The organism is Clostridium fermenticellae (genome assembly GCF_003600355.1).
Lineage (GTDB): Bacteria > Bacillota > Clostridia > Clostridiales > Clostridiaceae > Clostridium_AV > Clostridium_AV fermenticellae.
On the sequence record NZ_CP032416.1, the window covers coordinates 1 to 57,671 of the forward strand.

A 57,671-nucleotide genomic window follows, 5' to 3' on the forward strand; every position below is an offset into this window, starting at 1 on the left:
ATGGATGCCCATTTAAAAGAAATATGGGAAAAAACTTTAAATATAATAAAAGGAGAATTAACTGAAGTAAGTTTTAATACATGGATTAAAAGTATAACTCCTATATCGATCGATAAGGATACTTTAAAATTAGGTGTCCCAAATGATTTTACACGTGGAATATTAAATACTAGATATAAAGATTTAATATCAAATTCTTTAAAATTAATAACTTCAAATAAATATGCAATAGATTTTTTTATATTATCTGAAGAAGAAGTATCAAATAATTCAAAAAAAGTCATGGGAAAAAATCCCGCGAATATTTCTATAAATGAACAAATGTCAACAATGTTAAATCCTAAATATACTTTTGACTCATTCGTAATAGGGAATAGTAATAGATTCGCTCATGCGGCATCCCTAGCTGTTGCAGAAGCACCAGCTAAAGCATATAATCCACTCTTTATATATGGGGGTGTTGGATTAGGTAAGACTCACTTAATGCATGCAATAGGCCATTACATATTACAAAACAATTCCAAATGCAAAGTTATGTATGTTTCATCAGAAAAATTTACTAATGAACTTATAAATTCTATAAAAGACGATAAGAATGTTGAATTTAGAAATAGATATAGGAATATAGATGTACTTCTTATAGATGATATTCAGTTTATAGCAGGAAAAGAACGAACTCAAGAAGAATTCTTTCATACATTTAATGCTTTATATGAAGCAAATAAACAAATAATTTTATCAAGCGATAGGCCGCCAAAAGAAATACCTACTCTTGAAGACAGATTAAGATCTCGTTTTGAATGGGGACTTATAGCTGATATACAAGCTCCAGATTTTGAAACAAGAATGGCAATACTTAAGAAAAAAGCAGATGTAGAAAACTTAAATATACCAAATGAGGTTATGGTATATATAGCTACAAAAATCAAATCAAATATTAGAGAACTTGAAGGTGCTTTAATTAGAATTGTTGCATTTTCTTCTTTAACCAATAACGAAATAAGTATTGAACTAGCTGCAGAAGCACTTAAAGATATAATATCAAGTAAACAATCTAAATTAGTTACAATAGAACTAATTCAAGATGTTGTTTCAAATTATTTTAATTTGAAAGTAGAAGATCTTAAATCATCAAGAAGAACTAGAAGTATAGCTTTCCCAAGACAAATAGCTATGTATTTATCACGAAAGTTAACCGATATGTCACTTCCTAAAATAGGAGAGGAATTTGGTGGAAGAGATCATACTACAGTAATACACGCTTATGATAAAATATCTCAGAACTTAAAAACTGATGAAAGCTTGCAGAATGCAGTAAATGATTTAACTAAGAGAATAAATCAAAAATAACTATCAACATATGTTTATAATTATAAAGATTTATTCTGTTGATAAAAAACCAATAGTTAAACGTATGTAAATTATGTGGATAAAGTTTAATACTTATATTTTACTTATCCACAATTATTTTTTTCTTGTTTTTTAGTATTCTCAATAGATTGAAGAGTTATTAACATAATCACAGCCCCTATTACTATTACTACTAATATAATTATATTATCTTATCTATAAATAACAAAAGGGAAACTGTGAATAAGGAGGAATAAATAATGAAATTTGTATGTAATAGAAGTACACTTCAAAATGGAATTTCAGTAGTTCAAAAATCAATTACCGGAAAATCTTCATTACCCATTTTAAATGGTATATTAATAACAGCTGCAGAAAATGAATTAACTTTAGTAGGATCAGATATCGACTTAAGTATTGAGACAAAAGTTAATGCAGAAGTATATGAGGAAGGAAGTATTGTACTTGATTCAAAAATATTTGGAGAAATAATAAGAAAACTGCCCAATGACAATATACATATAAATACAATAAATAGTAATTCAGTAGAAATATTATGCCAAAAATCAAGATTCACCTTAATATACATGGATCCTTTAGATTTTCCACCATTACCTAATATTAATGAAAATGATATGTTTTCTATACCACAGAAAATACTTAAAAATATGATAAAAAGTACGATTTTTGCAGTTGCTGTAGATGAGACTAGACCAATTTTAACAGGTGTTTTGTTCGAAATAAAAAATAAAAAATTGAATTTAGTAGCATTAGATGGATACAGATTAGCTTTAAAATCAGAAAATCTTGATACAGATAATACTATAAGTGCAGTAATACCTGGAAAAACATTAAATGAAGTTTCTAAAATATTAGAAGAAAAGGATAATGTAAAAATTACATTTACTCCTAATCATATATTATTTAATATAAACAAGACAAAAATAATATCTAGAATTTTAGAGGGAGAATTTATTAAATATAATTCTATAATACCTAATGAATTTAATTTAAAAGTTACTGCTAAAAGAATAGAACTATTAAATTCTATAGAAAGAGCTTCACTAATGGCACAGGCTGAAAACACTAATTTGATAAAATTAAATATAGAAGACGAAAACATGATAATAACATCTAATTCTCAATTGGGAATGGTCAGAGAAGAAACCAGCATAATTTTGCAAGGTGAATCACTTGAAATTGCATTTAATTCAAAATACTTAATAGATGTATTAAAAACAATGGAGGAAGACGAAATTGTTATGGATTTTTCAAGCAGCATAAGCCCTTGTATTATAAGAAATAAGGAAATAGATAATTGTATATATCTTGTTTTACCAGTAAGGTTATCTAAAAAATAATTTTAATTAGGAGATAAATTAAATGAATGAGATTAAAATAAATACCGACTTCATAAAGTTAGACTCTTTCTTAAAGTGGTGTGGTGCAGTGAGCGCAGGATCAGATGCTAAAATTTATATATTATCTGGAAATGTTAGAGTAAATGAAGAGGTTGAAACTAGAAGAGGTAGAAAATTATTTAAAGGTGATGTAATTACTTTTGATAGTAATGAATATAAAATTGTTTAATCAATAGATAATTGTACAATAGTTGCTTTATGGTATAATTATAAATAGGTGTTTTTGATGTATATTAAAAATTTACAATTTATTGATTTTAGAAATTACAAAAAGGTTAATATTGAATTAAATAAAAATACAAATATTTTTATAGGAGATAATGCTCAAGGCAAAACAAATATTTTAGAAGGTATATATTATTGCAGCATAGGTAAATCTCAAAGAACTAGTAGGGATAAAGAACTTATAAATTGGAATGGAAAAGAAGCTTATCTTAATTTATATGTGGTCAAAGATAGATTAAATAAAAAAATAGAAATAAAAATATTTAAAGATGGGAAAAAAGGTATAAATATAAATTCTATTAAAGTGAATAAAATGTCAGAACTTATGGGCGTTCTTAATGTTGTTATGTTTTCTCCAGATGACCTAAAAATTGTAAAAGAGTCACCAAGTTATAGAAGAAAATTTTTAGATATAGAACTGTGTAAATTAAGCAAAAGATATTATTTTAATCTTCAGCAGTATAATAAAGTTTTAGCTCAAAGAAATATTATTTTAAAGGATTCAAGTGAAAATAAACTTAAAATAATTGATATATATGATGAACAATTATCAAAATATGGTTCAGAAATAATTAGTTTAAGAAATAAATATGTTAAGAAACTTGAAAATAAGGGTAAAATAATACATAGAGATATAACTTCAGGAAAAGAAAAATTAGAATTATTTTATATAACTGATGTGAGTATTACGGATAACTTAAAAGAAAATATGTTAAAAAGATTAAAGGAAAATAGATCAAAGGATTTTCAAAGAAAGATAACCTCAATTGGTCCTCATAAAGATGATTTTGAAGTTAAAATTAATGGTATGAACGTGAGAAATTATGGCTCTCAAGGTCAGCAGAGAACGTCAGTTTTAACAATTAAATTTGCATCATTTGAAATAATTAAAGATTTAATGGGAGAATACCCGGTACTTTTATTAGATGATGTTCTATCTGAATTAGATGCTAGTAGACAAAAGTATATATTAAATTCGATAAATGGTATACAAACTTTTATAACATGTACTGGTATTGGAGATATAAAGAAATACTTAAAGGATCAGTCTGAGCTTTTTGTTGTACAGAAAGGTAGAATACAAAAAGTTTAAAATTTGAAAGGAGATTTTTTATGTTTTTACATTTAGGTGAGAATGTAGTTGTACCTGTAAAAGATATAATTGGTATTTTTAATATGGAGACTTCAATGTATAGTTCAGATACCACTCAGTTTTTGAGAATGGCTGAAGAAGACGATTTTATTGAGAGAATAACAAAAGATAAACCTAAATCTTTTATCATAGCTGAAGTTGATAAGAAAAGTAAAATTTATTTATCACCAATTTCTTCATCCACATTAGCTAAAAGATCAGAAACTTTGTATTATGAACCTTAAAGGAGGAAGAGTATGTTAGAACAGAAAAAACAGGTATATGATGAAAGTCAAATTCAAGTTTTAGAAGGCTTGGAAGCTGTAAGAAGACGACCGGGTATGTACATAGGAAGTACAAGTCAAAGAGGACTTCATCATTTAGTTTATGAAATAATTGATAATAGTATAGATGAAGCTTTAGCTGGATTTTGTAAAAATATAGAAGTCTATATACATCATGATAATTCAATAACTGTAGTGGATGATGGAAGAGGAATGCCAGTAGGAATGCATCCTAAAATGAAGAAACCTACTGTAGAAGTAATTATGACTATACTTCATGCAGGTGGTAAATTTGGTGGTGGCGGATATAAAGTTTCTGGCGGACTGCACGGAGTTGGTGCTTCTGTTGTAAATGCACTTTCAGAAGTTTGTGAAGTTGAAGTTAAAAGAGATGGACATATATGGAAACAAGTTTATGAAAGAGGAAAAGCAATAACAGGATTAGATATAATTGGTGATAGTGATGATCATGGTACTAAAATTTATTTTAAACCTGATACTGAAATATTTGATGTTATAGAATTTGATTATGATACTTTAGCTAAAAGAATAAGAGAATTAGCATTTTTAAATAAAGGCATAAAAATACTTTTAAGTGATGAAAGAAATGATAAAAAAGAGGTTTTTTATTATGAAGGCGGAATAAAGTCATTTATTCAATATTTAAATAGGAATAAACAGGTAATTCATAAGGATCCCATATATGTTGAGGGACTTAAAAATGATTGTTCTGTTGAAATAGCATTTCAATATAATGATAGTTATACAGAAAATATATTTGCCTTTGCAAATAATATAGATACGGTAGAGGGTGGAACACACTTAGCTGGATTTAAATCAGCATTAACAAGAGTATTTAATGATTATGCTAAGAAATTTGGAATATTAAAGGAAAGTGATAAAAATCTTGCGGGGGATGACATAAGAGAGGGTCTTACAGCAGTTATATCAGTTAAGCTTATAGATCCACAGTTCGAAGGCCAGACAAAGACGAAATTGGGTAATAGCGAAGTTCGTGGTATAGTTGATAATATATTAGGAGAAAAAGTTAGCTCCTTTCTAGAGGAGAATCCACAAATTGCTAAAGCAATTTTAGATAAATCGTTATTAGCTTCTCATGCCAGAGAAGCTGCAAGACGTGCGAGAGAACTTACAAGGAGAAAATCTGTATTAGAGAATACATCTCTTCCAGGAAAACTTGCAGATTGCTCATCTAAAGATCCATCTGAGTGCGAAATTTATTTGGTTGAGGGTGATTCTGCAGGTGGATCCGCAAAACAGGGAAGGAATAGAAATTTTCAAGCTATACTTCCTCTACGTGGTAAAATTATGAATGTGGAAAAACAGAGAATAGATAAAATACTTGGATATGAAGAAATAAGATCGATGATAACGGCATTTGGTGCTGGTATAGGAAAAGATTTTGATATACAAAAAATAAGATATGATAAAATAATAATGATGACAGATGCTGATGTAGATGGAGCTCATATAAGGACTTTGCTTCTCACATTTTTCTTTAGGTATATGAAAGAATTAGTTGAACAAGGCCATGTATATATTGCACAGCCTCCACTTTATAAGGTTACTAAAAATAAGAAGGATGTATATGCTTATTCTGATAACGAATTAGATGTGGTGCTTAAAGAATTTGGTGGAAAAGATTCGAATACTACAATCCAAAGATATAAGGGACTTGGGGAGATGGATGCTATACAGCTATGGGATACTACTATGGATCCTGAAAAAAGAACTCTTCTTAAAGTAAATGTTGAAGATGCTATGGCTGCTGATGAAATTTTCACTATACTTATGGGTGATAAAGTTGAACCTCGTAGAGAATTTATCCAACAAAATGCTAAAAATGTTGTAAACTTAGATATATAAAGAGGTGGAATAGATGTTTGATGAAGGAAAAGTTTTACCAGTAGACATTAGTAGTGAAATGAAAAAATGTTATATAGATTATGCTATGAGTGTTATAGTTGGTCGTGCGCTTCCTGATGTAAGAGATGGATTAAAACCAGTTCATAGAAGAATCTTATATTCTATGCATGAACTTGGTATTACACCTGATAAGGGATATAGAAAATGTGCTAGAATTGTCGGCGATGTTCTAGGTAAATATCATCCACATGGAGACTCATCTGTCTATGATGCTCTTGTTAGATTAGCTCAGGATTTTTCTATAAGATATACATTGGTAGATGGTCATGGAAACTTTGGTTCAGTAGATGGTGATAGTGCAGCTGCAATGAGGTATACTGAAGCAAAATTGAGTAAAATTTCTATGCAGATGTTAAGGGATATAAATAAAAATACTGTTGATTTTATGCCTAACTTTGATGGTGAAGAACAAGAACCTACAGTATTACCTTCTAGATTTCCTAATTTACTTGTGAATGGTTCTGCAGGTATTGCAGTTGGTATGGCCACTAATATACCTCCACATAATTTAAGTGAAGTAATAAATGGAATAGTAATGATTATAGATAATCCGGATGTCACGATTGATGAACTTATGACTCAAATAAAAGGGCCTGATTTTCCTACAGCTGGTGTAATTATAGGTGTTTCTGGAATAAGAGCAGCTTATAATACAGGCAGAGGAAAAATAATTGTTAGAGCTAAAACTGATATAGAAGAGGAAAAAGGAAGAAATAAAATAATAATAAGTGAACTTCCATATCAAGTAAATAAGGCAAAGTTAATAGAAAACATAGCTGGTTTGGTTAAAGATAAAAAAATACAGGGAATCTCTGATATCAGAGATGAGAGTGATAGAGAAGGTATGAGAGTTGTAATAGAACTCAAAAGGGACATAAATGCAAATATAGTTCTAAATCAGCTTTACAAACATACTAAACTTCAAGATACATTTGGCGTAATAATGCTGGCTTTGGTTAATAATGAAACTAAGGTCTTAAATCTAAAAGAAATATTAGTACATTATTTGAATTTTCAAAAAGAGATCATAAGAAGAAGGACTAAGTTTGATCTCGACAAAGCTTTGGCTCGTGCACATATTTTAGAAGGATTGAAAATAGCTTTAGACAATATAGACGAAGTAATAAAATTGATTAGAGGTTCTAAGAATGGTCAGGAGGCTAAGAATAGTCTCATAAATAGATTTGAACTTTCTGAGAAGCAGACTCAAGCCATTTTGGATATGAGACTTCAAAGACTTACTGGATTAGAAAGAGAAAAGATAGAACAAGAGTATAATGAGCTTGAAAAGAATATATCATATTTTAAAGATATATTGGAAAGAGAAGAGTTAGTATTAAATATAATAAAAGATGAATTAATAGAGATAAAGAATAAGTATGGAGATGAGAGAAGAACTAAGATAGAACAAAGTTCTGATGAAATAAATATTGAAGATTTAATACATGAGGAAGATGTAGTAATAACTCTTACTCATGGTGGATATATAAAGAGAATATTAGCTGATACTTATTCATCCCAAAAAAGAGGCGGAAAGGGAATACAGGCTATGACTACAAAGGAAGATGATTTTGTAGAACATATATTTATAACCTCCACTCATAATAATATACTATTTTTTACTAATAAAGGAAGAGTATATAAATTAAAAGCATATGAAATTCCAGAAGCTGGACGGACGGCTAAAGGTACAAATTTAATTAATTTGATACCAATAGGTGCTAGTGAAAAGATTCAGGCAGTTATAACATTCAAAGAGTTTGATGAAAAAAATTACTTTATAATGGGTACTAAAAATGGTTTAATTAAAAAGACCCAAATAAGTAAGTATTCATCTATAAGAAAAAATGGATTGAATGCTATAACATTAAGAGATGGTGATGAACTTATAGGAGTAAGAATGACAACAGGAGAAAGTGAAGTATTAGTATTTACTAGAAATGGCTATGCTATAAGGTTTAATGAAAAAGATGTCAGACCTATGGGTAGAATTGCAACTGGCGTTAAAGCTATAACTTTAAGAAATAATGATATAGCAGTTGCTATGGAAATTGCAGATAAAAATGGAGATATATTAGTAGTAAGTGAAAATGGATTTGGGAAAAGAACATCAACAGACGAATATACTCCTCATAAAAGAGGAGGAAAAGGTATGATAACATATAAAGTAAGTGAGAAAACAGGTCATATAGTTGGCGCTAGAGTTGTTAGAGACGAAGATGAAATAATGCTTATAAATAGTAGTAATGTGGCTATAAGAATAAATGCTGCTGATATTTCAATTACTAGTAGAAATGCGATGGGTGTTACTCTAATGAAGACAGAAGAGAGTCAGAAGGTAGTTGCTATGGCCAAAATAAACAATGAAGATGATAAAATTGAGAGTAAGTAATTAGCATTATAGTATTTAGCCGGCTTATATTTAATTTATAAGCTGGCTTTAATTTTATAAATAAACTTGACCTAGTGTATCAATTCATAAAAAATAAAGAAATTTGTAGAAATATGAAGTATAAGGTATATAAATTATTGTAATTGTATATTTAAATATCATATTTTATAATTTGTCTGATATAATAACATATGTCGCTTGAGGGAACTCAAGTTACGGTCAGGAAAAGTTTTCAGAGGAATTTTTAATTATATATAATGGAAATTGAAATAATTAAAAGTCTTAAAAAAAGTTCTTGACAGTTTAGAGAGTACATGGTAAGATGTATAAGTCGCTTGGATGAAGCGGCGATGAACCTTGAAAATCAAACAGAGAAGAGTAAAAATAAACCAGCAATTCTTTTGAAAGCTGTTTTAACAGCTTGAAAGTAAAGTAAATGAGCTTAAGTTGAACTCAAAACTCTGAATAAGAGTTTTATATAAGAAATTAAATTGAGAGTTTGATCCTGGCTCAGGACGAACGCTGGCGGCGTGCTTAACACATGCAAGTCGAGCGAGAGAAATCCCTTCGGGGATGGATCTAGCGGCGGACGGGTGAGTAACACGTGGGCAACCTGCCTCAAAGAGGGGGATAGCCTCCCGAAAGGGAGATTAATACCGCATAATGTTGTTTTACTGCATAGTAAAGCAACCAAAGGAGTAATCCACTTTGAGATGGGCCCGCGTCGCATTAGTTAGTTGGTGGGGTAACGGCTCACCAAGGCGACGATGCGTAGCCGACCTGAGAGGGTGATCGGCCACATTGGAACTGAGAGACGGTCCAGACTCCTACGGGAGGCAGCAGTGGGGAATATTGCACAATGGGCGGAAGCCTGATGCAGCAACGCCGCGTGGGTGATGAAGGTTTTCGGATTGTAAAGCCCTGTCTTTTGGGACGATAATGACGGTACCAGAGGAGGAAGCCACGGCTAACTACGTGCCAGCAGCCGCGGTAATACGTAGGTGGCGAGCGTTGTCCGGATTTACTGGGCGTAAAGGGTGCGTAGGCGGATATTTAAGTGGGATGTGAAAACCCCGGGCTTAACCCGGGGACTGCATTTCAAACTGGATATCTGGAGTGCAGGAGAGGAAAGCGGAATTCCTAGTGTAGCGGTGAAATGCGTAGAGATTAGGAAGAACACCAGTGGCGAAGGCGGCTTTCTGGACTGTAACTGACGCTGAGGCACGAAAGCGTGGGTAGCAAACAGGATTAGATACCCTGGTAGTCCACGCCGTAAACGATGAGTACTAGGTGTAGGAGGTATCGACCCCTTCTGTGCCGCAGTAAACGCAATAAGTACTCCGCCTGGGAAGTACGATCGCAAGATTAAAACTCAAAGGAATTGACGGGGGCCCGCACAAGCAGCGGAGCATGTGGTTTAATTCGAAGCAACGCGAAGAACCTTACCTAGACTTGACATCCCCTGAATTACCTGTAATTAGGGAAGCCCTCCGGGGCAGGGAGACAGGTGGTGCATGGTTGTCGTCAGCTCGTGTCGTGAGATGTTAGGTTAAGTCCTGCAACGAGCGCAACCCCTATCATTAGTTGCTACCATTAAGTTGAGCACTCTAGTGAGACTGCCCGGGTCAACCGGGAGGAAGGTGGGGATGACGTCAAATCATCATGCCCCTTATGTCTAGGGCTACACACGTGCTACAATGGTGAATACAGAGAGATGCAAACCCGCAAGGGTGAGCCAAACTTTAAAATTCACCTCAGTTCGGATTGCAGGCTGAAACCCGCCTGCATGAAGCTGGAGTTGCTAGTAATCGCGAATCAGAATGTCGCGGTGAATGCGTTCCCGGGCCTTGTACACACCGCCCGTCACACCATGAGAGTTGGCAACACCCGAAGTCCGTGGGGTAACCGTAAGGAACCAGCGGCCGAAGGTGGGGTTAATAATTGGGGTGAAGTCGTAACAAGGTAGCCGTAGGAGAACCTGCGGCTGGATCACCTCCTTTCTAAGGAGTCGTAAGATAGGTAACTCTATCTTAAAAACCGGTTTATACTTACTCTGTTTGATTTTGAGGGGTTAAAAACCCGAACGGTTTTTAACGGGTAATTTAGCTAAATGTAGTTTGGCGTTAAAATTACACCGGGCCGCAGGCTTAAATCTATAAGGTTTTTAACAGATAGCAGATGTTATCTGTCATCATTCTCATATTGTTCTTTGAAAACTGCACAGAGAAGAAAGTTAAAGTAAAGTTATTACTTTGTAAAATTGATTAAAGATTCTTAATTATTTGATATATATTAACATATATTATTATTAATTAACCGGTAAAAATTGATAGAAACGGGTAGCTTGAGGAAAATGTCGGGCGAAGGGTAGAGCTTACTTATGTAAGTGAGTATCCGGGCGAAACATTTGACAGAAAGATACGGAGTTTATAGCAATTTTTACTTAAAAGGTCAAGCTACAAAGGGCGCATGGTGAATGCCATGGCACCAGGAGTCGAAGAAGGACGCGATAAGCTGCGATAAGCTCCGGGTAGGCGCAAATAGCCTGTGATCCGTAGATTTCCGAATGGGGCAACCCACATGACTAACGTCATGTACTGTAAACTGAATTCATAGGTTTATAGAGACACACCCGGGGAACTGAAACATCTAAGTACCCGGAGGAAGAGAAAGAAATATCGATTTCTTTAGTAGCGGCGAGCGAAAGAGAATGAGCCCAAACCAGGAACTTGTTCCTGGGGTTGCGGGTAGATCACAATTACTTTTATTCTTTAATTGAAGAGAGCTGGAAGGCTCCGCCACAGAAGGTAAAAGCCCTGTAAGTAAAAAAGAATTTTAGTTAGATCTATTCCAGAGTACCACGAGACACGTGAAACCTTGTGGGAAGCTGGGAGGACCACCTCCCAAGGCTAAATACTACCTGGTGACCGATAGTGAAGCAGTACCGTGAGGGAAAGGTGAAAAGAACCCCGGAAGGGGAGTGAAATAGAACCTGAAACCGTGTGTCCACAACCGGTCGAAGCACATTTAAGTGCGACGACGTGCTTTTTGTAGAACGAGCCAGCGAGTTACGGTATGTAGCAAGGTTAAGTACTTATGGTACGGAGCCGGAGGGAAACCGAGTCTGAATAGGGCGACCAGTTGCATGCTGTAGACCCGAAACCGGGTGACCTATCCATGGACAGGATGAAGCGGAAGTAAAATTCCGTGGAGGTCCGAACCGCGTTGGTGTTGAAAAACCATGGGATGAGCTGTGGATAGCGGAGAAATTCCAATCGAACCCGGAGATAGCTGGTTCTCCTCGAAATAGCTTTAGGGCTAGCGTCGGGACTGAGTAATGGAGGTAGAGCACTGAATAGGCTAGGGGCTTTAAAAAGTTACTGAACCTTATCAAACTCCGAATGCCATTTACTTGTATCCCGGCAGTCAGACTGCGAATGATAAGATCCGTGGTCAAAAGGGAAACAGCCCAGATCATCAGCTAAGGTCCCAAAGTGTAAGTTAAGTGGTAAAGGATGTGGGATTTCTAAGACAACTAGGATGTTGGCTTAGAAGCAGCCACTCATTTAAAGAGTGCGTAATAGCTCACTAGTCGAGAGATCCTGCGCCGAAAATGTCCGGGGCTAAAACTTACCACCGAAGCTATGGACTCGTAAGAGTGGTAGAGGAGCTTCCTGTATGGATTGAAGCCGTACCGTAAGGAGCGGTGGACCGTACAGGAGTGAGTATGCTGGCATAAGTAGCGAGAAATAAGTGAGAATCTTATTGGTCGAAAACCTGAGGTTTCCTGGGGAAGGCTCGTCCTCCCAGGGTTAGTCGGGACCTAAGCCGAGGCCGAAAGGCGTAGGTGATGGACAATTGGTTGATATTCCAATACCGCCAGTTTGCGTTTGACAGATGGGATGACGCAGGAGGATAGGATGTGCACACTATTGGATGTGTGTCTAAGCACTCAGACGTGCCCGGAAGGTAAATCCACCGGGATTAGTTAAGGTGTTACAGGGATCTCTTTTTAAGAGAGAAGTATCCGGTTCCACGCTGCCAAGAAAAGTCTCTATGGAGTAAACCGGTGCCCGTACCGCAAACCGACACAGGTAGGTGAGGAGAAAATCCTAAGACCATCGGAAGAATTGCTGTTAAGGAACTAGGCAAATTGACCCCGTAACTTAGGGATAAGGGGTGCCATCTTTATTGATGGCCGCAGAGAATAGGCTCAAGCAACTGTTTAGCAAAAACACAGGTCTCTGCTAAAGCGTAAGCTGATGTATAGGGGCTGACGCCTGCCCGGTGCTGGAAGGTTAAGGGGAATACTAAGCCGTATGGCGAAGGTATGAACTTAAGCCCCAGTAAACGGCGGCCGTAACTATAACGGTCCTAAGGTAGCGAAATTCCTTGTCGGGTAAGTTCCGACCCGCACGAATGGCGTAATGATTTGAGCACTGTCTCAACAGCAAATCCGGCGAAATTGTAGTGCAAGTGAAGATGCTTGCTACCCGCAGTTGGACGGAAAGACCCCGTAGAGCTTTACTGCAGCTTAACATTGAGTTTCGGTATTGTCTGTACAGGATAGGTGGGAGACTTAGATACCCGGGCGTCAGCCCTGGTGGAGTCACCCTTGGGATACCACCCTGACAGTACTGGAATTCTAACCGGAGGCCATTTATCTGGTCACGGGACATTGTTAGGCGGGCAGTTTGACTGGGGCGGTCGCCTCCTAAAATGTAACGGAGGCGCCCAAAGGTTCCCTCAGAACGGTTAGAAATCGTTCGCAGAGTGCAAAGGCAGAAGGGAGCCTGACTGCGACACATACAGGTGGAGCAGGGACGAAAGTCGGGCTTAGTGATCCGGTGGTACCTCGTGGGAGGGCCATCGCTCAACGGATAAAAGCTACCTCGGGGATAACAGGCTGATCTCCCCCAAGAGTCCACATCGACGGGGAGGTTTGGCACCTCGATGTCGGCTCGTCGCATCCTGGGGCTGAAGTAGGTCCCAAGGGTTGGGCCGTTCGCCCATTAAAGCGGCACGCGAGCTGGGTTCAGAACGTCGTGAGACAGTTCGGTCCCTATCCGCTGCGGGCGCAGGAAATTTGAGAGGAGCTGTCCTTAGTACGAGAGGACCGGGATGGACTGACCTCTGGTGTACCAGTTGTTCCGCCAGGAGCACGGCTGGGTAGCTATGTCGGGACGGGATAAACGCTGAAAGCATCTAAGCGTGAAGCCCACCTCAAGATTAGATTTCCCATAGCGTAAGCTAGTAAGACCCCTTGAAGAACACAAGGTTGATAGGTCAGAGGTGTAAGCATAGCGATATGTTCAGCTGACTGATACTAATAGGTCGAGGGCTTGACCAGTTACTTTTCTTAATCAATTTCTTCTATCTTTACTGTGCAGTTTTGAGAGAACAATCTCAATTAGCCGGGGTTTATTTATAAACCTCCGCAATCAGCAATCTGGTGGTTATTACATAAAGGTAACACTCCTTCCCATACCGAACAGGTAGGTTAAGCTTTATTGTGCCGATGGTACTTCAGGGGCAGCCCTGCGGGAGAGTAGGTCATCGCCAGGTAAATCATACTATATTTGGATCTTTAGCTCAGTTGGTTAGAGCAACCGGCTCATAACCGGTAGGTCCGGGGTTCGAGTCCCTGAAGGTCCACCATGTATGGGGGTATAGCTCAGTTGGGAGAGCATCTGCCTTGCACGCAGAGGGTCAAGAGTTCGAGTCTCTTTATCTCCACCATAAAAAGTATCTGTGAAATAGTTTCACGGATACTTTTTTATTTTACAATTTTACCATATTGCATTAAAATGTATATATACATATAATAGAGGTTTTAATATGAATTTTTATAGGATAAAACAGTTTTATTGGGCAATAAATTCAACTTTGACTCCAAGTAGTATACATTTTGTGGAAAGTAATTTAAATTTAAATGAGCTTAAATTATTTAATAAATTATCTATAAGTGAAAAGCAGCATTGCATTAATGTTGCTTATGATGTTATAGGTGAATGTAAATTAAAAAATTTAAAACCAGATTTACTAATAAAGGCTGCATTATTACATGATATAGGTAAAATATATAAGAAGCTAAATATAATTGATAAATCTTTTATGGTTATTGCAGATAATTTATCAAACGGATATTTTAAAAAATTTTCTAATATAGAAAAAATTAATGTGTATTATAATCATGGTAAGATCGGAAGAGATATTCTTAAAAGATATAATGAAGAAGAGAGATTATTATATTTAGTTGAAAATCATAGTAATTTTAGTATAGATGATGATATAGAATTATATATATTAAGAAAATGTGATAGCAGAAATTAATATGTATGGAGGTTTTTATGAATTCAGTTCAAAGAAGAAAATATATAGAAGAATTGTTAAATAAAAGTGATGAACCACAAAAGGGTCATGTAATAGCCGAAAAATTAGGTGTTACAAGGCAAATAATAGTTAAGGATATAGCCATACTAAGGGCGGAAGGAAAAAAGGTTATTGCTACTCCAGATGGATATATAATTCCAAGACAAGATAATAATTTAGTAAGAAAGGTTATAGCTGTTTCTCATAAACCAGCTGATATAGAAGATGAGCTAGAAACTATTATAAAATATGGTGGTATCGTTGAAGATGTAATTGTAGAACATAAGATATATGGAGAAATAAAAGCTATGCTTATGCTTAAGAATTTTTATGATATTGAGAATTTTATGATTAATGTGAATAAATACAATTCAGAACCACTTCTGATACTTACTGGTGGGTTGCATTTACATACAATTTCTGCTGAGAATCATGGTATAATTAAGAATATATTGAAAGAATTAAAAATAAAGAATTATTTAGTTTCAGATTAATATGAGTTCTTTATTTTAAAATAAGAGAGGTGATATCATGAAATTTAATAAGAGACTGGTAATAGGAAGTGTAGTTCTTTTATTTTTAGTATTTTTATTGTTTATAAATAGAATTTCAGGTTTTGTAATAAATATAGAATGGTATAAAAAACTTGGATATTTATCTGTGTATTTTACTAAAATGATAGCAGTAATAAAGCTCATGATTCCTATATTTATTGTAGCATTTGTAGCTATATGGATATATTATAAAAGTCTTAATATGAGTATTATGAAATATAGAAAAGTGTTTGAAGTAAAAACTAAAAGAGAAACTGTACGAAAAAGAATATTTTTTATATTTGATTTTTTGGTTTCATTCATTATGGCCTATATTTTTTCTATTACTTATTGGTATAGAATACTTCAATTTACACATGCGGTTAAATTTGATATCTCAGATCCTATATTTCATATAAATGTATCTTTTTATGTGTTTAAATTGCCGCTTTTACAATCATTATTCGGTGGTTTTGTAAGTTTATTAGTAGTATTAGTACTTATAACACTTTTTGTTTACTTTACTTTAGTTCTAACTGATAAGGTAAAATACTCAAAAGGTTTTAAAATAAACCCAATTAACATAAATTCATTACATAGCGGGATAACTAAGTTTGCAGGCAAACAACTAGCTATAATAGCATCACTTTTGATGCTATGCGTATCAGTAGGATATATATTTAAATGTTTAAATCTTGTATACAGTACAAGAGGTGTTGCATTTGGTGCAAGTTATACAGATATACATGTTAGCTTACCGTTTTTTATAGTTATATCTGTAACTTCCATTATTTCATCTGGAGTGATATTTTGGAGTATAACTAAATCGAAAGTTAAACCTATTTTTGTATCCATTATAGCAATAATTGGATTAATCTTATTGGAAAATATAACTTCTCTAGGCGTTCAAAACTTTATAGTAAAATCAAATCAAAAAACTTTGGAACAGCCTTATATAAAATATGATATAGATTATACTAGAAAAGCATTTAATATTAATAAAACGGAAGTCCATCCTTTTGAAGTTAAGGATAATTTAACTTTAAAAGATATAGAAAGTAATAAGGATACAATAAATAATATTAGGATAAATTCAGTTAATCAAGCATTGGAGTTTTATAATCAGGTTCAGATTATAAGATATTATTATGAATTCAATGATGTGGATGTAGATAGATATAATATTGATGGAAAATTTAATCAAGTATTTATAGCTGCCAGAGAGATAGATACTCAATCTGTAGATCCTAATACTTGGCAGAATAAACATCTTATATACACACATGGCTATGGAATCGTTATGAATAAAGTTAATTCTGTAACTTCTGAAGGTCAGCCTGATTTTGTTATAAAAGATATTCCATCACAAAATAGTACAGATATAAAATTAAAGAATCCTAGAATTTATTTTGGGGAAAAAACTAATGATTATGCAATAGTTGATACCAATATGAATGAATTTGATTATCCGCAAGGTGGAAATAATCAAATGAATAAATATGATGGAACAGCAGGAATAAAAATGAGTTTTATAAATAAATTATTATTTGCAATTAATCAAAAGGATATAAACTTTATTTTATCTAGGGATATAAATAGTAATAGTAAAATATTAATAAATAGGAATATAGTTGATAGGGCTAAAAAAATTGCACCATTTTTAAAATATGATTCTAATCCTTATATAGTGATAAACAATGGAAAGCTTTGTTGGATATTGGATGCATACACTACATCAAATGTATATCCTTTTTCGCAACCTCAAGATGGTGTGAATTATATAAGAAATTCTGTAAAAGTTGTAATTGATGCAGAAAATGGAGATACGAATTTTTATATTGTTGATAAGAATGATCCTATAATAAATAGTTATTCAAAGATTTTTCCTGGATTATTTAAAGATACATCAGGCTTATCGAATGATATAAAGCAGCATTTTAAATATCCACAGGATATGTTTGATATCCAATGTTCTGTGTATGGAAAATACCATATGACAGATCCAGGAGTATTTTATAATGGTGAAGATTTATGGCAAGTTTCTAAAAATCAGAAACAAGTTGGAGGTGAAAAAAATACAGCTGAATCCCCTTATGTTGTAATGAAATTACCTGGCCAAAAATCTGAGGAAATGATCTTACTACAGTATTTTAATATGAGAAATAAAGATAATATGGTTGCTTTATTTGGGGCTAAAATGGATAAGGGAAATTATGGTAAATTAGTTGTATATAAATTTCCACCTCAAAAAACAATATATAGTCCATATTTATTTAAACAAAATCTAAATCAAGATACTACAATATCTCAACAATTATCCTTATGGAATAAAAATGGATCTCAAGTTCAATTTGGTGATACTATAATAGTACCTATAAATGATTCTCTTTTATATGTTGAACCAATGTATCTAAGAGCTAATGGCAAAAATAGTATTCCAGAGGTTAAAAGGGTTATAGTATCATATGGTAATAAGATTGTTCTTGCTGAAAATATAGATAGTGCACTTAAGCAGTTATTTAACTATAGTACAGATACTGATGATCAAAATGATACTGATAATAATCAAGCTACGGGAAATTTAGATTCTAATAAACAACAGTATATTAAGCAAGCTCAAGATTTATATAATAAGGCTGTTGATGCACAGAAAAATGGTGATTGGGCTAAATATGGAGAATATATAAAAAGTTTAGGTCAAATAATAGAATTTTTGAATAAATAATATTTTAATAAAAAAACACTTAATATTTTATAAGTTAGGTGTTTTTTATTTATATTTACATATATATTTAGTAAAAAGATATTTTTATTTTTAAAATATAATTTTTGAAATTAAATTCATTTAATGTTATTAAATTAAATTATAAGAAAAATTTATATAAAAAATTATAAATTTTAATGTGATTAGAAGGATTTATAAAAAACATGTCGAATGTATGATTTATAGATTAGTGAGGTATAATATGGAGAGTATATATAATAAATTATTTATTAAAAATAAGTGTAAAAAGTTATTATGTATTGAAACTAAAAAATTTAATACTAGAAAATATATACCTAAAATTATTAGAAATTCTATACTTAAAAATCTTTTGGATAATAAGAAAGTGGTTATATTTACAGATAGTATATTACATAGAAAAATTTTAGATATATATATTAATAAAAAAAATACTTTTTTAACCAGATGTTTTGAAAATAAAAACTTGAATATAGAGTATTATGATGTTGTTGATTTTACTGTTAATCCAATACAATTTTTACATATGTTAAATATGATTGCAAAAACAAAGGAAGAACTTTGTGTGATCTGGGATTTTAAAAGTATATCTAAAAGATTTAGTAAATTGAGTGAAATTAAAAAATGTATCGAGGATATATTTTCATATTCAAATAAAAATGTATGTAATATCATTTATATATATAATATCGTATATAATTTCAAAGATATTAGAAAGTTTTTAAATAATTTTGACGATGTAGTTATTGAATATATGAAGTCACAGATCTTATGTTCCTGTAATGATAATATTGATAGCACTGTAACCTTATTAAAATACGGTGAAGAATTGTCATGCCGCGATAATGCTATTTTTTCATTTAATAATATGTTTGATAAAATACCTAAAGGTATAAAAATGGACAAATTCACATGCTTTATAGTAAATGAATTAGTAAATATATGTGATGTTGATTTTTGTATAATTCATACTTTAAATGATAATGGAAACGATATATTTAAACTGGATAATTTTACAGGAATAATTAATGAATATAAAATTTATTTAACTGAAAGTATAGAAAGAACAGATTTTAAAGATTATTTGTTAATGAACAATGATAGCTGTATTGACAAATCTTTGAAAGGATGTTTAGAGAAAATAGGAGTACAATCTTGTGCAGCAATTCATGTGAAATATTTTGATACAATAGATGGAATAATATATGTCGGAAGATATCATAATTATATATCAGAATTTGATTTTAGATATATAAAAGATATATGTAAAGCTTCATTTTGCATAATTCAATACAAATATATGAATTTTAATTTAAAAAGTAGACTCATGGAAAATGAAAGGCTAAAGCTTATGGGTGAAATCGGATTGGGAGTGGCACATGATATAAACAATATTTTAACTCCTATAATTGGTTGTACTCAGCTTTTAAAGGATAAGATAGATGATAAAAATTTATTAAAACAGTTAAAGATAATAGAAATTTGTGCTTATGACGGCATGAATATAACTAATAAAGTCAAGAAAATTGCGAAACAATATAATAAAAGTAAATCGGAAATATTTAGTATAGATGATTTAATTTTAGATGCAGTTGAACTTACTAAAAGTAAATGGCTTATGGAAAGTGCAGCGAATGGAATAAAGATAGTTGTAGTTACAAAACTTAATTCTAAAGCTAAGATTAAGGGAAATGCAACTGAAATAAGAGAAGTTTTTATAAATATTATAAGAAATTGTGTTGACGCAATGCCATATGGAGGAACTATAAATATAATTAGTAAATGTATTAAGGAAAAAGTTAGATTATATGTAAAAGATGATGGTATAGGGATGAGTAAAAGTGAGATGGAAAAGATATTTGAACCATTTTTCACTACTAAAGGTAATAAGGGATCAGGATTAGGTCTTAGTGTATCAAATGATATAATAAAGGAACATAATGGAATGATTCGTGTATTTAGCAAAAAAAATATTGGAACCATGTTTGAGATAGAATTACCTATATCAAAGGAAGTTATTAAACATGATGACAACCTTTATGATAAAAGAATAAGTTTTAATGGTAATATTTTAATAATAGATGATAGACAAGAAATAAGAAATGTCATATCAAATATGTTAAAGTCAATGATATCTGATTGTAAAGTTAAGAATTGCGGATGTGAAAATATAGAACAGGAAATAGCAAGGAGAAGGTATGATGTCGTTATATGTGATTTTTCGATGCCGTCCATAAATGGATTGCAGGTTGCTAATATGGTAAAGAAAATGTATGATGATAGTTATTTTTGTCTTATGACCGGATGGGTTGGTGAATTTAGTAAAGAAAAACTTAATAAGGTAGATTTTATATTAAATAAGCCAATAAATAAAAGTGATATAGTTAAATTATTTATGGATTATAAAGAATTCAGATAATATTATTTAAAAATGCAGGTTTAAAGTATGATGATTTTGTAAATAATACCAATAAGAATTTTATTGGAGGATTTTGATTTGAAATGAAAAAAATCTTTATTTACGTATTTATACTTACATGCATTTTTATTTTTTGTCCTTCATCTAATTCAAATTTTAATAGTGATAATCATGTTAGTGGAAAAGATAGAATTGGTTATAATAATAGTATTATGAAAATGTCTTACTATATTAGATATGATAATACCGAAGTATATGACAAAAGTATTAGTAAGCATACAGTTCTTTGTACTTTAAATAAAAATGAAGAAGTTATAGGATATTATAAGAAAAACGAATATGTATATTGCAAAGATAATAAATATGGAAAGTTTGGATGGATAAAAGAAAAAGATTTAAAGGATGTAATATATAAAGATACTAAATATGTATTGGATATTGATTTAAATACATCAGATATAAATATTATAAAGAATAGAAATATAGTAAAAACTATTCCTTATTTTTTAAATGATGACCAGTATGATGAAATTCCATCAGGTGTATTTTACATAAATGGAAAAGGAAGTTATAATTATGAAGGCAGTAGAAGATATTATGTTAAATTCTTTTCAAATTATCTAATACACTCTATACCTCTAGATGAAAAAGGTAATATAATAGAATGTAGGGGAAATAGGTTTGGATTTAATATAGCTTATGATAGTATAAGAGTTTCAATTCAGGATTCGGATTGGTTATTTAAATTTATTTCAGATGGTTCTGCTGTCATTATACATTATTAATTCTCTATTTGAGTTTTTAATAAGGAAGGTTTGTTTATATGGATTATGATGTACTTATATTAGGTGGAGGGATAATTGGATGTGCTGCTGCATATGAACTTTCAAAGTATAGCTTAAATATAGCTCTTATAGAAAGAGACTATGATATAGCAGATGATGTTGCGCTTTTTAATTCGACTATAGTATATGATGGATTGGAGTGCAATGATAGCTTAATGTCAAAATTAGAAATTATGGGTAACTCACTTATAAGAGATATGGCTCAAAAATTCAATGTTAAATTAAAAGAATATAACTCTATGATTATTGCAGAAGATGAAAATTGCCAAAATAAACTTATTGAAATATATAATGAAAAAAAAGATATAATAGATAATATATACTTGTTAGACGGTAATGATGCTTTGAAAATTGAACATGCTTTAAGTAATAAGGTAAAGAAAGTATTATACTCTAAGAATACTTTAATAATAGAACCTTATGATTTGGCCTTAGCTTATGGAGAGATAGCATTTGATAATGGAGTTAATTTTAAACTTGAAGAAGAGGTCTTAGATATACAAAGGATGTCTAAAGGATTTAGAGTTATTACTAATAAAAATAAATTTACATGTAATATGGTTTTAAATACGACTCCAGGCAAAAATTATAGTATAGGAAAATCAGATAGGTTAAATAAGAATAGAGAAAATCAAAAATATTTTCTTTTAAATAATAAGGTCAAGAAAAAATTTGATTCTATAATTACTTTTATAAAAGAGGATGGCGAACAAATATGTATGTCACCTACAATTGAAGGAAATTCTGCAGTTTATATAAAATCAGCTTTTGATATAAGTTACGAAGATGCTTTTAATGAAATTATTAAATTTAATAACTTAGTAAAAGAAGAAAATATAAGTCAATTTTATGAGATCCCATTTTATAATGATACTTTGATTATAGATGATAGTTTTATGGAAAGTGGATATATAAGTGTGAACGGTAAAAGTTATGCTCAAGTTACAATTACACCTGCTATAGCTAAAATCGTATGTGAAACTATAGTTAATAATTTGAATTGTGTGTTAAAGAAAGACTTTATAGATAAGAGAAGGGAATTTTATAAATTTAGAGATTTATGCAATAATGACAGAAAAAAAATTATAAAATTAAATAAGAGTTATGGTAAAATGGTATGCTATTGCAATAAAATAACTGAGGGTGAAATAATAGATGCGATAAGGAGACCTTTGGGTGCACGAACGCTAGAGGGAGTTAGAAGAAGAACTGGCATAACTTTTGGCGATTGTATGGGTGCTAGATGTTTAAATAAAGTAATTAAAATTTTAGCTAGAGAAATGAATAAAGATATGACAGATATTGTTAGAGAGTCTGGGGATTCAAAACTTATATTGGGTAGAATAAAGGAATTTAATGATATGTGATTTAATGGGGGAATTAAATTGATACGACAATGTATTTGTCCTAAGTGCAGTAAAAAATGTATACTAGATATAGATAAATATAATAATGAGATAGAAGTTAATGGAAACTTATGTAATCAGGGTATAAAGTATGCTAATATGGAGATAAATAATAATAAAGCCATATTAACTACACTTGTAAGAATAAAGGGAGCTAAATGTAATGTTATACCTGTAAGAAGCAATAAACCAATTGATAAATCTATATGGATAGAATGTTCAAAGGCATTAAGTAGATTGCATGTTGGTGCGCCTATAAAATGTGGTGATATAGTATGCACAAATATATTAAATACAGGGATTGATATAATATCTACTAAAACTGTTGCAAAATTTATTTTGTAGTTTTTACAATAATTGATTACAGAAAGTGATTGTATAATTGTTGACATAAATAATTAAAATATATATAATTAAGTAAAAACGAAAATTAAACCTAGGATAAGGCTAGTAATGATATTGAAGTTTAAGAGAGTCAGTGTAATTTTTGGTGTGAGCTGATACGGATATGTTGTGAATCCACCTTTGAGGGACTGCTATAAACAGTACGGCAATACCGTTATAAATTTAAGAGAATCAAGATATTTTTATTGATTAATTAGGGTGGCAACGCGGAGTCTTTCGTCCCTTTATTGGGGATGAAGGGCTCTTTTTATATTAAATGAAAATACATATGTTTAAGGAGGAGTTAAAGTGTTAGATTTAAAAAGAATTAGAAATAATCCTGAAGAGGTAAAAAAACAATTGCAAAATAGAGGAGAGGAATTTGATCCTAAATCTATAGATGAAGTTTTATCATTAGATGAGGATAGAAGAAAAATTTTAGTTGAAGTTGAAACTTTGAAAAATAAAAGAAATCAGGATTCTAGTTTGATACCAAAATTAAAAAAAGAAGGAAAGAATACAGATGAGATGCTAGTTGAAATGAAAAAGCTTTCTGATACTATAAAAGGATATGATACTAAGCTTTCAGACATAAATAAGAAGATAGAATATATAATGCTCAGACTTCCTAATATACCAAATCCAGCAGTTCCAGCAGGTGAATCAGATGCTGATAATGTTGAAATAAGAAGATGGGGAGAACCAACTAAATTTGGTTTTGAAATAAAACCGCATTGGGATTTAGGAACTGATTTAAATATACTTGATTTTGAAAGAGCAGGTAAAGTTGCTGGATCAAGATTTACATTTTATAGAGGATTAGGAGCAAAACTTGAAAGAGCCGTTATAAGTTTTTATTTGGATTTACATACAGAAAAACATGGTTATGAAGAATTGTTTCCACCATATATGGTAAATAGGACCAGTATGACTGGAACAGGTCAACTTCCAAAGTTTGAAGAGGATGCATTTAACATCTCAAATAATGACTTCTTTTTAATACCTACAGCAGAAGTACCTGTAACTAATTTTTATAGAGATGAAGTATTAGATGGAAGCAAATTACCAATAAAGCATGTTGCTTACAGTGCATGTTTTAGATCAGAAGCGGGTTCAGCTGGTAGAGATACAAGAGGTCTTGTAAGACAACATCAATTTAATAAAGTTGAGATGGTCAAGTTTACTAGACAGGAACAATCTTATGATGAGCTCGAAAAATTGACTCATGATGCAGAGGAAGCGTTACAAATTTTAGGATTGCCTTATAGAGTAGTTAGAATATGTAGAGGAGACTTAGGATTTACAGCGGCCCTTAAGTATGATATAGAGGTATGGATGCCAAGTTATAATAGATATGTGGAAATATCAAGTTGTAGTAATTTTGAGGATTTTCAGGCTAGACGTGCTAACATAAAATACAAAGATAATCCAAAAGACAAACCAAAATATGTTCATACTTTAAATGGTTCTGGTTTAGCAGTAGGAAGAACAGTAGCAGCACTGCTTGAAAATTACCAACAAGAAGATGGAACTGTAGTTATTCCCGAAGCTTTAAGGAATTACATGGGTGGAAAGTCTGTGATAAAGTAAAAATCTGATAAAGTAAAAGCCTGATAAAGTGAAAAAAATTGTTGACATGTGTCTTTAATATGTTATAATAATACATGTCAGCAAACGTGGAAAGATGGTCGAGTTGGTTTAAGGCACCGGTCTTGAAAACCGGCGTGCGGGTAACCGCACCAAGGGTTCGAATCCCTTTCTTTCCGCCATATATATTTAAGTAGGACATGGAGAAATACTCAAGTGGCTGAAGAGGCGCCCCTGCTAAGGGCGTAGGTCGGGTGACCGGCGCGAGGGTTCAAATCCCTCTTTCTCCGCCATAAAAAGCATCCGTTTGATGGATGCTTTTTTATTGTAACTTTATCTTGAAAATTTATAGAGAACAGTGTTTTTGAACTAAATCACTGTTCTCATATTATTTAATTAGTTAGATAAATAGTATTTAAATTTTAGAAACGAGAGCGTATTCTATTATGCATTGAATTAGTCATCGGAAATTCTCTAAATTGATGTCTAAAATCAGAGTTTGCATTTGAATTTAAATCTGAATTTGGATCAATACTTGTTGTTGTAAATGATTCACCATCTGATCCAATCTCAGAAGGATAAATTAATATATTTCCATTGGATACTAATGCTATAAGTTCAACAGTATTAGTAGATGAATTTAATAAATTACCATTAACTGTAGTTCCCTGGTATTTAACAGTACCCATATTTGCTAAAGGAAGCAGCTTACTGTATCCATTTGAAGGATCTTCGCTTATCCATTCTGCAGATTTTCCTATTTCATTCTCATATGAAGAATTAAGTGTTGTGTTTATTGTTTTAGTTTGGGCAGTGCCATTAGGATAAGTAGCAGTGAATGTCAAAGTCCATTCAGAGTTTGAATTCGATGATTTATATATTTTAGCACTAATGGTTGATCCAATAGGGACACTCATTATATTCTGAGAGGCATCAGGTAGCTTTTCCCAAAATACTTCAACTGTAGTTTGTCCATCTTTGATTTCTTCCATAGTTCCCATTTGTAAAAGGTCAGAGGAAGAAACTCCACCTAAGCCAATCCATTGAGCGGCTACTGCATAGTTATTATTAGATGAAACATTAGGAATAGTCCAATTTCCTGAAATACTGGTATAGATTGCATTAGAAGTTGGTTTACTTATATAGCCAGACCAGTTTGATGAAGTTTGAGTATTAGACGGAAGACTAAAAGAATTTTTTATATTTCCTGTTTTATTATTTCTTTGTGAAATATCTAGTTGTCCCTTATGAGAAAATTTAGAAAAAACATATTGATTGTTGTTAACATTTTTTTGAAATAAATTTGTATGAGTAATAAATAATGATCCTGATATGAATAAAAATGAAAGTACTATCATAGAGAATTTCCCAAATATATTTTTCATTAATCATCTTTCCCTTCAATTAGATATATTTATAATTAATAACTATTTTATAATATTTATATGATGATTTTGTGGTAATTTTAAAGCAAATTTGTGGCAATTTATTATTCTACGTAAAAAAATCGTATTACATTTTGTAATACGATTTTCATTTGGTGCATCAGAGAGGATTCGAACCCCCGGCACGCTGGTTCGTAGCCAACTGCTCTATCCAACTGAGCTACTGATGCAAATCAACAGTAATATGATAGCACAATGTTATTGAAAAATCAAATTACAAATTATCTATTTTGCTGCCTATGTGTTCTCCCATTTTGACTTTACTTTCATATCCACTTTTAGAGTTTTCAATTATATCTTTATCAATATATATTGTATTTCTTTTAAAAAATAGAATTGTGGTAGAACCACCAAATTTGAAGTAACCTTTTTCCTGCCCCTTTTTTATAAGTTTGCCCGGTGTATATGTCTGGATTATTGATCCGACACAGGTAGCACCTACTTCAACACAAATTATATCATTAAAATTTTCAGAATGAAATAAAGTCCATTCACGTTTATTTTTGCAAAATAGTTCTGGAATATTTTTTAGAGCTATTGGATTTACCGAGTAATAGTCACCATTTATCCTTTGTGTCTTATTGCACACACCATTATCTATAAAGTGAAATCTATGATAATCTGTAGGACATAATCTCAATATCAAACAGGTTCCATTTGAAAAATTTGAAGCTATGTTGTTATCATCTATAAGATCACGCAACTTGTATGTAAATCCCTTTATTTGAATTATTTTATCCATATCTATGTCTTGATAAACTGTTAACCTACCATCTCCTGGAGATATTAATACATTATTATTCATATCTATCGGTCTTGAATTTGAACGTAATTTTCGCGTAAAGAAATCATTAAATGAGGTAAAATCTTTAACTGATTTTATGCTTTCCTTCATATCTATGTTAAACTTTTTAGTAAATTTATTTATATTATGTTTACTTAGAGCGCTGTTGCAATAATACCCATATAATTTTGAGAATAACTTCTTTTTTACGAAGAGTTCTAAAAAATTCATTCCTATAGGTGAAGAATAAACCCAATTTAAATATTTATCTCCTGCTACATTTTCTATTTCATATTTTTTTGTTTTTCTGTTATAATAAGTTATCATATTATTAACTCCTCTTAAGAAAAGTAAGTTTTCAATTTAAATTATTTACTATAGAGTGCAAAATGTCAACTTGTATTTTTATTTCAGATGTTCAATTTACAAATTAAAAGTAATGTTAGTAAAAGTATTGAGTTATTTCAATAAGATAGTATAATATAATTGAGAATTTATACTGACTGGTCAATAAATATTTGATAATAATCGGAGTGATATTGAAATGAATAAAACTAAAAAAACTATATATGAATCAGCTATGAAAGTCTTTTCTAGTTGTGGATATAGTGGTGCTACAATGGATATGATAGCATCGGATGCTGGAGTTGCAAAAGGCACTTTATATTATTATTTTAAGAGTAAACAAGAGATTTTTGAGTATATAGTAGATGAGGGAATGAGGATAATAAAAGAAGAAATCGAGGTTATGGCAAAAGAGAAGGAAGATTCATTAGAAAAGCTTAAAGTTTTGTGTGAAGTTCAACTCGATTTAGTTCAAAACAGAAGAGATTTTATTAAAGTTGTTTTAAGCCAGTTTTGGGGAGAAGAAGATAGGCAGATTAAATTCAGGGAAGTTATAAAAGGATATATTATCTATATTCAGTCATACATAAATAATGCCATGAATGATAGGAAAATAAAAGATGGTGACTCCCTTGCAATGGCTTATAGTATATTTGGAATTATGTATGCATCAGCAACATATGAATTATTTAATAATAACAGGGAAAATTCAGAAGAGTTTAAAAGGGGGTTGATAGATCATTTTTTGAATGGTATTCAAATATAATTATGTAATTTAGTTAATTATATAATTGACTTTTTAAGAGAATTATACTAAAATACTTTAGTAGTTATAAATTATGCACTCGTAGCTCAGCAGGATAGAGCAGCGGTTTCCTAAACCGCGTGCCGGAGGTTCGAATCCCCTCGGGTGCACCAATAAAAAGAGAGAGCAAAAATGATTATATTTTTGCTCTCTCTTTAATTATTAAGACTTGATTAACTATAAACCGTAAATGACTATACAATTACTGTCACTTAGACTGCTTTTTTAATTTATTTTATTTGTAAACATCCAGATTCTATTGAAACTATTCCACTATCATGATTAAATTTAGAATTGCAAGAATTGATTATCATTTTTATCTTTTGGCAATTATCATAATTCCATAATTTAAAAATAAAATTTACAGTGTATTGTTTTAAAACTTTGTTCTCATCCTTTAAGGATATAATACCTTGTCCTTTAATTACAATGGATTGTATATCATTGTTACAATTGTGATCTTCTTTATTATTATTCTTGAAATCATTTATATTATTAAATGACATACTTTCAGGAATTGCTAATAGAATTGCAGAAATATTATAATTATCTTTCTTTTTTTGTACAACATATTTCAGAGAAAGATTAGTTTCGCAATCATTATGATTAATATTTGCTTTAATGTTAAAGATTCCATGATTAAATGAATCACATTTGTTATTTATGCGTCCACTTCCACTGCCTATAATAGAAAAATTTAAACTATGATATTGATCTGGAGAACATGTAAAGCATGGATTTGAATAATCAGCAGGTTTAGGAATTAATTTAGTAATATTTTCAAGCTTTTCCTGAAGAAAGACCTGTAAATTCGTTACATCACGTATAATTTTTTCTACTCCTTGATTGATTTCTTTTATATCATTAATAGAAACACATTTACATTTATTTGGATTTAATATATATTGAATTTTTTCACTTTCTGCATTTATAATATGTGATAATCCCATTTCCTCCATTGCAATAGATGCCATAAGCATATTTATTGCTTCATCTCTAGTTATATCAATAATTGGGGTTATGTTTGGAATATTTGGTAAAGACATATTATATTACCTCCCTTTGAAATAATTATGAATATGTAGTTAATATATTATGTTTTTAAACTAATTATGGATTTTCTAAAAGACCAGTTTTTAGGAGCCTTTTAGAAAATCACTAATATTAGTTTATACGAATTATCATAAGTGATGCACCAGCAGAGGAACCTAATAAAATTGCAGATCCTAGAATTCCAAACAATTGTAAGGATACTGTTGATCCTGCCGTTAAATTTATATCTATTTCATTTGTGAAATTTGAAGTAGCAATAATAGGATTTATAGTAGATGCTGTATTTGCAGAACCGTTTATTATGAGTCTTGATCCCAATAAAAGTGATGCAGTAGTATTAATGTGATAAGAAATACGGTATAGTCCATCAGTATTTATAGTAAATATAGTGTTTGAGGAGTTTGGAGAAATATCAGATGAAAACACCTTTGAATTTGGCAGATTTACAAGTGTTCCTAAAAGTATAACACTTATTATACTACCACTTGTATTTGCAGCGAACCCTGCTGTTGAAGTAGGGTTTAATCCCAAAGCTCCAGTAGGACCAGTAGGACCAGTAGCACCAGTAGGGCCAGTAGGACCGGTATCACCAGTAGGACCAGTATCACCAGTAGCACCGGTAGGACCAGTAACACCAGTTGCTCCAGTAGGACCGGTAGGACCAGTATCACCAGTAAGACCAATATCACCGGTAGGGCCAGTGGGACCAGTAGGACCGGTGTCACCAGTAGGACCAGTATCACCAGTAGCGCCGGTACCACCAGTAAGACCAGTGTCACCAGTAGCACCAGTTACACCAGTAGCACCAGTAACTCCAGTAGGACCGATTGCACCAGTATCACCAGTAGGACCAGTATCACCAGTAGGGCCAGTTACACCAGTAGAGCCAGTAGCCCCAGTAGGGCCAGTAGAGCCAGTGTCACCAGTAGGACCAGTTACACCAGTAGGACCGGTTACACCAGTAGGACCAGTAGCCCCAGTATTACCGGTAGCTCCAGTATCGCCGGTAGGACCAGTAGAACCAGTAGGGCCAGTAGCACCAGTAGGACCCGTAGCAGCACCAGTAGGGCCAGTAGGGCCAGTTGCACCTGTTGCTCCTACTGATACAGGAGAATTAAGAACATCATCCATTGTAGAATTTAGTATTAGTTGAGTTTGTGCCATTACATCAATAAGGGTATTAACATTTTTATTAACCGAAATTATATCATCAATACTTGATGGATTATCATTCAATCCTGGTAATGTTCCTAATACAAATTGAATTTTCTCTCCTTCTGAGTTTATCACATGACTCAGGCCAAGCTCTTCCATAGCAATAGAGAATAATACCATGTTTAATGCATCTTCTCGTGTAATAGAAGGGCTAAGAGAAGGTAAATTAGGCTGTGACATTTATAAAAACCTCCATTCAACTTTATTTTAGCTTAAACGTACAATCATTAGTGAAGCACCGGTACTATTACCCAATAAAGTGGCTATACCCGCTAAACCAAATAATTGTAAATATACTGTTGATCCTGCGGTTAAATCTATCAGTATCTCATTTGAAAAGTTTGATAACGATAGAATTGGTACTATTGTGGAGGCTGTATTAGATGATTCATTTATGATGAGTCTTGTGCTTAAGAGCAAAGATGCAGTTATATTGACATTATATGATATTCTATAACGTCCTGCTGTATTTATTGTAAAGACAGTATTTGATGAATCTATACTAATGTCTGAAGATATAATTTGAGAATTTGGAAGTGGGACTGGAGTACCAGCTGCTAATACTGTTATTGCAGTACCACTAGTATTTGCTGCAAAGGCTGTAGTTTCAGTAACATTTTCGCCAGTAGCCCCAGTAGGACCAGTAGCCCCAGTAGGACCAGTAGCACCGGTAGGGCCAGTATCACCAGTAGGACCGGTGGCACCAGTAGGACCGGTATCACCAGTAGGACCGGTATCACCAGTAGGGCCAGTCTCACCGGTAGGGCCAGTCTCGCCAGTAGGGCCAGTCTCACCGGTAGGGCCAGTCTCACCAGTAGGACCAGTAGCGCCAGTAGGACCGGTAGCACCAGTAGGGCCAGTATCACCAGTAAGACCGGTGTCACCAGTAGGGCCGGTAGCACCAGTAGGGCCAGTCTCACCGGTAGGACCAGTAGGACCGGTTGCTCCAGTAGCTCCAGTAGCACCTGTATCACCATCTGCACCAGTAGGGCCAGTAGGACCAGTAGCACCAGTATCGCCGGTAGGGCCAGTATCACCAGTAGGACCAGTTACACCAGTAGCTCCAGTAGCACCAGTATTGCCGGTAGCACCAGTATCGCCGGTAGCACCAGCAGGACCAGTAGCACCAGTAGGACCAGTTGCACCTCCTGCAGGGCCAGTAGGGCCAGTAGGACCAGTAGGGCCAGTTACACCCTGCATAGTCGACGAGTTTAGGGCGTTTTGCATTTTAGATTTCAGTAATGATTGATTTTGTACGACAGAATTCATTGTTTCCCTTACACTGTCATTAACTGCAATTATATCATCTATTGTTGATGATGGACTTGTTACTCCAGGAATTGTTCCTAAGGTGTATTGTATTTTTTCACCTTCAGCATTTATTATATGACTTAGTCCGAGCTCTTCCATAGCAATTGATGAAAGAATTACATTGATGGCATCTTCTCTTGTTATAGATGGGCTAATACTAGGAAAACTAGGTTGTGACATAATATAAAATCATCTCCTAATTTGATTTTTTAGTTATTCTTGATAATTCTCTTTGTGCTTTTATACAATTTGGATATATAGCTAATACATTTTTAAATGCATCATCAGCTTTTTTGTAATCATTAATTTCTTTATAGCAGCATCCAATAAAATACCATGATAAATAGCTTCCGGCACCTGATAAAATAAGATATTTTGAGTTTCCCTCGCCAAGTTTAATACATTGATTGAATACTAAAATAGCTTCTTTAAATGAATTTTCTTTGAATAAAATTATACCTTTATAAAAATAAAGATCCACATAATCAGGATATAATTTGATAGCTTTTTCAATACCGAATTTTGCTTCATTGTAATTTTCAGTATTTATTAGAATATCATATTTTAATTTGTAAAGTAGAGATGGCGGAAGTTTGTAATTTTTTAAAAAGCCTATTATTGATAGATTTATCTCATAAAGAGCTTTAGTGTATTTTTTTAAACTATAATATTCACTTGCTATATGATAATCAATCCATGGACTATAATTTGGTTCTGTCTTTTCATTTTCAAGTATTTTCAAGTTCCTTGTAATTTTTTCTTTTTTTCGAATTATAGAATCTAGATACCCATAATGATTAATTTCAATATATGGCAGTGCTTTTTCTGAATATATTTCACCTGAATAATTCATAGTAAGATGTTCATGAATTTTACCAGTAAATTTAATATCTCTATGATTACGAAATAATCTATATGATGAGAATAAATAGGATCTATTTATATCAATTGGAAAATCTCCATAATAATTTATAATTGGTACTAGATAGATATATCCCTTTTCATCCATGAGTGTTTGATAAAATTTATTTTTATTTTTTATAATTATTTCTTCATCAGCATCGAGCCATAAAATCCATTTGCCATTTGCTTTAGAAATTCCATAATTCCTTGCTTCAGCAAAATTGTCTTTCCAGGGTAAATAAAAAATTTTTGCTTTATATTTTTCACATATTTTTCTTGTTTTATCAGTTGAACCAGTATCTACAATTATTATTTCGTCTGCAAGGTCTTTGGCACTCTTAAGGCATGAATCTATAAAATTTTCTTCATCTTTTACAATCATACAAAGGGAAATTAATATATTCTTTTCCAAATATCAGCATCCTCTTTACATATTATTAAAAATATAGATTTTGTAATTAAAAATAAAGACTGAATTCTGCCTCGCTAATAATAACATATGATTAAATAAAAGATATGTGTTAGATAAATATTTTGTATAAATAAAATATGTTACTGTTCCATATTGAATTGAATAGTATGTAGGGTAGATAAGATTTAAGGAGAGAAAGTCAAAATATGATAACAATTAGTCTTTGTATGATTGTTAAAAATGAAGAAAATGTGTTAGAAAGATGTCTTGATTCTGTATTAGATATAGTTGATGAAATAAATATAATAGATACAGGGTCTACTGATAACACTAAAGTTATTGCTAGAAAATATACGAATAGATTATTTGATTTTAAGTGGGTAGATGATTTTTCAGCTGCACGTAATGAATCTTTTAAGAAGGCTACTAAGGATTATATACTATGGATGGATGCTGATGATGTTGTATCTTACAAGGACCGTAAAAAGTTTTTAGATATAAAACAACATTTAGATAATTCTGTTGATGTAGTTAGTATGAATTATAACCTTGCTTTTGATGAATATGGAAATGTTGTATTTAGCTCACGTCGTAATAGACTTGTGAAAAGAGAAAAAAATTTTTGCTGGATAGGGGAAGTTCATGAATATTTAAATGTATATGGGAAGATAGAGGCTAGTGATATATCTATTACACATAAAAGTGTTTATCATGATAGTGATAGAAATCTTAGTATATATCAAAAACTTTTAAAAGAGGGAAAAAAATTTTCGCCTAGAGATAATTACTACTTTGCAAATGAATTGTTTGACCATAAAATGTATACTAAAGCAGCTGTAATATATGAGCAATTTCTTCTAGATAATAAAGGTTGGGTTGAGGATAATATCTCTAGTTGTAGTAAGTTAGCAGATTGTTACCATGAGCTTGGATACAGGGATAAGGAGTTAAATTCTATACTGCGTTCATTTAAATACGATTATCCTCGTCCAGAATTTTGTTGTAGGCTCGGTTATTATTTTTTAGAAAAAAATAATTTTAATGCTGCTATCTTATGGTATAAATTAGCAGCAGATCCCTCTAAGTTAGTAGTAAATAGTGGTTTTTCGCAGCCAACATTTTCTACATGGCTTCCTCATTTACAACTTTGTGTATGCTATTATAAGATAGGTAATAATAAATTAGCATATCTTCATAATGAAGTTGCCAGACAGTATAGACCTAATGATAAGAATATTTTATCAAATAAAGAATTCTTCGAATCTATATTAGAAAAATAGTTTTATGTAATATTATAGGGCTGCAATTTGAAGTGTAGTTGTAACCCTATAATAAAGTATCAAACTTCATTGAATATATCTTCTATAAATTTTTCAAAGTTTTCTCTTTGAGTGTGTCTGTTGCCTACATATATTTTTTTTGAAGTGAGTATATTATTTAATTTGTATTTATCTAATGAATTCATATGTTGAAATTCATTAGATTTATATAGCTTTCTTAATGTCTTTCCTATTTTTAATAGACTTTTGTAGTGAATGCCATTAGAAAATCCTCTTATCATTGAATTATTTGGATAGTTTGATGGAAAAAATAAAGACTTTGCAAGCCATCCATTATCTGCAAGCCCATCCATTGTAGTATTTGTTAATACAAAATTTAAATAACTTGAAAATTCGTCAAATTTTCCATCATGAATTTTTATACCAACAATAGGATACCATAAGCCTCTGATTTTTCCACTGTTAGTACCAGATGAACTGAAGTATGCCAGAGTTACTCGCTCTATTCCATAAATATATTTAATACTTACATCTATTAATCCAATCATTCTAAAATGTCTAATAGAATATACATTGGCATGAAATGATTTTGGATACATTTTTAATATCTTTATTGAATTTGGCATATAAAATCTCTCCTTAGTTTATAAATAACTTTTCATAATGGAAAACCATATGACATTAGAAGTAAACCTTCTAAAGTCATATGGTCTATATCCAATATCAACTAACAATTTTCTATTTTATCGAGCTGTTTTTTTATTTCATAAGCATTTTTATAGCTTCCACTTAGATTCATTAGTTTTTTTAGGAAAATTTTTTCTTCTAAATTTAAATCAAGTTCTTCGTACCACGGGTTTTCTTTTTTATTGGTTACTTCGTATGATGAGTAGTAAAGGTGGATTAAAAAATCGCCCATGAACCAATAATCTGTTGTTTTAACATATTCCTTATTATCAATAATTCTAGCAAGTCCAAAATCTATCAATGCTATATCACTATTTTTTTTTAATATTACATTTGGAAGTCTAATATCACGATGCACTATGCCATTTTGATGCAATATATTAATTAATGATAAAAGTTGCCTTGCTACTTTGTAAATTTCTTTTTTACTGAATTTATAATTATCTATGGCTAACAGGTTTTCAAATACTTCCCCTTCAATATATTCTAGTATATATCCTTTTCTATCGTGATCTTTAAAATTTGATATAAATTTTGGAAAGTGTGGGTTGTTTAAAGTCCTCAATATTTTTTCTTCATAAAATAATTTTTTTCTTGTGCTATAAAGCATATCTTTTTTTAGTTGCTTTATGACACATTTTTCATTTCTATCATTTATTGCCATATACGCAATTCCATAGCGACCCTCACCGATCATACTTAAAATGGAGTATCCATTAACTTTTTCTCCAATAGTATAATATCTATCCATATTAATATCTTTTCGTTATTTAAACTATCTGCTGTATGATCTACTGCTATCATATGAGTTGCTATATGAATAATCGTTGGATCTACTACTGCTGTATGATCCATCACTACTGTAGCTGTATCTACTTCTACTGTAGTATCTTCCTGGATCGCTTATTGAGCTACGTCCAAATCTACGTCTAGATCTACTTCTACTTCTTGATCTACTCCTAGATCTACTCCTAGATGAATTGCTAACTTTGTAGTAATTGTGCCCATGACGTGAATTGTAAAATCCCATACATAACACCCTCTTTTGTTTTTTATATTTTTTATAGTTTGTTTCTATATTTATATAATATGGAGTCGTTTTACATACTGTTACTTATTTAAAAGTAAATTTAATTTTGCATTACTTAAAGTTTAAAATTTACAGACAGTTTTTGATGAGTTGTCATAAGGGTAATGGGGAAGAGGAAGGCTTTAGAATGGATGTTCTAAACTACTAAAGAAAATTCAACATGTGTATTAAACATGTTGAATTTTCTGTTTCCTATAAATTATAAAATGTGTTATAAGAGCTAATATTTGAAATATAAGCCCGATTGTACAAACACCGTACCATCTGAAATACTGCCAGCAGAGGGTACCTAGAAATGATCCTGATGCACCACCGACAAAATAAGAGAACATAAATATTGTATTATTGCGGCTTCTGGTTTTATCACCCAAATTTTGAACTCTGGCTTGATTTGATACTTGCCCGCATTGGGTGCCAAGATCTAAAATTATTACACCTAATATTAATCCATATAGATTATATCCGAAGATAAAAAAACATATATATGCGACTGTAGAGAGTACTGTTGCAATTCCAACTGCGAATTTTGGACTTTTTTTATCACAGATCTTACCAACTAATGGGGCTATTAATATTCCAGCTATACCTAAAAGTCCAAATAAACCGGCTTGTTTTGTACCCATGTTGTATATTGGTGTTTCAAGTAAAAAGATAAGTGACGTCCAAAATATACTAAAGGAACCAAACAAGAAAAATCCATTAAGTGCCGATTCTCTTAAAGTAGGCTGATTTTTTACTAATTCTGGTATTGACTTTAAAATTTTTGTATAGAATATCTTTTCAGTTGGTTCTTCCTTAGGAAAAAACTTTGATATAAAAACAAATAATATGGCAATTAATAAGGCTGCTAAAATATAAACAATTCTCCAGTTAAAAATAGAACCCAAAATGCCACTGAATGTACGTGAAAGTAAAATTCCTATAAGAAGTCCACTCATTATATATCCTATTATTTTACCTTGTTCACCGACTGGAGCCAGATGTGCTGCATACGGTAAAATAATTTGTGGTACTATAGTTGTAAGTCCTACTATAAACATTGATATAAGCATTAAAGGATAATTTGGTGAAAATGATGTGAAAATTAAAAATATAATTATTAAACCAAGCATACGTAAAATTAGTGATTTTCTTTCAGACATATCACCAAGCGGCACTAAAAACAGAAGACCTAAAGCATAACCTACTTGTGTTACAGTGGCGGCTAATCCACCTAAATTTTGTGAAATATTAAATGTATGTACAATCTGCGATTCTAGTGGTTGAACATAGTATAAGTTGGCAACACAAACTCCACAAGCAATTGCCATAAGTAATATCAGCGATTTTGTTAAAACGAAATTTTCTTTTTTTATAGTATTGTTCAATTATGCAACTCTCCTTTTAGAAAATATAGTATATTATAAATTTAGTAGACATTGTACATAGGGTGTACATGAAATAAAACTGTAAAATCTTCCACTAAAGAAGATTTTCAAGTTGATCTAAAAAATTATAAATGGCATTTATATCTTCCTTTGAATTATTGTTTACACATGAAAATATAATTTTATTAATATTCTCATGATATTTCTTATGTTCGCAATATGCTGTCCATCCCTTCCTGGTTAATGAAATGATTATCTGTGTTCTGTTATCCGGGTTTATGTCTTTTATAATAAGTTTTTTATCCTCCAATCGTACAAGTGTTTTTGAAACAGCAGCTTTTGTAATATTTTTTCTACGAGCTATCTCTGATACTGATAGTTTTTCATTATCACCTATGAATTCTATAAGATGAATTTCAGATAGATGCAGCATCTCATCAGTACCAAAATCTCTAGCTTTTTTGTCACTTTCGTTGAAGTTATTTATTATGTTTAATAATTTTCTCGGTATTTTTTTTATTATATAATTTTTATCCATACTACATATTGTATACATAGTATACAATATTGTCAAATATGATTAGAAATGTATGGAGTCGGGTAATATATATTTGTTCATAAAATGTTAATCGAATGTAAACAAGCAAGTAACACTTATTACACAAAATCGTAACAATAACTATATATAATAATAATTGTCCTAAGGAAATAATCCCTTAGCGAAACGGCAAAAATATAATAAGTCCCCCTTATTATATAATTATATTTAAGTAAGCATCAGTCTTAAGAACTGGTGCTTTTTTATATTATATAAATATATTTTTTAAAATAACTGTATGGTATAATTATAATACTAAGAAAATTGGGAATAACAAGAAAAATTTCTTGGATCCGTATTTCTAGGGGGTGTGTTTATTGTATAAAAAGATATTAATTATTATTTACACATTTGTGTTTATAATGAGTGGATTATTAGTATCTGGTGTTAGAGCGGATTCTTCTTTAAAGATTCAGAGAATATGGGGAAGTGATAGGTATATTACGTCTTCATATGTAGTAGAAAAAGGATGGGAAAGTTCAAATTATGCTGTATTAGTAAATGGAGAAAATTTCCCGGATGCATTAATTGCCTCGAGTTTAGCTAAAAAATTTAATGCACCTATTCTGCTTACTCAGAGTAATTCACTTAGTCAGAATGCTTTATTTGAACTCAATAGACTTGGCACGAAGGATGTTTTTATAGTTGGCGGAAAGGCGGTTATAAGTGAAGATATTGAAAAATATATAAATATGCTGGGAATAAATACTACACGATATAGTGGAATAGATAGAGATGAAACATCTGTTAAGGTTGCAGGAAAAATTGGAACACAAAATGGTATATTTATAGTATCCGATGATGATTTTATGGATATGATCTCCATATCACCAATTGCCGCAAATTTGAATATGCCGATTATACTTGTTTATAATAATGAAATTCCATTTTCAGTTCAAAATTTTATATCTGATAAATATATTCCTATGACATATGTAATAGGAGATAAAGAGGTAATTAGTGACAGTGTTTTGGATAAGTTTCCTAATGTCAAAAGAATAACTGGTAATGGTGCTTATGAGAGAAATGCCAATATAATAAATGCTTTTTCTAATAAATTAGATTTTAGTAGTATATTTTTAGCATACTCTAAGGAATTTTCAAATGTACTAAGTGCAACTTCTCTTGCTGCAATCAGTGGGAATCCTATAGTTTTAGTTGGAGATACTATTTCGTGTAATGCGAAAAAGGTCATTAGATCTAACCATATTGAAAATTTAAATGTATTGGCTAGTGATACAATGATAAGTGAATCTACAGTAAATGAATTTATCAATCTAATCAATGGCAGTGATTAGATTGTATAAGGAGAATATTATGAGTAAAAAATTTTATGCAATCAAAGAAGGATTTGATTCTGAAAATAATAAGAAGGTAGAAGATAAAGTAGTCGATACATGGGGTGAATGTTTAAAATATGTAAAAGGAGTAAAGGGAGCTAAGTATAAAAGTTTTCAGAGTATGAAAGATGCATCTGTATATTTAAATAAAGGCAGTAAAATGCTTAAAAAGGGAGTAGATAATTATCCTGAGGACTGTCTGCATATTTATGTTGATGGAAGTTATAATGAAGAAAGTGAAAAATATTCTTATGGAATTATAGCAGTTAGAAATGACGTAGTCGAATATATTGAGAGTGGTGCGGCAAAAGATAATTCTAAAAAAAACATAAGACAAATAGCAGGAGAGCTTAAAGCTGCTGTCAGAGCTTTAGAATATGCTCTTGAAAATGGAGAAGAAAAGGTTGTTATTTTTCATGACTATGAAGGAGTAAGTCATCATGCCACAGGATTTTGGGAGAGAAGAGAAGAATCTTCAATTGAGTATTATATAAAAATGAATGAACTTATGAGTTCTGGAATTGAAGTTATTTTTGTTAAGGTAGATAGTCATACGGGTGATATATTTAATGAGCTGGCTGATGAAAAATGTAAAGAAAAGTTATCTATAGCATCAGATAATGTTGTAAAAAAGTGGCTTTGCACACATACACTTACTGTTTTAAATCAGCATGTCAAGGATGAAATTTTGAATATTGCTCCAGATTCGAGTGACAAGATATTTTTGACTGAAAACTATGAAAATAAAGGCTATGATGAGAAGGATTTTATGTTTGAGGCAATAGTTGAAGCGAAAAAGTCAATGGAGAATTTAGAAGTTCCAGTAGGGGCAGTTATAGTTAAGGATGGAAATATAATAGCTAGAGCACATAATTTAAAAGAAAGGCTTAAGGATTCTACTGCCCATGCAGAAATTATTGTGATAAGAAAGGCATCAGAATATTTAAACAATTGGAGACTTACGGATTGCAGTATGTATGTTACACTGGAACCGTGTCCAATGTGTGCAGGTGCAATACTTCAATCGAGAATAAATAAGCTTTATATAGGGACATTTGACCAGGAATCTGGAGCATGTGGGTCTGTTATAAATATACTTCAAAATGATAATTTGAATCACTGGACAGATATAAAATGGTGTCATGATGAAAGGTGCAGCGATATTTTAAAAAGCTTTTTTAAGTCTAAAAGATATAGGGCTTGTAAATGAAAGCTTAACTTATGCTCCGGCCGGGGTTTTCAAAATACGTCACGTAAAAAATTTCTAGTAAGTCTAAGCTTGTGTTCATAAAAATCTAAGCAGATTTTATAAACTCACTTTGTTCAAACATATAAAATCCACTAAGATTTTTTAAGAACGCTTCACTAATACTTACTACAAAATTTTTTAATGTGCCTAAATTTTTGAAATTCTGGTCTACGCATAAGTTAAGCTTAGAATTACAAACCCTATAGTATTGTGGTAATATATTAAGTGAATAAATGGATCTCAGTTTATAGTTAGTTGAGGTGGTAGAATGATAGATAAGTTAATGAAATTACAAAATGGAACAGATATAAGAGGAATTTCAATTGATTATAAGGATAAAAAGGCAAATTTAACTCTTGAAGCCGTGAAATCAATAAGTTATGGATTTATAAAATGGTTAGAAAAAAAGATTGATAAAAATTCAGGCACTTTTAAGATAGCTGTTGGTATGGATTCAAGATTGTCAGGTCCTAAAATAAAGGATTGTATAATTAAGGAGTTTGAGAGCTTAGGGTGTACTGTTTATGATTGTGAAATATGCACTACCCCAGCAATGTTTATGACAACCATTTTAAAGGGGTATGATTGCGACGGAGCCATAATGGTAACAGCGAGTCACCTTCCTTATTATTATAATGGAATGAAGTTTTTTACTAAGGATGGCGGATGTGAGAAACAGGATATAACAGATATTATATCTAAAGCTTCAAATTGTAATGGTGAATATATTGGAGATAAAGGCAGTGTACATAAAGTAGATTTTATTTCCGAATATTCAATGCTTATGGTTGATATAATTAGAAAAGGTGTGTCATCAGGCAAAAATTATGAAAAACCTTTGTCGGGTTTTAAAATTGTAGTAGATGCTGGAAATGGTGCAGGAGGTTTTTTTGCTAAGAAGGTTCTGGAAGTATTGGGAGCGGATACTTCTAAAAGTCAGTTTATAGAACCAGATGGAAGGTTTCCAAACCATGTTCCAAATCCAGAATCTAAAGAAGCTATGGATTCAATTAAAATTGCAGTGCTTAAAAGTCAAGCTGATCTTGGAATAATATTTGATGCAGATGTGGATAGAGCCGCTATAGTTGATTCGAGTGGTACTGAAATAAATAGAAATTCACTTATAGCATTGATTTCATCGATAATTTTAGAAGAACATCCTGGTACAACAATAGTTACAGACTCTGTAACCTCAACGGGTCTTAGTGATTTTATTTCTGAACTTGGAGGTATACACCACAGATTTAAAAGAGGATATAAGAATGTTATAAATGAAGGGAAAAGACTTAATGCTCAAGGTAATGAATGTTATCTTGCTATTGAAACATCAGGCCATGCCGCATTAAAAGAAAATTACTTTTTAGATGACGGGGCATACCTGGTATCTAAAATAATCATAAAGATGGCAAGGCTAAATTCTGAAGGCAAAAATATACACAGTCTTATAGAAAAATTAAAAGTGCCGGTTGAAGGATTAGAATATAGGATAAAAATAAAAAGTGATGATTTTCAGGAAATTGGTAAGAGCGTCCTGCATGATTTGGAGGATTATATTGGGAAAGTAAATGGATGGAATATAGTTCCGAATAACTATGAGGGAATTAGAGTAAATTGTGATAAATTAAATGGTGACGGGTGGTTTTTACTTAGGAAGTCATTACATGAACCTGTTTTGGTACTTAATGTTGAGTCAGATTTAAATGGTGGAATTAGAACTATTGTAAATAAACTCAAACCATTTCTAATTAATTATAAAGAACTTGAATGTGACTTATAAATTTTCATTGATTTTTTGGTGAAATAAGTATATAATTAACGTTGCAATTTGTAATTCTGGAGACGTATCGAAGTGGTCATAACGAGCTTGACTCGAAATCAAGTAGTCCACAAGGGCTCGTGGGTTCGAATCCCACCGTCTCCGCCATAAATTGTACAGTCTATTATATTTGTTAAAAATAGTTGAATTATATGTGAATTAGTAGTATAATAAAATTTGTCTTGATTGCTAAAAAGCACTGGATAAATTCAATATTTTTTATTTCATGAGTAAACCGTGGAGAGATGTCCGAGTGGTTGAAGGAGCACGCCTGGAAAGCGTGTGTAGGGGAAACTCTACCAGGGGTTCGAATCCCCTTCTCTCCGCCATTTAAACTTTGTCGTGCTAGATGGGGAGTTAGCGGTGCCCTGTAGCCTGCAATCCGCTATAGCAGGGTTGAATCCCTCACAGAGATTGCAAAATGTGAGGTCTGGCCCATAAAAGTGGCGTTGAGAGTTGGGTCCCACGCAATAAAAACTCATGAACTCCGTCAGATCCGGAAGGAAGCAGCGGTAAGTGATAATTTTTGTGTGCCGTGGATAAACCTGATTTGAGTTAACTATATGGGTAACGCTTATAGTTTGTAAATCGAAGTGAGGTGCACGACTTTAAATTTGTATATGAGGATACCTAGCAGTGGGTATCTTTTTTTTGTTGTATATTAACTTTTATAAATTCATGGGATATAATATATATATAATTAAAAAGAAGGTGATTTTTTGGCTTATACGGCTTTGTACAGAGAGTGGCGTCCTAAAAGATTTGATGAGGTAGTTGGTCAGGAACATATAACCAGGACTTTAAAGAATCAAGTGAAAAACAATAGAATAGCACATGCATATCTATTTTCAGGTACAAGAGGTACTGGAAAAACTTCTACTGCAAAAATATTTGCTAAAGCTGTGAACTGCACAAATATTAAAGATGGTGAGCCATGTAATGAATGTGAAATGTGCAGAAAAATAAATGATGGCCTTTCTATAGACGTTATAGAAATGGATGCAGCTTCTAAAAGAAAACTTGAAGATATAAAGGATGTAATAGAAAATGTAAAGTATCCACCTCAGGAGGGCAAATATAAAGTATACATAATGGATGAAGTACATATGTTAACTCAAGAAGCTGTTAATGCCTTTTTAAAAACTTTAGAAGAACCACCTTCAAATGTTATATTCATATTGGCTACTACTGATCCTCAAAAACTACCGGTAACTATAATTTCTAGGTGTCAGAGGTTTGATTTTAGAAGGATAAAGAATAATGATGTATTCAAAAGACTAAGAAGGATAGTAGATGAAAAAGGTGTATTTGCTGATGATAAGAGTTTGAATACAATAGCTAGAATGTGTGATGGTGCCATGAGGGACGCTTTAAGTATATTGGATGAAGCTATATCAATGGGTGGAGGAAAAGTTGAATATGAAAATATAGTAAACATGCTTGGACTTGTAACGAATGAACATCTTATAGAGCTTATGGATAATATAATAGAAAAGGATATAGAAAGTTCTATGAAGGTAGTGGATGATGTAGTATTAAGTGGCAAAGATATTTATGGATTTATAAGAGAGGTTATAATCCATCTTAGAAATTTATTAATGGTAAAAGTATCTCAAAATCCCGAAGAGACACTTGACATGTCTGAGGAAAATATAAATCTTTTAAAAGAACAGGCACCTAAAATTATGGTTGAAGAAATCATGAGAGACATAAGGATTTTACAGGATGCTGAGGAACAGTCTAAATGGGCTAAACAGAGCAGAATATTTTTGGAACTTGCAGTCATAAAGATGTGTAGAATAGAGTATGATACCTCAAAGGAAGTAATTCTTGCAAGGCTAAATAAGATTGAAGACATGGTTAAAAATAGAGGAACAGTACTACAGAGTCAGAGCACTCCAAAAGAGAGCGTAAATAAACGTAAGACAGAAGAAAATAGTATAAGGAAAGAAAAACCAGAGGAAAGTAAAAGTGTTATATTAGAAGAAAATTCAAACTCAAAATTAACATTGGGTGATGTGAAAAAAAGTTGGAAAGATATACTTGAGACTTTTAAAAGTAGAAGACATATGGTATTGTTTGCAGCACTTACAACTGGAGAAATTGTTAATTGCAAGAATGGGATCATAACAATAAAATACGGTAAGGATTATGCATTTAACAAAAAAAGGCTTGAAAAATCTGAAAATAAGAAGATAGTAGAGGATATTTTTTCAGAAATATTTAAGGAAAGAGTATACATTAAATATCAGATTGAGAATGACACAGTTTTGGATACAGAAAAATCTCAGGAGAAAATGCTCAAGGATACATTTGGAGACAGTGTGTTTAAGGTTATTGATGAATAAAAACTTTTAAAATAGTTGTATGGCTATAAGCACCAAAAGAATTATGTTATAATTAAATTTGAATTGATTATAAGATTGCAGACTAAGAATTATTGAGGAGGAATAAAGTATGGCAAGAGGTGGATATCCTAATTTCGGCGGAGGAAATATGAATAACTTAATGAAACAGGCACAAAAGTTTCAAAAGCAAATGCAGGAAATGCAGGAGGATCTTCAAAATAAAGAATTTACGGCAACAGTTGGCGGCGGAGCAGTAGTTGCAACTGCAAATGGTAAAAAGAGAATAGTTGACATAAAAATAAAAGAAGAAGTTGTGGATCCTGATGATGTTGAAATGCTTCAAGATCTTATATTAAGTGCATGTAATGAAGCACTTAAAAAAGCTGAGAATGAAACTGAATCAGAAATGAAAAAATTAACAGGAGGACTTAATATTCCTGGAATGTTTTAGAATATTAAATATAACCCCATCTTCTAAAGATGGGGTTTTAATTGAGGTGAAATGAATTGGATTTTTATCCTGTGGTCATAGAAAAACTTATAGAGGAATTTGCAAAACTTCCAGGTATAGGATATAAAACAGCACAGAGACTTACATTTTATGTGCTTAATCTTCCTCAAGAAGAAGTTAGAGAATTTGCAGATGCACTTATTAAAGCAAGAGGCACTATAAAGTACTGTTCTGTCTGTGGAAATTTTACTGATACTGATCCATGTGCCATATGTTCGAATCCAAATAGAGATAAAAGCGTCATATGTGTTGTTGAACAGCCAAAGGATATTATAGCTATGGAAAAAGTGAGGGAGTTTAATGGTTTGTATCATGTGCTTCACGGAAATATATCACCCATGGCTGGAAGAGGACCAGATGATATAAAATTAAAGGAACTCGTAAGAAGAATGAATGGAGAAATAAAGGAAGTTATAGTCGCTACTAACCCCAATGTAGAGGGGGAAGCTACAGCTATGTACATATCAAAAATATTAAATCCTTTGGGCGTAAAGGTTACACGTATAGCACATGGAGTACCGGTTGGCGGGGATCTTGAATATGCAGATGAAGTAACCTTATCTAAAGCACTTGAAGGTAGAACAGAGATATAGAACGTATAAACCTCATACTTTATGTCAATTATTTTAATATAAAGTAAAGAGGGAGGTTTTTTATGAATAAAGGTGTAATAGCACAATATATTATTAAAAAATCTAAATTACAACGAAATGACGGAGATTTTAAGTTACTTGAAGATATAGAAATGGCAAGAAAAGAACTTGAAAATTTTAGACTATATTTTGATAATGTAAAAGATCCGAGGCTTGTAGATTATGCTATATATATGGAAGAGGCTGCAAAAGCAAAATATATATATTTACTTAACAAGGCAAAGAAAAATGGATTAAAGATTAATGGTAGCAATGTTCTTAGAAAGGTAAAAGTTGGCTAATTGAAGCTGTATATTAAAAAAGCGTGGTTAAAAGCTGCGCTTATTTATTTTTTATTAATAATTCTATGTTAGAATAATATAAATTAGTAATAAATGATTTTATATAAGAGGTGAGTGAATGGGAATAGAGTATATAGGATATTTTTTAATTGCTGTTGTTGGCCTGTATATATTAGTTAAAGTTTTTGCATGGCCTATAAGAATACTTTTTAAACTTATTATTAACGGCGTGATTGGTACGATCCTTCTTGTTCTGGTCAATTTTGTAGGAAATTATTTTAATTTTTATATAGGAATTAATGCTGTTACAGCTCTTATTGCTGGTTTTTTTGGAATACCGGGTGTTATATTTTTAATTATATTTAAGTTGTTCTTGTAATATATTGAAAAGTTATCAACAAAATGTGTATAACTTCTGTTGATATGTGTATAATTTCTATAAAAGTGGGTATAATAAAATGATTATCATTTATTTATCTAAGTAATATTAATAGATAATATGTTTAGTTTATAATATAATTAACGTATAAGTTAATTATTGTAATATGATATAACAATTTTTGTTGTCAGCATATTTAGAGGGGGTGAAACTACTCTATTATGAGTAGTGTTTTATGAAATTTAATTATTGTCCAATTTGTGGGAATAAGTTAGAGATTAAATATAGTTGGGATGAAGGCGGGGTTCCATACTGTCCTATAGATGATATTATGTATTTTAATACTCCGAAACCATGCATTATGGTAGCAATATTAAAAGATGATAAAATACTGTTGCTTAAACAAAGTTATATATTTAAAAATTCAAAGGTACTTTTATCGGGATATGTTACTAGTGGGGAAACAATTGAGGAAACTGTTCATAGAGAAGTATTTGAAGAGGCTGGAATAAAAGTAAAGAATTTAGAGTATCTTGGGAGCAGATATTTAGAGGCCAAGGATATAGAAATGATTGAATTTATGGCATATTATGATACTGGTGAGATAAAAAGGTCATCTGAAGTTGAGGGTATGAACTGGGAATATATAGACAATGCTTTAGATGAAATGGTTGAAGATGAAATAGGAAAAAGTATAGTGAGTAAGGTTCTCAAAAAAATACAGCGTTAAAAATTAATTAAGTATACTATAGTGTAGTTTGAAATACTATGCTAAAATAAGATGATAATTATAATGATGAATATAGGGAGGAAATAAAAATGGCTAAATATGTACCAGAAGCTAAAGGTATATTGAGAAAACATGTAGTGGAAGTTCCTCAGGTTATAAGGAAGGCAAGTGGTATAAGTGTATTTGGAAAAAGATTAAAATCTTTTTTATTTACCACGGATGTTGCTATTATTAAGAATACTAATGCAGATGCAGTTATAGCTGTATATCCATTTACTCCTCAACCTATAATAACAGAAGCTATTATGCTGTCAGCGGATATTCCTGTGTTTTGTGGGGTTGGAGGAGGCATTACACCGGGAAGAAGAATCGTTAATTTAGCTCATGATGCAGAGTTTAAAGGAGCTATGGGAGTTGTTTTAAATAGGCCTGTTTCAAATAAGGTTATAACTTATATACGTAATACTATTGATATTCCTGTAGTTGTGTCTGTAGTTTCCGAAGATGATGATATAGAAGGAAGAATTAAAGCTGGAACTACTATTTTTAATGTTTCTGGAGCTGATCGCACGGCTAGTATTGTGAGGAAGATAAGGAGCAAGTTTCAGGATTTTCCTATAATAGCTACAGGAGGACCTAGTGATGATGATATACTTGAAACTATAGATGCAGGAGCCAATGCTATTACATATACGCCTCCAACAACTGGAGAAATATTATCTAAAATAATGAATAATTACAGACATTAATTGTAATACATAAATTGGAGGATAAAAGTGTCTATTAATAATAATTGTAGCAGTTGCCCTGAGTTTAATAAAAATTGTGACGGTAAGGATGTTAAATGTATGTGCAGGATATGTCCTAGAAAACTTGGGAAGTGTTTAATTACGAGATATTGTAGGGAAACAGAGTCTGTTTTAAATTAATAAAATCATCTCAATAGATTTATTTGAGATGGTTCTATTAATTTATATAAAAATATTTTGTAGTTATTTGAGAATTATATTAATTTATTAAGGTAATAATATAATTAGAGATTTGAGAGGGTGGTGCTTATTGTTATCGTTTCAAGATAAAATGTTAGTGGCTCAAAATTGTAGTGAGTATGAAGGATACAATATTTTTTCTAATATAAGTTCAATATCTCCGAATTGCGATTATTGTGTAAATTTTAAAAATGGAATGTGTAGTAAAAAATTATTCAACGAAATAGATGGGATAATTAAATTAAATTGAAAGGAAGAATCTATATGAGTAATCTGGAACAGATGATTGATGTTGCTAAAAGTTGTCCTGGATATAAACCGGTAAGTGATAAGTTAGAGGCCGTCTCTAGTATATCATCACAAAAAAGTTGCACGAATTGCAGCAATTATGAATATGGTAAATGTAGAAAAAACCTTTTTGATGATGTACTTACAAGTTTACCTAATTGGAAAAAATAAAAATATTTATTTGAAAAATTCTAAAAAGGTATTGACAAATAAAAAATACCAATATATAATAATAAGCAATCTTAAATAATTAATATCCAGTGAAGAGAATAGTAATTAAAATTAGTTTTAAGAGAATCAGTGGAAGGTGAGAACTGATAATTTAATTTTAGTGAATCCACCTTGGAGGATTATTACGATGAGTAGTACGGCACAGCCGTTATGTGAATTGAGAGGATCAAGATTTTATTGATCAATGAGGGTGGCAACGCGAACCAATCGTCCCTATTGTGGGGGATGATTGGTTTTATTTTTTATATTAATTAAATATTTTCCAATGAAGAGAATAGTAGTTAAAATTAGTTTTAAGAGAGTCAGTTAAAGGTGAGAACTGATAACTTAATTTTAATGAATCCACCTTGGAGGATTATTACGACGAGTAATATACGGTATAGCCGTTATGTAAATTAAGAGGATCAGGATTTATTGATCAATAAGGGTGGCAACGCGAACTAATTCGTCCCTATTATGAGGGATAATTAGTTCTTTTTTATATACTTTTAGTTTAATACTTTATCAAATTATAACTTTACACTACAAAATAATTTAAATATAGTTGGAGGTATATTATGCATAAAAAATTATTTATTCCAGGGCCGGTAGAGGTGACTCAAGATGTTCTCTATAAAATGGCAACACCTATGATAGGACATAGGAGTAAGGAAGCTTCTGATCTTCAAAGAAGAATAAGTGATAAGATGAGAAAAATATTTTACACAAAAGAAGAGATACTTCTATCAACTACATCAGGCAGTGGACTTATGGAAGGTGCTGTAAGGACTTGTACTGCTAAAAGAGCAGCGATATTTTCAATAGGAGCTTTTGGAAAGAGATGGTACGAGATGGCTGCAAATAATAATGTCCCGGCAGATTTATTCGAAGTTGAATGGGGTAAGGCAGTTGATTTAAAAGAAGTAGATAAGGTTTTAAAAACTGGTAAATATGATGTTATCTGTATGACACATAATGAGACATCTACAGGAGTTATGAATCCAGTTGAAGAAATCGCATTTATTATAAAAAAGTATCCTGAAGTTGTCTGGTGTCTTGATACCGTAAGTTCAATGGGGGGAACAAGAATAGAAGTAGACAAACTAGGAGTTGATGTATGCCTTACTTCGAGTCAGAAGGCATTGGCACTTCCACCGGGAATGGCAGTCTGTTCATTTTCAGAAAAAGCTATTGAAAGAGCTAAAAAAGTTAAATTTAGAGGGTATTATTTAGACTTGTTATCTCTTTATAACTATATACAGAAAAAAGACTATCAGTATCCATCCACACCATCGCTTTCTCATATGTTTGCAATGGATTATCAACTTGATAAAATATTAAAAGAAGGACTGGAAAACAGATATAGAAGGCATAAAGAAATGGCTGAATATGTTAGAGGATGGGCAAGGGAGTACTTTGAACTCTATGCTGATGAAAGGTATTTGTCCAATACTCTTACCAATATTAGAAATACAAGAAATATAAATGTAGCAAACTTAAATAAAGAATTAGGGAAAAGAGGTTTTCAAATATCTAATGGTTATGGAAAGCTTAAAGAGAAGGCGTTTAGAATAGCACACATGGCCGAATGTACTTTAGATGATGTTAAGGAACTTATTTACAATATAAATGATATACTGAGGCTTTAGTGAATTCTATACAGGATCTGATGGTAATGCAAAAATAAAAGTTGTAATATTAATATTATTTTGAATATTAGGAGGATTTTTATGCTTAAAATACTAGTTTGTGATGGAATTGAAAAGAATGCTTTAAATGAGCTTCTGCATTGTGGATTTGAAGTGAAAGACAAACACTATGAGACTATAGAATTAAAGAGAAAGATAAAGGATTATGATATTGTAATTGTAAGATCAGCAACTAAGATAATGAAGGAGATAATAGATGAAGGTGTAAAAGGCAGACTTAAACTCATAATTAGAGGAGGAGTTGGTGTAGATAATATAGATGTTGAATATGCTAGAAATAAAGGTATTCAGGTTAGAAATACACCTAATGCCAGCAGTATATCTGTTGCAGAACTTACTTTAGCCCATATGTTTGCAGTAACAAGATTTATACCTAATGCGAACATAACGATGCGAAATGGGGAGTGGAATAAGAAACAGTATAAAGGTATTGAATTATATGGAAAAACCTTAGGCCTAGTAGGATTTGGGAGGATAGCTAGAGAAGTAGCCAAAAGGGCTGAGGTTATTGGAATGAAAGTGATTTATACAGATAAACTTGGAGAGACTAAAGGGTTTGATAAATATAAATTTGTAGATTTAGAGAATTTATTTAAAAAATCGGATTTTATATCATTTCATATTCCTTTTAATAAAGGAGATAAACCAATAGTTGATTTTAAAGAATTTGAATTGATGAAGGATGGGGTTTATATAATAAACTGTGCAAGAGGTGGAATTATAAATGAAAATGCTCTTTTAGAGGCAATTCAAAATGAAAAAGTGGCAGGTGCGGCAATGGATGTATTTTTAAACGAACCAGAACCTAATTCTAAACTTGTTAATAATCCGAGGGTATCAGTAACTCCACATATAGGAGCATCGACTAAAGAAGCACAGAAGAGAATAGGAGAAGAAATTGTAGGCATAGTAGAGGAATTTACTAAATTAAATGATAAATTTGCAGCGAATGCTTGAAATTTAGAGAGGAGAGATTGTTTATGGCTGTTTTAAGACCTTTTATGGCGATAAGGCCTAGAAAGGATTTAGTTTCTAAAGTTGCAGAGCTTCCTTATGATGTTATGAGTAGGAAAGAAGCAAAAAAAATGGCAGCAGAAAATCCAATATCCTTTTTACATGTTGACAGGGCCGAAATTGACTTCGATGATAATAAGAATCCTTATAACATTGAAATATATGAAAAAGCACGTGAAAATTTATATAATATGATAGAAAAAAATATTCTTATAAAGGATAAAAAAAGATGTCTTTATATATATAGATTGGTTATGGGTGAAAAAGTACAGACAGGTATAGTTGGATGTACAGCTGTAGACGATTATTTAAATGATGTTATAAAAAAGCATGAGTTTACAAGAAAAGAGAAGGAACAAGATAGAATAAATCATATTGATTTTTGTGATGCAAATACAGGACCTATATTTTTGACCTATAGGTATGATAAAAATATAGGAGATATAGTAGACGAATGGACTAAAAGGATACCAGAATACGATTTTATTGCAAATGATGGAGTTGAGCATATTGTTTGGGTTATAGATAACGAAAAAATCATACGGGTCTTAATAAATCTGTTCAAGGGAATAAAAAATTTATATATAGCAGATGGACATCATAGAGCAGCATCTGCAGTTAAAATTGGACTTAAAAGAAGAAATCAGAATCCAGGATATGATGGTAATGAAGAATTTAATTTTTTCTTATCGGTGATTTTCCCTGATAATGACCTAAATATATTGGATTATAATAGAATAGTAAAAGATCTAAATGGTTTAGATGTGAAGGAATATATAGAAAAAGTAGCCGAGAAATTTAATATAGAAGAGTATACTTTAAAAGGACAATATAAACCTAAATGCAAACATAGTTATGGAATGTATTTAGCTGGAAAGTGGTATAAACTTAAACCTAAGGTTGGAAGTTATGATGCCCACGATGTTGTTAAAAATTTAGATGTATCTATTCTTCAAAATAATTTATTGACACCAATTTTAAGCATAGGAGATCCTAGAACTGATAAAAGAATAGAATTTATAGGTGGAATAAGGGGACTTTCAGAGCTAGAGGAGAGAGTTAATAGAAATGAAGGTAAGGTTGCTTTTTCAATGTATGCACCATATATGCAGGATTTAATGAATATAGCGGATGCAGGAAAAGTTATGCCTCCGAAATCAACATGGTTTGAGCCGAAACTGAGAAGTGGTATATTTGTGCATGAATTAAAATAATAAGTGCACTTATAATTAAGACTAGCTTAATTACTAGTCTTAATCTATATTTTGTTTAATATCATTAATAATTTCATATATGATTTCTTTTATCTCAAGGTTTCTTGTACCCGGTATAAATATATTATGTTTTCTTAAAGGGATAATATATTTGGTGCAGTTCATCTCGAAAATCGATTTTGAAATAGAAGATGTAATCTCTCCGTTAATTCCTCCATTACACATGACACCAATTGGGGCAACTATACAATTAACCGTATGATTAGTGCAAAATGAGCATATATTATCTTCGCCAGTTATACCTATATTTGCTCCGGCTTTAAGCATATTAAATGTAGCAGTTTTATTAGTACCCAAAGCTATTATATATATTTTGGCGCTTATTTCCTTATGGATTTTTTTTATAACTGTTTGACCAAGGCCTGCTCCTTGAGCGTCAATGACCGCTATTCTCATGATATTTAAAGCCTCCAGACAATAATAATATTTTATAAAAATACATTAATATTTTATATTAAAGGATTGTAAAAGTCCAACTAAGGAGAATATTTAAAGCATATAAATTTGTTTGTTAAGTTAATATAAAAGAATTATAATTATAGGTGTACATATTTAAGTTGAATTGGGAGAGATCAGTATGTTAGAACATCAGTATGTTACTATAGATTCGGTTAAGGGCAGTAAAGATGAATATATAATAAGAGATGAATCCGGTATAACTATAGGTAGAACTTTTATAATAGAATATTCTGTTAAAAATAGATATTGTTCGTTTAGAATAAAGTTTTATAAAGAGAGAGATCAGAGTTATTTATTGCTGAAAGAATCAATAAGGATGTTCTTAATATCTTTATTTAAGAACATGAACTTATATAAGATAAATGTTATAGCGGATGAGGATATAAATATAATGTCATTTACTGATCTTGGGTTCAAGCTAGAGGGTATAATTTCAGACAGTTTAATTTGTAATTGTGAGTATAAGGATGAGCTATTATTCGGAATAGATTTTGATGTATTTCAAAATATTAATAGAAATAAGTATTTTAAGAGAAATGGAAAAAGTATTAGTATAGTAGTTTTAACCCCAAATAAAAGTCAAGATGTTTTAAATTATTACTTAAAAAATAGAGAGCATTTAAAAGCTTTTGAGCCAGAGAGGGAAGAAAGTTTTTATACTTTGCAATTTCAAAGGAGAAATCTAATAGAAAGTTATAAACAATTTATAGATTCGGAAAGTGTTAATTTCGGTATATATAAAGGCGAAAGGTTTATAGGCAAAATTCAGATATCAAATATTGTTCTTGGAGTATTAAAAAGTGCAGTTGTAGGATATTCTATAGATAAAGATGAACAAGGGAATGGTTATATGGAGGAAGCTTTAGAGCTAGCATGCGATTATGCAAATTATGATATTGGACTTCATAGACTGGAGGCTTCTACATTGGTAGACAATATAAAATCTCAAAGAGTTTTAAAGCATTGTGGATTTAAAGAACTTGGTTTAAATGAAAAGTATCTATTTATAAATGGTAAGTGGCAGAATCATATAACTTTCTATAAGCTGCTCTGAATTAAAATATAAAAAACTAAACCAAGTGTATCAATAGTAGAAAAATGATGAAAAATATATATATGTTTAGAGACAAAGATTTAATTTAAAATAATTAAGCTTAAGTTTAATTTGTTAATTAGGATTTATGATAAAATAACATATGTTGCTTGAGGAAACTCAAGTTACGGTCAAGAAAAGTTTTCAGAGGAATTTTTAATTATATATAATGGAAATTAAAATAATTAAAAGTCTTAAAAAAAGTTCTTGACAGTTTAGAGAGTACATGGTAAGATGTATAAGTCGCTTGGATGAAGCGGCGATGAACCTTGAAAATCAAACAGAGAAGAGTAAAAATAAACCAGCAATTCTTTTGAAAGCTGCTTTGGCAGCTTGAAAGTAAAGTAAATGAGCTTAAGTTGAACTCAAAACTCTGAATAAGAGTTTTATATAAGAAATTAAATTGAGAGTTTGATCCTGGCTCAGGACGAACGCTGGCGGCGTGCTTAACACATGCAAGTCGAGCGAGAGAAATCCCTTCGGGGATGGATCTAGCGGCGGACGGGTGAGTAACACGTGGGCAACCTGCCTCAAAGAGGGGGATAGCCTCCCGAAAGGGAGATTAATACCGCATAATGTTGTTTTACTGCATAGTAAAGCAACCAAAGGAGTAATCCACTTTGAGATGGGCCCGCGTCGCATTAGTTAGTTGGTGGGGTAACGGCTCACCAAGGCGACGATGCGTAGCCGACCTGAGAGGGTGATCGGCCACATTGGAACTGAGAGACGGTCCAGACTCCTACGGGAGGCAGCAGTGGGGAATATTGCACAATGGGCGGAAGCCTGATGCAGCAACGCCGCGTGGGTGATGAAGGTTTTCGGATTGTAAAGCCCTGTCTTTTGGGACGATAATGACGGTACCAAAGGAGGAAGCCACGGCTAACTACGTGCCAGCAGCCGCGGTAATACGTAGGTGGCGAGCGTTGTCCGGATTTACTGGGCGTAAAGGGTGCGTAGGCGGATATTTAAGTGGGATGTGAAAACCCCGGGCTTAACCCGGGGACTGCATTTCAAACTGGATATCTGGAGTGCAGGAGAGGAAAGCGGAATTCCTAGTGTAGCGGTGAAATGCGTAGAGATTAGGAAGAACACCAGTGGCGAAGGCGGCTTTCTGGACTGTAACTGACGCTGAGGCACGAAAGCGTGGGTAGCAAACAGGATTAGATACCCTGGTAGTCCACGCCGTAAACGATGAGTACTAGGTGTAGGAGGTATCGACCCCTTCTGTGCCGCAGTAAACGCAATAAGTACTCCGCCTGGGAAGTACGATCGCAAGATTAAAACTCAAAGGAATTGACGGGGGCCCGCACAAGCAGCGGAGCATGTGGTTTAATTCGAAGCAACGCGAAGAACCTTACCCAGACTTGACATCCCCTGAATTACCTGTAATTAGGGAAGCCCTCCGGGGCAGGGAGACAGGTGGTGCATGGTTGTCGTCAGCTCGTGTCGTGAGATGTTAGGTTAAGTCCTGCAACGAGCGCAACCCCTATCATTAGTTGCTACCATTAAGTTGAGCACTCTAGTGAGACTGCCCGGGTCAACCGGGAGGAAGGTGGGGATGACGTCAAATCATCATGCCCCTTATGTCTAGGGCTACACACGTGCTACAATGGTGGATACAGAGAGATGCAAACCCGCAAGGGTGAGCCAAACTTTAAAATTCACCTCAGTTCGGATTGCAGGCTGAAACCCGCCTGCATGAAGCTGGAGTTGCTAGTAATCGCGAATCAGAATGTCGCGGTGAATGCGTTCCCGGGCCTTGTACACACCGCCCGTCACACCATGAGAGTTGGCAACACCCGAAGTCCGTGGGGTAACCGTAAGGAACCAGCGGCCGAAGGTGGGGTTAATAATTGGGGTGAAGTCGTAACAAGGTAGCCGTAGGAGAACCTGCGGCTGGATCACCTCCTTTCTAAGGAGTCGTAAGATAGGTAACTCTATCTTAAAGACCGGTTTATACTTACTCTGTTTGATTTTGAGGGGTTAAAAACCCGAACGGTTTTTAACGGGTAATTTAGCTAAATGTAGTTTGGCGTTAAAATTACACCGGGCCGCAGGCTTAAATCTATAGGGTTTTTAACAGATAGCAGATGTTATCTGTCATCATTCTCATATTGTTCTTTGAAAACTGCACAGAGAAGAAAGTTAAAGTAAAGTTATTACTTTGTAAAATTGATTAAAGATTCTTAATTATTTGATATATATTAACGTATATTATTATTAATTAACCGGTAAAAATTGATAGAAACGGGTAGCTTGAGGAAAATGTCGGGCGAAGGGTAGAGCTTACTTATGTAAGTGAGTATCCGGGCGAAACATTTGACAGAAAGATACGGAGTTTATAGCAATTTTTACTTAAAAGGTCAAGCTACAAAGGGCGCATGGTGAATGCCATGGCACCAGGAGTCGAAGAAGGACGCGATAAGCTGCGATAAGCTCCGGGTAGGCGCAAATAGCCTGTGATCCGTAGATTTCCGAATGGGGCAACCCACATGACTAACGTCATGTACTGTAAACTGAATTCATAGGTTTATAGAGGCACACCCGGGGAACTGAAACATCTAAGTACCCGGAGGAAGAGAAAGAAATATCGATTTCTTTAGTAGCGGCGAGCGAAAGAGAATGAGCCCAAACCAGGAACTTGTTCCTGGGGTTGCGGGTAGATCACAATTACTTTTATTCTTTAATTGAAGAGAGCTGGAAGGCTCCGCCACAGAAGGTAAAAGCCCTGTAAGTAAAAAAGAATTTTAGTTAGATCTATTCCAGAGTACCACGAGACACGTGAAACCTTGTGGGAAGCTGGGAGGACCACCTCCCAAGGCTAAATACTACCTGGTGACCGATAGTGAAGCAGTACCGTGAGGGAAAGGTGAAAAGAACCCCGGAAGGGGAGTGAAATAGAACCTGAAACCGTGTGTCCACAACCGGTCGAAGCACATTTAAGTGCGACGACGTGCTTTTTGTAGAACGAGCCAGCGAGTTACGGTATGTAG

The 57,671-nt window shown here is 32.3% G+C and carries 46 protein-coding genes, 8 tRNA genes, 5 rRNA genes, 1 other RNA gene, 1 pseudogene and 3 other annotated features (1 of these 64 running past the window's edge); of the genes and pseudogenes, 48 read left to right on the plus strand and 13 right to left on the minus strand.

What is annotated here, in order from left to right; genetic code table 11:
- The 22 genes from dnaA to D4Z93_RS00110 all read left to right on the plus strand — a co-directional run bounded on the left by dnaA (position 1) and on the right by D4Z93_RS00110 (position 25,333).
- Positions 1-1,350 carry a chromosomal replication initiator protein DnaA gene (gene dnaA / locus D4Z93_RS00005; protein WP_119969758.1) on the plus strand — a complete coding sequence of 450 codons (1,350 nt, stop codon included), beginning with the start codon at positions 1-3 and terminating at the stop codon, positions 1,348-1,350.
- Between the two features lie 260 nt (positions 1,351-1,610).
- Positions 1,611-2,711 carry a DNA polymerase III subunit beta gene (gene dnaN / locus D4Z93_RS00010; protein WP_119969759.1) on the plus strand — a complete coding sequence of 367 codons (1,101 nt, stop codon included), beginning with the start codon at positions 1,611-1,613 and terminating at the stop codon, positions 2,709-2,711.
- 22 nt (positions 2,712-2,733) lie between these two features.
- Positions 2,734-2,940 (plus strand): S4 domain-containing protein YaaA, encoded by a 207-nt coding sequence (gene yaaA, locus D4Z93_RS00015; protein ID WP_119969760.1) that lies wholly within the window; start codon positions 2,734-2,736, stop codon positions 2,938-2,940.
- Between the two features lie 57 nt (positions 2,941-2,997).
- A complete protein-coding gene (gene recF / locus D4Z93_RS00020; protein WP_119969761.1) occupies positions 2,998-4,089 on the plus strand; it encodes a DNA replication/repair protein RecF in 1,092 nt (363 codons plus the stop codon).
- Positions 4,090-4,109: 20 nt separating this feature from the next.
- Complete coding sequence (remB, locus tag D4Z93_RS00025; protein WP_119969762.1) at positions 4,110-4,373, plus strand: extracellular matrix regulator RemB; 264 nt, start codon at positions 4,110-4,112, stop codon at positions 4,371-4,373.
- Positions 4,374-4,385: 12 nt separating this feature from the next.
- Positions 4,386-6,299 (plus strand): DNA topoisomerase (ATP-hydrolyzing) subunit B, encoded by a 1,914-nt coding sequence (gene gyrB, locus D4Z93_RS00030; protein WP_119969763.1) that lies wholly within the window; start codon positions 4,386-4,388, stop codon positions 6,297-6,299.
- A 13-nt stretch (positions 6,300-6,312) separates the two neighbouring features.
- Positions 6,313-8,751 carry a DNA gyrase subunit A gene (gene gyrA, locus D4Z93_RS00035; RefSeq protein WP_119969764.1) on the plus strand — a complete coding sequence of 813 codons (2,439 nt, stop codon included), beginning with the start codon at positions 6,313-6,315 and terminating at the stop codon, positions 8,749-8,751.
- A 487-nt stretch (positions 8,752-9,238) separates the two neighbouring features.
- A 16S ribosomal RNA gene (locus D4Z93_RS00040) occupies positions 9,239-10,751 on the plus strand.
- Positions 10,752-11,200: 449 nt separating this feature from the next.
- Positions 11,201-14,101: ribosomal RNA gene (locus D4Z93_RS00045) — 23S ribosomal RNA — on the plus strand.
- A 98-nt stretch (positions 14,102-14,199) separates the two neighbouring features.
- Positions 14,200-14,316: ribosomal RNA gene (rrf, locus tag D4Z93_RS00050) — 5S ribosomal RNA — on the plus strand.
- Together the 16S, 23S and 5S rRNA genes with 2 tRNA genes alongside form the textbook arrangement of a ribosomal RNA operon.
- Before the next feature lie 16 nt (positions 14,317-14,332).
- A tRNA-Ile gene (locus D4Z93_RS00055) sits at positions 14,333-14,409 on the plus strand.
- A gap of 5 nt (positions 14,410-14,414) precedes the next feature.
- Positions 14,415-14,490, plus strand: a tRNA-Ala gene (locus D4Z93_RS00060).
- A gap of 99 nt (positions 14,491-14,589) precedes the next feature.
- Complete coding sequence (locus D4Z93_RS00065) at positions 14,590-15,084, plus strand: HD domain-containing protein (protein WP_119969765.1); 495 nt, start codon at positions 14,590-14,592, stop codon at positions 15,082-15,084.
- 17 nt (positions 15,085-15,101) lie between these two features.
- Positions 15,102-15,617, plus strand: a complete 516-nt coding sequence (locus D4Z93_RS00070; RefSeq protein WP_119969766.1) for a transcription repressor NadR — start codon at positions 15,102-15,104, stop codon at positions 15,615-15,617.
- A gap of 37 nt (positions 15,618-15,654) precedes the next feature.
- Positions 15,655-18,381 carry a UPF0182 family protein gene (locus D4Z93_RS00075; RefSeq protein WP_119969767.1) on the plus strand — a complete coding sequence of 909 codons (2,727 nt, stop codon included), beginning with the start codon at positions 15,655-15,657 and terminating at the stop codon, positions 18,379-18,381.
- A gap of 241 nt (positions 18,382-18,622) precedes the next feature.
- Entirely contained in the window at positions 18,623-20,818 is a 2,196-nt protein-coding gene (locus tag D4Z93_RS00080; protein WP_162920222.1) for a hybrid sensor histidine kinase/response regulator, read from the plus strand.
- 83 nt (positions 20,819-20,901) lie between these two features.
- A complete protein-coding gene (locus D4Z93_RS13390) occupies positions 20,902-21,603 on the plus strand; it encodes a hypothetical protein (protein WP_243105957.1) in 702 nt (233 codons plus the stop codon).
- 38 nt (positions 21,604-21,641) lie between these two features.
- Positions 21,642-23,030: an NAD(P)/FAD-dependent oxidoreductase gene (locus tag D4Z93_RS00090; RefSeq protein ID WP_119969769.1), complete on the plus strand. Its 1,389-nt coding sequence runs from the start codon at positions 21,642-21,644 to the stop codon at positions 23,028-23,030.
- An 18-nt stretch (positions 23,031-23,048) separates the two neighbouring features.
- Complete coding sequence (locus D4Z93_RS00095) at positions 23,049-23,414, plus strand: DUF1667 domain-containing protein (RefSeq protein WP_119969770.1); 366 nt, start codon at positions 23,049-23,051, stop codon at positions 23,412-23,414.
- An 84-nt stretch (positions 23,415-23,498) separates the two neighbouring features.
- Positions 23,499-23,701 (plus strand) — a binding site (T-box leader).
- A 61-nt stretch (positions 23,702-23,762) separates the two neighbouring features.
- Complete coding sequence (gene serS / locus D4Z93_RS00100; RefSeq protein ID WP_119969771.1) at positions 23,763-25,043, plus strand: serine--tRNA ligase; 1,281 nt, start codon at positions 23,763-23,765, stop codon at positions 25,041-25,043.
- Positions 25,044-25,131: 88 nt separating this feature from the next.
- Positions 25,132-25,222: transfer RNA gene (locus D4Z93_RS00105), tRNA-Ser, on the plus strand.
- Between the two features lie 20 nt (positions 25,223-25,242).
- Positions 25,243-25,333: transfer RNA gene (locus D4Z93_RS00110), tRNA-Ser, on the plus strand.
- Between the two features lie 129 nt (positions 25,334-25,462).
- Here the strand turns inward: D4Z93_RS00110 and D4Z93_RS00115 are convergent.
- The 3 genes from D4Z93_RS00115 to D4Z93_RS00125 form a co-directional block, all read right to left on the minus strand.
- Positions 25,463-26,425 carry a G1 family glutamic endopeptidase gene (locus D4Z93_RS00115; protein ID WP_119969772.1) on the minus strand — a complete coding sequence of 321 codons (963 nt, stop codon included), beginning with the start codon at positions 26,423-26,425 and terminating at the stop codon, positions 25,463-25,465.
- 153 nt (positions 26,426-26,578) lie between these two features.
- Positions 26,579-26,655 (minus strand) — tRNA-Arg (locus D4Z93_RS00120).
- A 44-nt stretch (positions 26,656-26,699) separates the two neighbouring features.
- Positions 26,700-27,596 (minus strand): phosphatidylserine decarboxylase, encoded by an 897-nt coding sequence (locus D4Z93_RS00125; RefSeq protein WP_119969773.1) that lies wholly within the window; start codon positions 27,594-27,596, stop codon positions 26,700-26,702.
- A gap of 217 nt (positions 27,597-27,813) precedes the next feature.
- On the opposite strand from D4Z93_RS00125, the gene D4Z93_RS00130 reads away from it, so the two are divergent.
- Positions 27,814-28,380 (plus strand): TetR/AcrR family transcriptional regulator, encoded by a 567-nt coding sequence (locus D4Z93_RS00130; RefSeq protein WP_119969774.1) that lies wholly within the window; start codon positions 27,814-27,816, stop codon positions 28,378-28,380.
- Between the two features lie 75 nt (positions 28,381-28,455).
- Positions 28,456-28,532, plus strand: a tRNA-Arg gene (locus D4Z93_RS00135).
- 117 nt (positions 28,533-28,649) lie between these two features.
- Here D4Z93_RS00135 and D4Z93_RS13260 read toward each other — a convergent pair.
- The 4 genes from D4Z93_RS13260 to D4Z93_RS00155 all read right to left on the minus strand — a co-directional run bounded on the left by D4Z93_RS13260 (position 28,650) and on the right by D4Z93_RS00155 (position 33,313).
- Positions 28,650-29,465, minus strand: a complete 816-nt coding sequence (locus D4Z93_RS13260; protein WP_199798396.1) for an alpha-helical endospore appendage domain-containing protein — start codon at positions 29,463-29,465, stop codon at positions 28,650-28,652.
- A 118-nt stretch (positions 29,466-29,583) separates the two neighbouring features.
- Positions 29,584-30,867: a BclA C-terminal domain-containing protein gene (locus tag D4Z93_RS00145; protein WP_119969775.1), complete on the minus strand. Its 1,284-nt coding sequence runs from the start codon at positions 30,865-30,867 to the stop codon at positions 29,584-29,586.
- A 27-nt stretch (positions 30,868-30,894) separates the two neighbouring features.
- Positions 30,895-32,178, minus strand: a complete 1,284-nt coding sequence (locus D4Z93_RS00150; protein WP_119969776.1) for a BclA C-terminal domain-containing protein — start codon at positions 32,176-32,178, stop codon at positions 30,895-30,897.
- A 16-nt stretch (positions 32,179-32,194) separates the two neighbouring features.
- The gene (locus D4Z93_RS00155) at positions 32,195-33,313 is read right to left on the minus strand and encodes a glycosyltransferase family 2 protein (protein ID WP_119969777.1); all 1,119 of its coding nucleotides are present in this window, start codon (positions 33,311-33,313) and stop codon (positions 32,195-32,197) included.
- 206 nt (positions 33,314-33,519) lie between these two features.
- On the opposite strand from D4Z93_RS00155, the gene D4Z93_RS00160 reads away from it, so the two are divergent.
- Complete coding sequence (locus D4Z93_RS00160; RefSeq protein WP_119969778.1) at positions 33,520-34,593, plus strand: tetratricopeptide repeat-containing glycosyltransferase family 2 protein; 1,074 nt, start codon at positions 33,520-33,522, stop codon at positions 34,591-34,593.
- A 59-nt stretch (positions 34,594-34,652) separates the two neighbouring features.
- On the opposite strand, the gene D4Z93_RS00165 is transcribed toward D4Z93_RS00160, so the two are convergent.
- The 5 genes from D4Z93_RS00165 to D4Z93_RS00180 all read right to left on the minus strand — a co-directional run bounded on the left by D4Z93_RS00165 (position 34,653) and on the right by D4Z93_RS00180 (position 38,275).
- Complete coding sequence (locus D4Z93_RS00165; RefSeq protein ID WP_119969779.1) at positions 34,653-35,219, minus strand: hypothetical protein; 567 nt, start codon at positions 35,217-35,219, stop codon at positions 34,653-34,655.
- Between the two features lie 101 nt (positions 35,220-35,320).
- Positions 35,321-35,944 (minus strand): protein kinase family protein, encoded by a 624-nt coding sequence (locus tag D4Z93_RS00170; protein WP_243105958.1) that lies wholly within the window; start codon positions 35,942-35,944, stop codon positions 35,321-35,323.
- 35 nt (positions 35,945-35,979) lie between these two features.
- Positions 35,980-36,135 carry a hypothetical protein gene (locus tag D4Z93_RS13115; RefSeq protein WP_207666743.1) on the minus strand — a complete coding sequence of 52 codons (156 nt, stop codon included), beginning with the start codon at positions 36,133-36,135 and terminating at the stop codon, positions 35,980-35,982.
- 402 nt (positions 36,136-36,537) lie between these two features.
- Complete coding sequence (locus D4Z93_RS00175; RefSeq protein ID WP_119969781.1) at positions 36,538-37,737, minus strand: MFS transporter; 1,200 nt, start codon at positions 37,735-37,737, stop codon at positions 36,538-36,540.
- A 94-nt stretch (positions 37,738-37,831) separates the two neighbouring features.
- Positions 37,832-38,275 (minus strand): MarR family winged helix-turn-helix transcriptional regulator, encoded by a 444-nt coding sequence (locus D4Z93_RS00180; RefSeq protein WP_243105959.1) that lies wholly within the window; start codon positions 38,273-38,275, stop codon positions 37,832-37,834.
- A 368-nt stretch (positions 38,276-38,643) separates the two neighbouring features.
- On the opposite strand from D4Z93_RS00180, the gene D4Z93_RS00185 reads away from it, so the two are divergent.
- The 20 genes and pseudogenes from D4Z93_RS00185 to D4Z93_RS00270 all read left to right on the plus strand — a co-directional run bounded on the left by D4Z93_RS00185 (position 38,644) and on the right by D4Z93_RS00270 (position 53,066).
- Positions 38,644-39,633 carry a cell wall-binding repeat-containing protein gene (locus D4Z93_RS00185; protein ID WP_423243035.1) on the plus strand — a complete coding sequence of 330 codons (990 nt, stop codon included), beginning with the start codon at positions 38,644-38,646 and terminating at the stop codon, positions 39,631-39,633.
- Between the two features lie 19 nt (positions 39,634-39,652).
- Positions 39,653-40,216, plus strand: a pseudogene (locus D4Z93_RS13620) (ribonuclease H1 domain-containing protein); the annotation flags it as partial.
- A gap of 183 nt (positions 40,217-40,399) precedes the next feature.
- The gene (locus D4Z93_RS13625) at positions 40,400-40,885 is read left to right on the plus strand and encodes a nucleoside deaminase (protein ID WP_341466782.1); all 486 of its coding nucleotides are present in this window, start codon (positions 40,400-40,402) and stop codon (positions 40,883-40,885) included.
- Positions 40,886-41,192: 307 nt separating this feature from the next.
- Positions 41,193-42,701, plus strand: coding sequence for a phosphohexomutase domain-containing protein (locus tag D4Z93_RS00195; protein ID WP_119969785.1), 1,509 nt, complete (start codon positions 41,193-41,195; stop codon positions 42,699-42,701).
- A 58-nt stretch (positions 42,702-42,759) separates the two neighbouring features.
- Positions 42,760-42,848 (plus strand) — tRNA-Ser (locus D4Z93_RS00200).
- 131 nt (positions 42,849-42,979) lie between these two features.
- Positions 42,980-43,069, plus strand: a tRNA-Ser gene (locus tag D4Z93_RS00205).
- Positions 43,070-43,080: 11 nt separating this feature from the next.
- Positions 43,081-43,346: signal recognition particle sRNA large type (gene ffs, locus D4Z93_RS00210), an RNA gene on the plus strand.
- A 113-nt stretch (positions 43,347-43,459) separates the two neighbouring features.
- Positions 43,460-45,088 (plus strand): DNA polymerase III subunit gamma/tau, encoded by a 1,629-nt coding sequence (gene dnaX / locus D4Z93_RS00215; protein ID WP_119969786.1) that lies wholly within the window; start codon positions 43,460-43,462, stop codon positions 45,086-45,088.
- Positions 45,089-45,197: 109 nt separating this feature from the next.
- Positions 45,198-45,539: a YbaB/EbfC family nucleoid-associated protein gene (locus D4Z93_RS00220; RefSeq protein ID WP_119969787.1), complete on the plus strand. Its 342-nt coding sequence runs from the start codon at positions 45,198-45,200 to the stop codon at positions 45,537-45,539.
- Positions 45,540-45,595: 56 nt separating this feature from the next.
- Complete coding sequence (gene recR / locus D4Z93_RS00225) at positions 45,596-46,192, plus strand: recombination mediator RecR (RefSeq protein ID WP_119969788.1); 597 nt, start codon at positions 45,596-45,598, stop codon at positions 46,190-46,192.
- A gap of 62 nt (positions 46,193-46,254) precedes the next feature.
- The gene (locus D4Z93_RS00230; protein WP_119969789.1) at positions 46,255-46,533 is read left to right on the plus strand and encodes a YaaL family protein; all 279 of its coding nucleotides are present in this window, start codon (positions 46,255-46,257) and stop codon (positions 46,531-46,533) included.
- 118 nt (positions 46,534-46,651) lie between these two features.
- Positions 46,652-46,912, plus strand: coding sequence for a pro-sigmaK processing inhibitor BofA family protein (locus D4Z93_RS00235; RefSeq protein WP_119969790.1), 261 nt, complete (start codon positions 46,652-46,654; stop codon positions 46,910-46,912).
- Between the two features lie 235 nt (positions 46,913-47,147).
- Positions 47,148-47,642 (plus strand): NAD(+) diphosphatase, encoded by a 495-nt coding sequence (locus D4Z93_RS00240; protein WP_119969791.1) that lies wholly within the window; start codon positions 47,148-47,150, stop codon positions 47,640-47,642.
- A gap of 89 nt (positions 47,643-47,731) precedes the next feature.
- Positions 47,732-48,391 (plus strand): beta/alpha barrel domain-containing protein, encoded by a 660-nt coding sequence (locus tag D4Z93_RS00245; protein ID WP_119969792.1) that lies wholly within the window; start codon positions 47,732-47,734, stop codon positions 48,389-48,391.
- 27 nt (positions 48,392-48,418) lie between these two features.
- Positions 48,419-48,571, plus strand: a complete 153-nt coding sequence (locus D4Z93_RS13120; RefSeq protein WP_162920224.1) for a hypothetical protein — start codon at positions 48,419-48,421, stop codon at positions 48,569-48,571.
- 130 nt (positions 48,572-48,701) lie between these two features.
- Positions 48,702-48,881 (plus strand): hypothetical protein, encoded by a 180-nt coding sequence (locus D4Z93_RS00250; RefSeq protein WP_119969793.1) that lies wholly within the window; start codon positions 48,702-48,704, stop codon positions 48,879-48,881.
- Positions 48,882-48,895: 14 nt separating this feature from the next.
- Complete coding sequence (locus tag D4Z93_RS00255; protein ID WP_119969794.1) at positions 48,896-49,090, plus strand: hypothetical protein; 195 nt, start codon at positions 48,896-48,898, stop codon at positions 49,088-49,090.
- Positions 49,091-49,170: 80 nt separating this feature from the next.
- Positions 49,171-49,368, plus strand: a binding site (T-box leader).
- A gap of 38 nt (positions 49,369-49,406) precedes the next feature.
- Positions 49,407-49,606 (plus strand) — a binding site (T-box leader).
- A 101-nt stretch (positions 49,607-49,707) separates the two neighbouring features.
- Complete coding sequence (locus tag D4Z93_RS00260) at positions 49,708-50,778, plus strand: pyridoxal-phosphate-dependent aminotransferase family protein (RefSeq protein WP_119969795.1); 1,071 nt, start codon at positions 49,708-49,710, stop codon at positions 50,776-50,778.
- Positions 50,779-50,859: 81 nt separating this feature from the next.
- Positions 50,860-51,795, plus strand: coding sequence for a D-2-hydroxyacid dehydrogenase (locus tag D4Z93_RS00265; RefSeq protein ID WP_119969796.1), 936 nt, complete (start codon positions 50,860-50,862; stop codon positions 51,793-51,795).
- 23 nt (positions 51,796-51,818) lie between these two features.
- On the plus strand, positions 51,819-53,066 hold the full coding sequence (locus tag D4Z93_RS00270; protein ID WP_119969797.1) for a DUF1015 domain-containing protein: 1,248 nt from the start codon (positions 51,819-51,821) through the stop codon (positions 53,064-53,066).
- Positions 53,067-53,105: 39 nt separating this feature from the next.
- Here the strand turns inward: D4Z93_RS00270 and D4Z93_RS00275 are convergent, their stop codons facing one another.
- Positions 53,106-53,522, minus strand: coding sequence for a DUF3842 family protein (locus D4Z93_RS00275; RefSeq protein ID WP_119969798.1), 417 nt, complete (start codon positions 53,520-53,522; stop codon positions 53,106-53,108).
- A gap of 181 nt (positions 53,523-53,703) precedes the next feature.
- On the opposite strand from D4Z93_RS00275, the gene D4Z93_RS00280 reads away from it, so the two are divergent.
- The 3 genes from D4Z93_RS00280 to D4Z93_RS00290 all read left to right on the plus strand — a co-directional run.
- Complete coding sequence (locus tag D4Z93_RS00280) at positions 53,704-54,639, plus strand: GNAT family N-acetyltransferase (RefSeq protein ID WP_119969799.1); 936 nt, start codon at positions 53,704-53,706, stop codon at positions 54,637-54,639.
- 438 nt (positions 54,640-55,077) lie between these two features.
- A 16S ribosomal RNA gene (locus tag D4Z93_RS00285) occupies positions 55,078-56,590 on the plus strand.
- Positions 56,591-57,039: 449 nt separating this feature from the next.
- Positions 57,040-57,671 (plus strand): 23S ribosomal RNA (locus D4Z93_RS00290) (it continues 2,269 nt past the right edge of the window).

What these genes read in the sequence shown, in the direction of transcription:
- yaaA (WP_119969760.1), top strand. Translation starts at nt 2,734, where the DNA reads ATGAATGAGATTAAAATAAATACCGACTTCATAAAGTTAGACTCTTTC.
- gyrA (WP_119969764.1), top strand. Translation starts at nt 6,313, where the DNA reads ATGTTTGATGAAGGAAAAGTTTTACCAGTAGACATTAGTAGTGAAATG.
- D4Z93_RS00220 (WP_119969787.1), top strand. Translation starts at nt 45,198, where the DNA reads ATGGCAAGAGGTGGATATCCTAATTTCGGCGGAGGAAATATGAATAAC.
- D4Z93_RS00240 (WP_119969791.1), top strand. Translation starts at nt 47,148, where the DNA reads ATGAAATTTAATTATTGTCCAATTTGTGGGAATAAGTTAGAGATTAAA.
- D4Z93_RS00070 (WP_119969766.1), top strand. Translation starts at nt 15,102, where the DNA reads ATGAATTCAGTTCAAAGAAGAAAATATATAGAAGAATTGTTAAATAAA.
- D4Z93_RS00130 (WP_119969774.1), top strand. Translation starts at nt 27,814, where the DNA reads ATGAATAAAACTAAAAAAACTATATATGAATCAGCTATGAAAGTCTTT.
- D4Z93_RS00245 (WP_119969792.1), top strand. Translation starts at nt 47,732, where the DNA reads ATGGCTAAATATGTACCAGAAGCTAAAGGTATATTGAGAAAACATGTA.
- D4Z93_RS00125 (WP_119969773.1), bottom strand. Translation starts at nt 27,596, where the DNA reads ATGATAACTTATTATAACAGAAAAACAAAAAAATATGAAATAGAAAAT.
- dnaA (WP_119969758.1), top strand. Translation starts at nt 1, where the DNA reads ATGGATGCCCATTTAAAAGAAATATGGGAAAAAACTTTAAATATAATA.
- remB (WP_119969762.1), top strand. Translation starts at nt 4,110, where the DNA reads ATGTTTTTACATTTAGGTGAGAATGTAGTTGTACCTGTAAAAGATATA.
- gyrB (WP_119969763.1), top strand. Translation starts at nt 4,386, where the DNA reads ATGTTAGAACAGAAAAAACAGGTATATGATGAAAGTCAAATTCAAGTT.
- D4Z93_RS13390 (WP_243105957.1), top strand. Translation starts at nt 20,902, where the DNA reads ATGAAAAAAATCTTTATTTACGTATTTATACTTACATGCATTTTTATT.
- D4Z93_RS00170 (WP_243105958.1), bottom strand. Translation starts at nt 35,944, where the DNA reads ATGGCAATAAATGATAGAAATGAAAAATGTGTCATAAAGCAACTAAAA.
- D4Z93_RS00075 (WP_119969767.1), top strand. Translation starts at nt 15,655, where the DNA reads ATGAAATTTAATAAGAGACTGGTAATAGGAAGTGTAGTTCTTTTATTT.
- dnaN (WP_119969759.1), top strand. Translation starts at nt 1,611, where the DNA reads ATGAAATTTGTATGTAATAGAAGTACACTTCAAAATGGAATTTCAGTA.
- D4Z93_RS00280 (WP_119969799.1), top strand. Translation starts at nt 53,704, where the DNA reads ATGTTAGAACATCAGTATGTTACTATAGATTCGGTTAAGGGCAGTAAA.
- D4Z93_RS00080 (WP_162920222.1), top strand. Translation starts at nt 18,623, where the DNA reads ATGGAGAGTATATATAATAAATTATTTATTAAAAATAAGTGTAAAAAG.
- D4Z93_RS00065 (WP_119969765.1), top strand. Translation starts at nt 14,590, where the DNA reads ATGAATTTTTATAGGATAAAACAGTTTTATTGGGCAATAAATTCAACT.
- D4Z93_RS00180 (WP_243105959.1), bottom strand. Translation starts at nt 38,275, where the DNA reads ATGGATAAAAATTATATAATAAAAAAAATACCGAGAAAATTATTAAAC.
- D4Z93_RS00275 (WP_119969798.1), bottom strand. Translation starts at nt 53,522, where the DNA reads ATGAGAATAGCGGTCATTGACGCTCAAGGAGCAGGCCTTGGTCAAACA.
- D4Z93_RS00260 (WP_119969795.1), top strand. Translation starts at nt 49,708, where the DNA reads ATGCATAAAAAATTATTTATTCCAGGGCCGGTAGAGGTGACTCAAGAT.
- D4Z93_RS13115 (WP_207666743.1), bottom strand. Translation starts at nt 36,135, where the DNA reads ATGGATCATACAGCAGTAGTAGATCCAACGATTATTCATATAGCAACT.
- D4Z93_RS00160 (WP_119969778.1), top strand. Translation starts at nt 33,520, where the DNA reads ATGATAACAATTAGTCTTTGTATGATTGTTAAAAATGAAGAAAATGTG.
- D4Z93_RS00265 (WP_119969796.1), top strand. Translation starts at nt 50,860, where the DNA reads ATGCTTAAAATACTAGTTTGTGATGGAATTGAAAAGAATGCTTTAAAT.
- D4Z93_RS00195 (WP_119969785.1), top strand. Translation starts at nt 41,193, where the DNA reads ATGATAGATAAGTTAATGAAATTACAAAATGGAACAGATATAAGAGGA.
- D4Z93_RS00115 (WP_119969772.1), bottom strand. Translation starts at nt 26,425, where the DNA reads ATGAAAAATATATTTGGGAAATTCTCTATGATAGTACTTTCATTTTTA.
- D4Z93_RS00165 (WP_119969779.1), bottom strand. Translation starts at nt 35,219, where the DNA reads ATGCCAAATTCAATAAAGATATTAAAAATGTATCCAAAATCATTTCAT.
- recF (WP_119969761.1), top strand. Translation starts at nt 2,998, where the DNA reads ATGTATATTAAAAATTTACAATTTATTGATTTTAGAAATTACAAAAAG.
- D4Z93_RS00090 (WP_119969769.1), top strand. Translation starts at nt 21,642, where the DNA reads ATGGATTATGATGTACTTATATTAGGTGGAGGGATAATTGGATGTGCT.
- D4Z93_RS00255 (WP_119969794.1), top strand. Translation starts at nt 48,896, where the DNA reads ATGAGTAATCTGGAACAGATGATTGATGTTGCTAAAAGTTGTCCTGGA.
- D4Z93_RS00270 (WP_119969797.1), top strand. Translation starts at nt 51,819, where the DNA reads ATGGCTGTTTTAAGACCTTTTATGGCGATAAGGCCTAGAAAGGATTTA.
- D4Z93_RS13260 (WP_199798396.1), bottom strand. Translation starts at nt 29,465, where the DNA reads ATGTCTTTACCAAATATTCCAAACATAACCCCAATTATTGATATAACT.
- D4Z93_RS00150 (WP_119969776.1), bottom strand. Translation starts at nt 32,178, where the DNA reads ATGTCACAACCTAGTTTTCCTAGTATTAGCCCATCTATAACAAGAGAA.
- D4Z93_RS00235 (WP_119969790.1), top strand. Translation starts at nt 46,652, where the DNA reads ATGGGAATAGAGTATATAGGATATTTTTTAATTGCTGTTGTTGGCCTG.
- D4Z93_RS00145 (WP_119969775.1), bottom strand. Translation starts at nt 30,867, where the DNA reads ATGTCACAGCCTAATTTACCTTCTCTTAGCCCTTCTATTACACGAGAA.
- D4Z93_RS00230 (WP_119969789.1), top strand. Translation starts at nt 46,255, where the DNA reads ATGAATAAAGGTGTAATAGCACAATATATTATTAAAAAATCTAAATTA.